Annotated in this window: 50 protein-coding genes, 1 other RNA gene and 4 pseudogenes (2 of these 55 cut by a window edge); 20 read left to right on the plus strand and 35 right to left on the minus strand. The window is 36.5% G+C overall.

All coding sequences use genetic code 11. From position 1 onward, the window contains the following. The 3 genes in view from AC1M84_RS03405 to AC1M84_RS03415 are tightly spaced (at most 4 nt apart) and all read right to left on the minus strand, a layout consistent with a single transcriptional unit that may run on beyond the window. A protein-coding gene (locus AC1M84_RS03405) for an NAD(P)/FAD-dependent oxidoreductase (RefSeq protein ID WP_481589474.1) crosses the window boundary here: on the minus strand, positions 1 to 601 show its beginning. Its footprint begins 686 nt before the window's first position; 601 of the gene's 1,287 nt are visible here — the first part of the coding sequence; its start codon is at positions 599 to 601; its stop codon lies off the left edge, out of view. Next, complete coding sequence (locus AC1M84_RS03410) at positions 598 to 1,572, minus strand: acyl-CoA desaturase (protein WP_481594434.1); 975 nt, start codon at positions 1,570 to 1,572, stop codon at positions 598 to 600. Before AC1M84_RS03410 ends, AC1M84_RS03405 begins: the two co-directional genes overlap by 4 nt. A gap of 4 nt (positions 1,573 to 1,576) precedes the next feature. Continuing rightward, positions 1,577 to 1,798 carry a hypothetical protein gene (locus AC1M84_RS03415; RefSeq protein WP_481594435.1) on the minus strand — a complete coding sequence of 74 codons (222 nt, stop codon included), beginning with the start codon at positions 1,796 to 1,798 and terminating at the stop codon, positions 1,577 to 1,579. Between the two features lie 197 nt (positions 1,799 to 1,995). On the opposite strand from AC1M84_RS03415, the gene AC1M84_RS03420 reads away from it, so the two are divergent. The 4 genes from AC1M84_RS03420 to AC1M84_RS03435 all read left to right on the plus strand — a co-directional run bounded on the left by AC1M84_RS03420 (position 1,996) and on the right by AC1M84_RS03435 (position 5,847). Beyond that, positions 1,996 to 2,628, plus strand: coding sequence for a paraquat-inducible protein A (locus AC1M84_RS03420; protein WP_481594469.1), 633 nt, complete (start codon positions 1,996 to 1,998; stop codon positions 2,626 to 2,628). A 35-nt stretch (positions 2,629 to 2,663) separates the two neighbouring features. Then, a complete protein-coding gene (locus tag AC1M84_RS03425) occupies positions 2,664 to 3,398 on the plus strand; it encodes a paraquat-inducible protein A (RefSeq protein ID WP_481590812.1) in 735 nt (244 codons plus the stop codon). A gap of 93 nt (positions 3,399 to 3,491) precedes the next feature. After that, on the plus strand, positions 3,492 to 5,141 hold the full coding sequence (locus AC1M84_RS03430) for a PqiB family protein (protein ID WP_481594436.1): 1,650 nt from the start codon (positions 3,492 to 3,494) through the stop codon (positions 5,139 to 5,141). Further along, positions 5,128 to 5,847 (plus strand): PqiC family protein, encoded by a 720-nt coding sequence (locus tag AC1M84_RS03435; protein ID WP_481589477.1) that lies wholly within the window; start codon positions 5,128 to 5,130, stop codon positions 5,845 to 5,847. The genes AC1M84_RS03430 and AC1M84_RS03435 overlap by 14 nt, the downstream gene beginning before the upstream one ends. A gap of 178 nt (positions 5,848 to 6,025) precedes the next feature. Here AC1M84_RS03435 and AC1M84_RS03440 read toward each other — a convergent pair whose 3' ends face one another. From AC1M84_RS03440 to AC1M84_RS03475, 8 genes are all read right to left on the minus strand, one after another. Further along, positions 6,026 to 6,139 (minus strand): hypothetical protein, encoded by a 114-nt coding sequence (locus tag AC1M84_RS03440; protein ID WP_416224330.1) that lies wholly within the window; start codon positions 6,137 to 6,139, stop codon positions 6,026 to 6,028. A 3-nt stretch (positions 6,140 to 6,142) separates the two neighbouring features. Then, positions 6,143 to 6,583, minus strand: coding sequence for a transposase (locus AC1M84_RS03445; RefSeq protein WP_481594437.1), 441 nt, complete (start codon positions 6,581 to 6,583; stop codon positions 6,143 to 6,145). Between the two features lie 259 nt (positions 6,584 to 6,842). Continuing rightward, positions 6,843 to 7,148 carry a DUF2149 domain-containing protein gene (locus AC1M84_RS03450; RefSeq protein ID WP_092768927.1) on the minus strand — a complete coding sequence of 102 codons (306 nt, stop codon included), beginning with the start codon at positions 7,146 to 7,148 and terminating at the stop codon, positions 6,843 to 6,845. Then, the gene (locus AC1M84_RS03455) at positions 7,148 to 7,651 is read right to left on the minus strand and encodes a MotA/TolQ/ExbB proton channel family protein (protein WP_092768924.1); all 504 of its coding nucleotides are present in this window, start codon (positions 7,649 to 7,651) and stop codon (positions 7,148 to 7,150) included. The genes AC1M84_RS03450 and AC1M84_RS03455 overlap by 1 nt, the downstream gene beginning before the upstream one ends. 10 nt (positions 7,652 to 7,661) lie before the next feature. After that, positions 7,662 to 11,861 (minus strand): cobaltochelatase subunit CobN, encoded by a 4,200-nt coding sequence (gene cobN / locus AC1M84_RS03460; RefSeq protein ID WP_481594438.1) that lies wholly within the window; start codon positions 11,859 to 11,861, stop codon positions 7,662 to 7,664. Then, positions 11,861 to 13,792, minus strand: a complete 1,932-nt coding sequence (locus AC1M84_RS03465) for a TonB-dependent receptor plug domain-containing protein (RefSeq protein ID WP_481594439.1) — start codon at positions 13,790 to 13,792, stop codon at positions 11,861 to 11,863. Before AC1M84_RS03465 ends, cobN begins: the two co-directional genes overlap by 1 nt. A 328-nt stretch (positions 13,793 to 14,120) precedes the next feature. Continuing rightward, positions 14,121 to 14,234: a hypothetical protein gene (locus AC1M84_RS03470; RefSeq protein ID WP_481594470.1), complete on the minus strand. Its 114-nt coding sequence runs from the start codon at positions 14,232 to 14,234 to the stop codon at positions 14,121 to 14,123. A gap of 243 nt (positions 14,235 to 14,477) precedes the next feature. After that, entirely contained in the window at positions 14,478 to 14,657 is a 180-nt protein-coding gene (locus AC1M84_RS03475; protein ID WP_481594440.1) for a hypothetical protein, read from the minus strand. 260 nt (positions 14,658 to 14,917) lie between these two features. Here AC1M84_RS03475 and AC1M84_RS03480 point away from each other — a divergent pair. From AC1M84_RS03480 to yddG, 5 genes and pseudogenes are all read left to right on the plus strand, one after another. Continuing rightward, positions 14,918 to 15,669, plus strand: a pseudogene (locus AC1M84_RS03480) (tyrosine-type recombinase/integrase); the annotation flags it as partial. Between the two features lie 349 nt (positions 15,670 to 16,018). Then, a pseudogene (locus tag AC1M84_RS03485) lies at positions 16,019 to 16,570 on the plus strand (transposase); the annotation flags it as partial. A 326-nt stretch (positions 16,571 to 16,896) separates the two neighbouring features. Then, positions 16,897 to 17,091 (plus strand): type II toxin-antitoxin system Phd/YefM family antitoxin, encoded by a 195-nt coding sequence (locus AC1M84_RS03490; RefSeq protein ID WP_481593873.1) that lies wholly within the window; start codon positions 16,897 to 16,899, stop codon positions 17,089 to 17,091. Positions 17,092 to 17,144: 53 nt separating this feature from the next. After that, positions 17,145 to 18,059, plus strand: a complete 915-nt coding sequence (locus AC1M84_RS03495) for a DMT family transporter (protein WP_481593872.1) — start codon at positions 17,145 to 17,147, stop codon at positions 18,057 to 18,059. Between the two features lie 138 nt (positions 18,060 to 18,197). Further along, entirely contained in the window at positions 18,198 to 19,106 is a 909-nt protein-coding gene (gene yddG, locus AC1M84_RS03500; protein WP_481593871.1) for an aromatic amino acid DMT transporter YddG, read from the plus strand. Positions 19,107 to 19,153: 47 nt separating this feature from the next. Here the strand turns inward: yddG and AC1M84_RS03505 are convergent, their stop codons facing one another. The 8 genes and pseudogenes from AC1M84_RS03505 to AC1M84_RS03540 form a co-directional block, all read right to left on the minus strand. Next, positions 19,154 to 19,768, minus strand: coding sequence for a MarC family protein (locus tag AC1M84_RS03505; protein ID WP_481593870.1), 615 nt, complete (start codon positions 19,766 to 19,768; stop codon positions 19,154 to 19,156). Between the two features lie 76 nt (positions 19,769 to 19,844). After that, positions 19,845 to 21,017 carry a hypothetical protein gene (locus AC1M84_RS03510; protein ID WP_481594441.1) on the minus strand — a complete coding sequence of 391 codons (1,173 nt, stop codon included), beginning with the start codon at positions 21,015 to 21,017 and terminating at the stop codon, positions 19,845 to 19,847. 206 nt (positions 21,018 to 21,223) lie between these two features. Further along, positions 21,224 to 21,577, minus strand: a complete 354-nt coding sequence (locus AC1M84_RS03515; protein ID WP_481593868.1) for an ethanolamine utilization protein EutQ — start codon at positions 21,575 to 21,577, stop codon at positions 21,224 to 21,226. Positions 21,578 to 21,590: 13 nt separating this feature from the next. Beyond that, the gene (locus AC1M84_RS03520; RefSeq protein WP_481593867.1) at positions 21,591 to 22,907 is read right to left on the minus strand and encodes an NAD(P)/FAD-dependent oxidoreductase; all 1,317 of its coding nucleotides are present in this window, start codon (positions 22,905 to 22,907) and stop codon (positions 21,591 to 21,593) included. Positions 22,908 to 22,924: 17 nt separating this feature from the next. Further along, positions 22,925 to 24,130 carry an NAD(P)/FAD-dependent oxidoreductase gene (locus AC1M84_RS03525; protein ID WP_481593892.1) on the minus strand — a complete coding sequence of 402 codons (1,206 nt, stop codon included), beginning with the start codon at positions 24,128 to 24,130 and terminating at the stop codon, positions 22,925 to 22,927. Next, a pseudogene (locus tag AC1M84_RS03530) lies at positions 24,119 to 24,280 on the minus strand (rubredoxin); the annotation flags it as partial. The gene AC1M84_RS03525 and the pseudogene AC1M84_RS03530, both read right to left, overlap by 12 nt. 28 nt (positions 24,281 to 24,308) lie before the next feature. Continuing rightward, positions 24,309 to 25,739, minus strand: coding sequence for an aldehyde dehydrogenase family protein (locus AC1M84_RS03535; protein WP_481593866.1), 1,431 nt, complete (start codon positions 25,737 to 25,739; stop codon positions 24,309 to 24,311). A 1-nt stretch (position 25,740) separates the two neighbouring features. Further along, entirely contained in the window at positions 25,741 to 26,931 is a 1,191-nt protein-coding gene (locus AC1M84_RS03540; RefSeq protein WP_481593865.1) for an aromatic ring-hydroxylating oxygenase subunit alpha, read from the minus strand. Between the two features lie 334 nt (positions 26,932 to 27,265). Here AC1M84_RS03540 and AC1M84_RS03545 point away from each other — a divergent pair, with 334 nt between their 5' ends. The 3 genes and pseudogenes from AC1M84_RS03545 to AC1M84_RS03555 all read left to right on the plus strand — a co-directional run bounded on the left by AC1M84_RS03545 (position 27,266) and on the right by AC1M84_RS03555 (position 31,647). After that, positions 27,266 to 28,942, plus strand: a complete 1,677-nt coding sequence (locus tag AC1M84_RS03545) for a BCCT family transporter (RefSeq protein WP_481593864.1) — start codon at positions 27,266 to 27,268, stop codon at positions 28,940 to 28,942. Between the two features lie 214 nt (positions 28,943 to 29,156). Then, positions 29,157 to 30,461 (plus strand): M24 family metallopeptidase, encoded by a 1,305-nt coding sequence (locus AC1M84_RS03550; RefSeq protein ID WP_481593863.1) that lies wholly within the window; start codon positions 29,157 to 29,159, stop codon positions 30,459 to 30,461. 53 nt (positions 30,462 to 30,514) lie between these two features. Beyond that, positions 30,515 to 31,647: pseudogene (locus AC1M84_RS03555) on the plus strand (NADH:flavin oxidoreductase/NADH oxidase). A 53-nt stretch (positions 31,648 to 31,700) separates the two neighbouring features. Here the strand turns inward: AC1M84_RS03555 and AC1M84_RS03560 are convergent. Next, entirely contained in the window at positions 31,701 to 32,624 is a 924-nt protein-coding gene (locus AC1M84_RS03560; RefSeq protein WP_481593862.1) for a LysR substrate-binding domain-containing protein, read from the minus strand. Between the two features lie 581 nt (positions 32,625 to 33,205). Here AC1M84_RS03560 and AC1M84_RS03565 point away from each other — a divergent pair. After that, positions 33,206 to 33,601 (plus strand): transposase family protein, encoded by a 396-nt coding sequence (locus AC1M84_RS03565; RefSeq protein ID WP_481593861.1) that lies wholly within the window; start codon positions 33,206 to 33,208, stop codon positions 33,599 to 33,601. Next, entirely contained in the window at positions 33,549 to 34,019 is a 471-nt protein-coding gene (locus tag AC1M84_RS03570; RefSeq protein ID WP_481593860.1) for a transposase family protein, read from the plus strand. Before AC1M84_RS03565 ends, AC1M84_RS03570 begins: the two co-directional genes overlap by 53 nt. Positions 34,020 to 34,033: 14 nt before the next feature. Here the strand turns inward: AC1M84_RS03570 and AC1M84_RS03575 are convergent, their stop codons facing one another. From AC1M84_RS03575 to AC1M84_RS03585, 3 genes are all read right to left on the minus strand, one after another. Continuing rightward, positions 34,034 to 36,376: a hypothetical protein gene (locus tag AC1M84_RS03575; protein ID WP_481593859.1), complete on the minus strand. Its 2,343-nt coding sequence runs from the start codon at positions 36,374 to 36,376 to the stop codon at positions 34,034 to 34,036. Then, positions 36,373 to 36,852, minus strand: coding sequence for a hypothetical protein (locus AC1M84_RS03580; protein ID WP_481593858.1), 480 nt, complete (start codon positions 36,850 to 36,852; stop codon positions 36,373 to 36,375). The genes AC1M84_RS03575 and AC1M84_RS03580 overlap by 4 nt, the downstream gene beginning before the upstream one ends. A 1,143-nt stretch (positions 36,853 to 37,995) precedes the next feature. Further along, complete coding sequence (locus AC1M84_RS03585) at positions 37,996 to 38,199, minus strand: helix-turn-helix domain-containing protein (RefSeq protein WP_481593857.1); 204 nt, start codon at positions 38,197 to 38,199, stop codon at positions 37,996 to 37,998. 610 nt (positions 38,200 to 38,809) lie between these two features. Here AC1M84_RS03585 and AC1M84_RS03590 point away from each other — a divergent pair. Together AC1M84_RS03590 and AC1M84_RS03595 are read left to right on the plus strand one after the other, a co-directional pair. Further along, positions 38,810 to 39,157, plus strand: coding sequence for a hypothetical protein (locus AC1M84_RS03590; protein WP_481593856.1), 348 nt, complete (start codon positions 38,810 to 38,812; stop codon positions 39,155 to 39,157). Positions 39,158 to 39,175: 18 nt separating this feature from the next. Further along, on the plus strand, positions 39,176 to 40,318 hold the full coding sequence (locus AC1M84_RS03595) for a tyrosine-type recombinase/integrase (RefSeq protein ID WP_481593855.1): 1,143 nt from the start codon (positions 39,176 to 39,178) through the stop codon (positions 40,316 to 40,318). A 25-nt stretch (positions 40,319 to 40,343) separates the two neighbouring features. On the opposite strand, the gene AC1M84_RS03600 is transcribed toward AC1M84_RS03595, so the two are convergent. From AC1M84_RS03600 to ssrA, 9 genes are all read right to left on the minus strand, one after another. After that, a complete protein-coding gene (locus AC1M84_RS03600; protein WP_481594442.1) occupies positions 40,344 to 43,217 on the minus strand; it encodes a type I restriction endonuclease subunit R in 2,874 nt (957 codons plus the stop codon). A gap of 217 nt (positions 43,218 to 43,434) precedes the next feature. Then, positions 43,435 to 43,800, minus strand: a complete 366-nt coding sequence (locus AC1M84_RS03605; RefSeq protein WP_481593853.1) for a hypothetical protein — start codon at positions 43,798 to 43,800, stop codon at positions 43,435 to 43,437. A 19-nt stretch (positions 43,801 to 43,819) separates the two neighbouring features. Beyond that, positions 43,820 to 44,698 (minus strand): hypothetical protein, encoded by an 879-nt coding sequence (locus tag AC1M84_RS03610; RefSeq protein ID WP_481593852.1) that lies wholly within the window; start codon positions 44,696 to 44,698, stop codon positions 43,820 to 43,822. Positions 44,699 to 44,709: 11 nt separating this feature from the next. Beyond that, positions 44,710 to 45,819: a hypothetical protein gene (locus tag AC1M84_RS03615; RefSeq protein WP_481593851.1), complete on the minus strand. Its 1,110-nt coding sequence runs from the start codon at positions 45,817 to 45,819 to the stop codon at positions 44,710 to 44,712. Positions 45,820 to 46,129: 310 nt separating this feature from the next. Continuing rightward, on the minus strand, positions 46,130 to 46,474 hold the full coding sequence (locus AC1M84_RS03620) for a hypothetical protein (RefSeq protein WP_481593850.1): 345 nt from the start codon (positions 46,472 to 46,474) through the stop codon (positions 46,130 to 46,132). 381 nt (positions 46,475 to 46,855) lie between these two features. Continuing rightward, positions 46,856 to 47,713, minus strand: coding sequence for an HNH endonuclease (locus AC1M84_RS03625; protein ID WP_481593849.1), 858 nt, complete (start codon positions 47,711 to 47,713; stop codon positions 46,856 to 46,858). A gap of 9 nt (positions 47,714 to 47,722) precedes the next feature. Continuing rightward, a complete protein-coding gene (locus tag AC1M84_RS03630; RefSeq protein WP_481593848.1) occupies positions 47,723 to 48,946 on the minus strand; it encodes a restriction endonuclease subunit S in 1,224 nt (407 codons plus the stop codon). Next, complete coding sequence (locus AC1M84_RS03635; RefSeq protein WP_481593847.1) at positions 48,946 to 50,514, minus strand: type I restriction-modification system subunit M; 1,569 nt, start codon at positions 50,512 to 50,514, stop codon at positions 48,946 to 48,948. The genes AC1M84_RS03630 and AC1M84_RS03635 overlap by 1 nt, the downstream gene beginning before the upstream one ends. Positions 50,515 to 50,751: 237 nt before the next feature. Further along, positions 50,752 to 51,112: a transfer-messenger RNA gene (gene ssrA / locus AC1M84_RS03640) on the minus strand. A gap of 132 nt (positions 51,113 to 51,244) precedes the next feature. On the opposite strand from ssrA, the gene glpK reads away from it, so the two are divergent. Next, complete coding sequence (gene glpK / locus AC1M84_RS03645) at positions 51,245 to 52,729, plus strand: glycerol kinase GlpK (protein WP_481594443.1); 1,485 nt, start codon at positions 51,245 to 51,247, stop codon at positions 52,727 to 52,729. Positions 52,730 to 52,780: 51 nt separating this feature from the next. Here glpK and AC1M84_RS03650 read toward each other — a convergent pair whose 3' ends face one another. Then, positions 52,781 to 53,278, minus strand: a complete 498-nt coding sequence (locus AC1M84_RS03650) for a thioesterase family protein (RefSeq protein ID WP_035266285.1) — start codon at positions 53,276 to 53,278, stop codon at positions 52,781 to 52,783. Between the two features lie 108 nt (positions 53,279 to 53,386). On the opposite strand from AC1M84_RS03650, the gene hemB reads away from it, so the two are divergent. Both hemB and thiO read left to right on the plus strand, forming a co-directional pair. Then, positions 53,387 to 54,397 carry a porphobilinogen synthase gene (gene hemB / locus AC1M84_RS03655; protein WP_481594444.1) on the plus strand — a complete coding sequence of 337 codons (1,011 nt, stop codon included), beginning with the start codon at positions 53,387 to 53,389 and terminating at the stop codon, positions 54,395 to 54,397. A 200-nt stretch (positions 54,398 to 54,597) separates the two neighbouring features. Continuing rightward, complete coding sequence (gene thiO / locus AC1M84_RS03660) at positions 54,598 to 55,704, plus strand: glycine oxidase ThiO (protein ID WP_481594445.1); 1,107 nt, start codon at positions 54,598 to 54,600, stop codon at positions 55,702 to 55,704. On the opposite strand, the gene AC1M84_RS03665 is transcribed toward thiO, so the two are convergent. Together AC1M84_RS03665 and AC1M84_RS03670 are read right to left on the minus strand one after the other, a co-directional pair. Next, positions 55,701 to 56,612 (minus strand): TIGR01777 family oxidoreductase, encoded by a 912-nt coding sequence (locus AC1M84_RS03665; protein WP_481594446.1) that lies wholly within the window; start codon positions 56,610 to 56,612, stop codon positions 55,701 to 55,703. The two genes, thiO and AC1M84_RS03665, sit on opposite strands and share 4 nt — an antisense overlap. Positions 56,613 to 56,676: 64 nt before the next feature. Then, positions 56,677 to 57,129, minus strand: a complete 453-nt coding sequence (locus AC1M84_RS03670) for an ABZJ_00895 family protein (protein ID WP_481594447.1) — start codon at positions 57,127 to 57,129, stop codon at positions 56,677 to 56,679. 365 nt (positions 57,130 to 57,494) lie between these two features. Here AC1M84_RS03670 and AC1M84_RS03675 point away from each other — a divergent pair, with 365 nt between their 5' ends. Beyond that, positions 57,495 to 57,671, plus strand: the beginning of a protein-coding gene (locus AC1M84_RS03675) for a hypothetical protein (protein WP_481594448.1). Its footprint extends 957 nt past the window's final position; the window shows 177 of its 1,134 coding nt (coding positions 1-177); the start codon lies at positions 57,495 to 57,497; its stop codon lies off the right edge, out of view.

The following is a 57,671-nucleotide window of genomic DNA, read 5'->3' on the forward strand; positions in this document are numbered from 1 at the left end:
GTCGATCTTTGAGTTGCAACATACGATGATGTTGAAAAAAACTGACTACAAATTTATATGGAATTTGACCTGCTTGCTCTACTGGGCATGACCATAATGCACCACACATCGGATAGAGATGCTCTTGCCTAAACGCATCCGAGTATCCATGCTCGTTGAGATATTGCTCAATAGTGTAATTCGGGTCGGTCTCATCTACATCAAGATCTTTATTTGCTGCATAAAATCTGAATAAATCTGACAGCATCGCTCTAAAGCGGGTCTTTAAAAAATTCTGTGGTTTGAACAATAATGAGAATTTCTTGGAAGGGTTATATTGCAGTCCTGTGACCTGATTATTAACTGAAAACCCCATATCGCTGCTTTGAGCTTGTACACCAAGCTCCTTCAACATCTCACAAAATAAAGGATAGTTGTGTTCATTAAAAACAATGAATCCGCTATCCACTGCAACTTGCTCACCATCGATCTTTAATTGATGAGTATCAGTATGTCCCCCAAAATAATTATTCTTTTCAAATACGGTCACCTCATGCAACTTACTCAACTTCCAAGCTGCATAAAGTCCTGAAATACCCGATCCAATAATTGCAATTTTCATCTTGATTCCTTTGACTGAACTTGAGAATGTTGGAGTTTGGCCTTTTTCGAACGCGTAATTTTACTTACTTCATAGACTCGAGCTGGTATGGGTTTCATTCCCCAAACCAAGCCAAACCATGACATACATTTTAAGATGTAATAGGTCACATCGATCTGCCACCAATAGAACCCTTGGCGCGTACTTCCTGCATAAAAATGATGATTGTTGTGCCAGCCTTCACCAAGTGTAATCAGAGATAAAAATAAGTTGTTGCGACTATGATCATTCGTCTCAAAATCTCGGCTTCCATAATGGTGAGCCAGTGAGTTAATGCACAATGTGGCATGAATAAGCAGAACAGTAGAAATTGCGCCTCCCCATACCAATAACTGCAAACCACTGGTTCCCCAATGCGGCCACATCCAAGCAACCCATTCCCCTAGACCATAAATTCCGATAGCCGTTATTAATACGATCATCAAACTAAAACGATCTAACCAAATCAGCTCCGGAAACTTCAGCCAATCTTTAATAACACTTTTACGCGTTGAAAAATTATATTCATTTAAAAACCAACCAACATGGCTATACCAAAATCCATGCGTTGATGAATGTGGGTCTTGAGGAGTATCTGTATAACGATGATGATATCGATGATGTGCTGCCCACCATAATGGTCCACGCTGCGCACTCATTGTGCCAATTAAAATAAAGATAAATTGCAGCCATCTCGAAGTTTGAAAAGTTTTGTGTGACAAATAACGATGAAAAAAAGCCGTGATTGCGAACATGCGAATAAAATAAAAAAACAACATAAATGCAAAAGCAAACCAAGAAAACCCGACCCAAAACACTGCCAGACAAGCAAGATGCAGTAGGATAAAAGGAATTATTCTGAGCCATTGAATCTGTTTACTCTCAGAGGTCAATGCATCATGTGGCACGCTTACGGACCAACTATCCAGCCATTGCATGAGGCTTTTCAACATACAGTCATCCCAAACTAAGCAATCGATCTTTATGATTTAAATGAAGTGTAGTTCTTGATATATGAAGTTTATGTGAAGCACACGCTGCATCTTGAATTTTATGCTGAATCATTGAATTTAATATTAATTTAATTTCATCATATAAACTTAACTCACCCTCATTTTGACTACATAAATGCTGATCAATTAGCACTTCAACCCCTTTTATACCCTCGTTGAGCAACATGACTGCACACTGATAAGCCAAACTAAAGCGCTATGTATCTCGATTCAACAAAATAATCATAGGCAAACCTATTGAATCTCGATATAAACTATAGGGAGAAATAAAAAACCAAGAATATTGATGAAAAAGTTGAGACAACGATGTCTGAAACGAATGTAGAAACTGTATCGGATTCTAAACTCGCCCCTGATTTAAAAATGGTGCAAATCAATCAAAATTATGTTGCTTGTGAAGAGTGCGATACTCTCTTTCGTAAATCCGATTTATATAAGAATGAACGTGCCTATTGTTCGGCTTGCGGTTCCGAGCTCTATCGTAAAATTCCAAAATTTAACACACTGTTGGCCTTAGTCTGTACTGCGTTAATTATCTTTGCGATTGCCAATAGTTTTTCAATTGTCAAAGTTGAACTCCAAGGCATTTATTCAGAAACCACATTATTGGGTGCGGCTTGGGCAATGTTCCAGGCTGATCGTGCTTTTGTAGGCTTTCTTATTCTGATGACCACTTTTGTTGTCCCTTTGGCCTACTTACTTCTGATGGGATATATTCTTTTGATGGCAATGTTCAATAAAAATGTTATTGCAACCCAACAGTATGCATCACTTAAACTCGCATTACGGTCACTATTTCAACTGAGAGCTTGGGGAATGGTTGAAGTCTTTCTGATTGGCGTTTTGGTCACCTTGGTGAAATTAGTGGGGATGGTGGTTGTGATTCCTGGAATTGCCTTATGGGCATTTGCCATTTTAAGTGTTTTGTTGGTCTATTTGGTATCAATCAAAATCAAGGATCTATGGAACGTAATTGATGGAAATCAAATCTCATGACCATTACTTCCACTCATACGAATCAACCCGATCAGATGAAGCATTCGCCACACCCTATGCAGAAATCTGTCTCATTAGAAACGCTTGCACCGCGTGCAATTGATCTTGAGCTCACACTTTGTCATTGCTGTGGAACACTCAACCGCATGACGTCCTTGTCTGCCATGGAACAAGCACGAAAATCCCGCTGTACTCGTTGTGATAGCCCATTACATACCCGTAAAACCCGAAGTTTAGAACGAACTCTAGCTTATTTAATTGCAGCGAGTATTCTTTATATACCAGCTAATGTTTTACCGATGACGATTACAGAATCTATTCTTGGCCGTCAACAAGACACTATTATGAGTGGAGTCATCTATTTCTGGAAAAGTGGTGACTATTTCGTTTCGTCCGTTATTTTTATTGCCAGTATATTTATTCCCCTACTGAAATTGGTCATCCTTGCTCTCCTGCTCAGTGCTGTACATTTACAAGCCTCAAAAAAAATTCACCTCTCACCGAAGCATTGCTCGATCATGTATAGAGTCGTGGAGTTTATTGGCCGTTGGTCAATGATTGATGTTTTCGTTGTCGCCATGCTAGCAGCACTAATCCAAATTCAATCATTGGCAACTATTTTAGCAGGCACAGGTGCAGTCGCTTTTGGTGCAGTTGTGGTTTTGACCATGTTAGCCTCACTGAGTTTTGATCCTAGAATCATTTGGGACAACTATTACGTTTCAATTCTGAGTCAGCATGAAAAAAAAAATGACGCTACAGAACATTGAGATTTACATAAAACCCTTTCACTTCTTGCTTGATATTCATATGATGAAGCGTACAAACAACAACCACATTACGATTTAATAAGATCAATAACTATGTCAGAAAACCAATCGAGTAATGGTCATCCACATGATGAACAAGTTCTGAGTCAGGTCGGTGTACCTGATAAGAAACGTAGCAAATGGAAACCTTCTCTCATTTGGATTATTCCAATTGTTGCATTACTCATTGCATTTTCATTAGCTCTCAAGGCGTATTTGAATACTGGTCCTGTTATTGAGGTTTCTTTTAGGACTGCAGAAGGCATTGAAGCTGGCAAAACTACAGTTCGTTATCGTCAAGTTAATGTGGGTCTAGTGCGTGAAATTGACCTTTCGGAAGATCGGTCTCATATCATTGCTAAAATTGAACTTCGGAAAGATGCTAGTAATTTTGCCACGGAAGATTCACGTTTTTGGGTAGTGAGACCACGTATTGGTGCAAGTGGGGTTTCAGGTATCGATACTTTACTTTCTGGCGCATATATTGAAGTAGATGGCGGTAAATCAGATGTCAAAACCACTTCATTTAAAGGGCTAGAAACTCCACCAGTTGTAACTTCCGATGTTCCTGGAAAAATCTTTTTCTTAAAGGCACAAGATTTAGGTTCGCTCGATTTCGGTTCACCTATTTATTATCGAAGAATCAACGTTGGACAAGTGACCTCTTACCAACTGGCTGATGATGGAAAAAGCGTTGAACTTCAAACTTTCATTAAGTCACCTTATGACAAATTTGTCACCACAGATGCGCGTTTCTGGCAAGCCAGTGGTGTAGATGTCAATTTGAATGCTTCGGGCTTTAGTTTAAACACACAATCTTTGGCAAGCATCATTTCGGGAGGGATCGCATTTGGTTATCCTGAAAATTCTGATGCAGCTCCTGCTCCGAATAAAATGAAATTTGAATTATTTGACTCTGAAAAGCTTGCGCTTAAAGAGCCTGATCTTAATCCAAGACGGATCGTAATGTATTTCAATGAGTCATTGCGAGGTTTATCAGTAGGAGCTCCAATTGATTTCATGGGTGTCGAAGTCGGTACTGTGAAAAAAATCAACACTGAGTTCTACAATAATCACTCGCAAATTCGAATGCGTGTTGATGCTGAAGTTTATCCTTCACGTATTGCTGGAGGTCATGAGTTGGACCCGCAAGGTACAGTATTCAAGCAATTTGTTGAGCGTGGTTGGCGAGCTCAAATGCGGACTGGCAATTTACTTACAGGTCAAAACTACATTAGCTTTGATCTTTTCCCTAAAGCTAAATATGCCACTGCAATCCGTCGAAATGATGGTGTAGTTGAAGTTCCAACAACTCCTACAGAATTAAAAGGCCTTCAAGCACAAGTGTCCCAAATCGCCGATAATGTATCTAAATTTCCATTGGTTGAAATTGGTCAGGACTTTCGTCAAACCTTGGCAAACTTAGATAAAACTATACGATCTTCAAAAAGTTTGGTCGATCAACTGGATGGCAAAGTTGCGCCTAATTTACAAGCCACTTTGGATGATGTTCGTAAAACAGTTCAGTCTTCTGAAACCATCTTGGCAAGTGATGCACCATTACAACAAGATCTACGTCGTGCTTTACAACAAATTACCCGTGCCGCAGCTTCATTGCAGTTAATGGCAGATCAAATAGAACAAAATCCTGAGTCATTGATTCGTGGAAAAACAGCGGAGCCGAAGAAAGATGACAGAGAATAAATTATTGAAATCTCAGCAACGCTGCTACCTAAAAGTCCTTTCAAGCTTGAGTGTTGGTTTGTTTGCACTCATCGTCAGTGGGTGCTCTTCATCCCCTACGCCTATGTTCTATTCATTGAGCACTCAAACGCTAACATCATCTTCGTCAAATCTAAAAGTGAGGATGATTGAGGTGCTTCCTGTTGGATTATCCGATCGTTTAAACCGAATTCCATTGGTAATTCAACAAGAAAATGGGCAGGCTAAAGTATTGTTCGATGATCGTTGGACATCTACTTTATCGGCTGAATTGAGAGATGCTGTTTCTGCGCGTTTACAGCAAACATTAGGTGCAGTGGATCGTTATAATAGTGGTATGACTGGTGGACAAGCAGCTTATCGAATTGCCTTAGATTTTTCTAACTTTGATTTCATCGAAAAATCAAATCAGCAACGCTTTATGCTCATGAATGCGACTTGGACTTTAAGATATGATGATCCTAATCGCCCCTTATCCATACCCAAAAACGCTCAAACATTACCTCAACGTCATCAACTCAGTTGTCGGATGAGTTTTTATGAAGAAATTCCACAAAAAAATAAAGACTTAAACACTTTAGTCACTGTTTCGCAAAAAGCCATTGATCAACTTTCAATCAGTATTGCAAGTTCAGTCAAGCACTTAGAAAATAGGAATCAGCCGATTACTGGTGGGGTATGTAGTTAATTTTCATAAAAACTTGAGATTTCTTTTGAATCTGTTTTGAATACAGCAAAGCTCTGAGTTGTATTTAAAACATCTATCTTTGATAAATTGGTATATAATTTTTTAGATAAAGACATTCAACAATAGAATTCTTTCATAATTCATTTTTATGCAGTTCCATGTTATAGATTCCAGCAATTTAATTGAATCTTAAACCTAGTCTTTTGACTCGATTACGATATCGCGCCGCAAGGACTTTGAAGGCTTTCAAACTGCCGAATACATGTTCAATCCCAATTCTTCTTTTATTGATTTCTCAATTGTAAACTTTTAGCTCGGGATCTAGTTTGCAGCATCTCTTTGCTTTTAGAGGCAATGAGCTATTTGGATACATTGCATAGATTCCATGATAGCCTTCATCTGCATGAATAAAAGCACCTTTAGGAATCGGATTCAAGTTGCGTTTGAAAAGCTCGAAATCATGTACAGCACCACGACTCGTGCATAAACTCAGAAATTGCTGTGTTCTATAATAGATAATGGCTTGAACTTTAAATGTATGTGCCTTCTTCTTGCCACTATAGCTTTTCTTCTGTTTTTTAGGTCTTTGTGTTGGAGTTTCTGTGGCATCTACGATCACTACGTTCCAGTCGATACCTTCGCCTTCAGGCAGACTCTCGGGTAAATTAAATAGATTGGACTTGATCAGGCAATCATCTACATCGTGGAAGATTTGTGGAGCAGTAGGCTCTGACACGCCAATAGCTCAGACGGAGTAAAGCCTGATTTTCTTCACTTAACTTGGATAGTCTACCTTTAGCAGGCACAAGCATTTTTAGTAGTTCAACCATTAAATCAATGGTTGACTATAAGATGCCTGTGTATCGCTTGAAATGTGTATCAAAAAGTTTCTTTCAGTTGATGATTTTAGTCCGCAAATTATGTATTAATATTTAGAAAAATAGATCAAATGTTAAAGTTTAGATTAATAGATGAGTTTGTATCACACGTACATTTTATTCAGGCACGTAAATCATTCGGCCATCATTCAGTTTATAGGTCACCCCTGCCTTACTTCCTTCGCCCTCACCAATTTGACCTGTAGACTCATATTGTTTAAGTTCTTGTCCTTCTTTAAATGAAATTTTCATATTTTTTTCACCAGGATTTTCAATTACAACGACATTATTATTTGAAAATGGATTTAGCGGGTTTTGTACTACCAACATCATTAGAATCACAATAATAACTAAAAAAAGGTCAATCAAATTCACAACAGAAAGCATAGGATCATCACTTTCATCCTGTTCCAAAAATCGCATTAAGCTTCCCCTTGATGAAGACTTTCAAATTCTTTTTCATACTCACGTAATTCTTCAAGCAACCAACGACGTCGGATAACCAAAATATAAAAACATATAGAAGCCGAAACTAAAGATAAAATTACTGAAGAAAATGCCATCACCATATTCTGCCCCACTTGTTCAGCTTGACCTGAAGATAAAGCGAGTAATGCAGGACCCATTGGAATCATAGTTGCGATCAATCCCAACATCGGTGCAGTTCGGGATACAATTCTTAGCCATTCCAAACGTTTAATAATCCAAAGTTCTAAATCATCAGTCGAGGCTTGAAATTGATTTTGTTCTGCATATTTCATCAAAATCGATCGATAACGTTTAGAGGTTCTGAACACGCATTCCATAATAAAGCTACCCAAAGAAACCAATGAAAAAATCAATGAGATAAGGATGAGCAACATCACAGGCCATAAGAAAAGTTTTGAAGCCTGATAAATCAAACTTTCGACTTCTAAAATTTGCATAAATTTCCTCTTATTTTTTTCGCTGTTGCATAAATTGTTTAAAAAAACCAAATCCAATCAATAAACTCAGTATGAAGGCACCAACCCAAGCATAATCTTGTACTTCCGACTTTTTCTGGACTTGTTCCAAAGCCTGACCTTTGACTTTCTGTTGTGCCTGATTCTGAGTATTTTTTTGATCTATTTTGGGGGTTTGTATTTCTATAGAAGATGGATGTTGATCTTGAGTAGACTGATTGGCATCGGCTGCTTTCAAAGTCTGTGTTGTTGGGTTTAAACCTTGTCCTATAGCTTGCTGATTTTGAGTATTTTGCTCATCGGCTGTGCGTTTTGTTTCAGATGAATTTTCAAGATTTACTTGATCAGTTACTACAGTCATCTGTGCATTTTTTTCTAGTGATACACTGTCATTTTGCTTCAAAATACTTTGGGTAAATTCATTAAGCTTTTCAGACTCTAAAGGCAAATTCACTTGTTCTTGCAACGCTTGAATTTTTTCTGCAATTTCTCGTTTTGTCTCATCATCAGATTGCCAATAATCTTGACGAATCGCTTCCGCCATACGATTTAATACTTGGAGTTGCGCAGATGGATTATGTTGTTTGAACCATTCATTTACACCAAGTTCGCGCTTATCTTGAACGTAAGTTTCATACATATCTTTCCATTGATCAGCACGGACAACTGAAGGGTCAGTCACATTCCAGCCATATAAATTATTGGTCACATTAATTACTTCCAATGTGCCAGCATAACCCTCCTTTTGCATACTTTTAATCCACTCAGGATTTAAATAACGGGTACGTAATTCATCTGACAAATAAGCTTTCAATGAGGTGACTTCAGCTTTATTTTGGCGTAAATCTGTAATGAGTAATTCCGGTGATTTCCCTTGAACGGAACGAATTGCCAAAGATAATCCACCTAAATATTCAAATGGATGATCTGTCGATAACACGCCTTGCACATTTGAAGAACGCGACATAATGGCAACATCAACGCCTTTTAAATTTTCAGCGAATAGATTGACTGGTGCTTGCTCACCCCACGTTTTATCGCCATAGGCATATTGCAGATTATTTAAGAAGGTATTTGCTAATTCTTGATCATTTTCCCAATCATCATAGGACAAGGTTTTTTTCGTTAAACCTGAGCCATATTCTCCAGGTTCATTACTAAAAATTTTAAGTTGTGATAACGCTTTAGCTCGTTCAGGATCAACTTTTTGAGCAATTAATGATTGCTGTATCTGTTGTGAATTTTGATAAAGCTGATTATTGGGTTCATTTAGCGCTGAAAGTTTTGCCATTGCACCAGCAAGTAGACGCATAAAACCATCAAATTGATCTCGATAAACACTGGTGGCTTGAATCACAACATCCACACGTGGGCGCTTGAGCTCTTGTTGTGGAATAATGTCTAAACTCACCACTTTACCTGCTTGATCCCACACAGGTCTTAAACCAAGCGCTGCCAAAACTTGTCCTTCCGAAACACCTAAATGACGAATCGTTTCAGAAGACCACAAACTAAATGCAACTTTGTTAGGGTACTGCTGAGGATGCTTTTGTTGGTACTGCGCAATCATCTGCTCAAAGGTTTTTTGTCCCATTTCATAAGCCGCTTTAGTCGGGATTTTATTGGCTTCAAAAGCATATAAATTGCGTCCACTGACACTTTCAGGCTGACGAATCGGGTCTCCCCCCGTTCCCGGTAAAACATAGCCTCCAGATAAAGCATTCAACAAACTTTGCATTTCTCTATCTGCACTCAAATATTCATAATTTTTTTGTGCAGTTTCGATATACGCTTTTAGTTTTCCACTTTGCCCTATCTTTTGAATATCTGCATCAACCTCAACATTTGAAGCCTTAGATTTAAACCATCCTAAACCTGTGGATTCAGCCGGATTTAAAACATAATGCGCCAAATAACGATAAGCTAGAGATTGACGAATTGTTTCAATATCGGCATTAAACACTTCATTTTTATCCAGCTTTAATGCTTTGAAATAGTCTGAGTCTAACTGCTGTAAAACAATCATTAATCTTTGATCATCTTGGGCTGACAAACCGAAACGATGCAAGCCCATGGGTACAGCTTGTTGCGCTAGGCGATGCAAATGATCATGAAGCTGAGTATAAAATTGAGGGAAATTATTCTGAGCCTGAACCTGAGTCAGGTTTAAATCTTTAAGCACACCACTTTGCTCTGTTAAAGCGATCAGTTTTCCTTGAGTTTGCTGCTTGACTAAACCCTCATCGAGCTGAGCATATTGGTGAATTAAATCGTGAATATCTCGTAATTCATCATATAAACCAGAGGGTGCTAAAGGCGCAGTTTGATGACTCACTATAACTGCACGACCACGTCGTTTCGCTTGCATGGCTTCTGCGATATTATCCTGAACATAAGGATAAAAAATCGGTAAAGCACCTGCGGTCAATAAAGGATAGTCATTCGCTGCTAAGCCTTTGTCTTTTCCAGGCAACCATTCTTGTGTGCCATGTGTTCCCAAATGAATCAATGCATCGGTTGCTTGTTGCAAATACAGATAAGTCGCTAAATATAATGGATCTGGAACAGCGTCTAGACTGTGGTAATTCTCACCTAATTTAGAACCACGAGTAGGCTGAGGAAGTAGTAATAAATTTCCGTAACGCTGACTTGGAATTGCAAAATAAAACTCGCCCTCCCTTTTCACGACTGCCCAATGTTTAGATAATTTTTGAATATCCGCGCTTTCTTTTAATTCGTGTTGACGCTGTTCAGGCAAGGTTTTTAACCAATCAAGATAATACTGAACAGGAAAATAGCTGAGCATTTCTTTCTGTTGTAGGTCAGCTAATTTTTCATGCTGGTAATATGCAGATAATAAAGTTTGAGCATCTGAAATAATTTGTTTTTCGCTGATCAGTTCGGTGTCGTATCCACGTTCTTTTAAACTTTTTTGAATATTTTCGATGCTCAGCGGAATATTTAAATTTGATGCAGATAAATTATTTTGACCATAAGGATAATTCCAAAACATCACCCCAATTTGCTTTTCTTTATTGGGTTTAATCTTCAATTTGGATTGGGCAATTACACGTTCAAGTAATATATTGACCTGTGGTTCAATCCATTGCTCGCGACCACCCTCATTTAAAGACAGCACTAAAGGATCAGAAAATCCCCAAGTTTCGGGAAGACTCAAAAAGATAGATGCTAAATGCGGAGGTATGCCTGATTTCGAGTTTTTCCATTCTTCAAAATTGCCATTAAAACTCAAACTTTGAACCATAGGCACATTCATTTTTTGTAGCTCGGCAACTAAGTCCTGACCATTTTGAATATGCGTCATATTGACCATTGCGGTGATTGGTACATCTTTAAAAAAATCTGAAAGTTTGGTTTTGGTTTTCGACTCATTCCAAAGCAAGACAATGGGAACAACACCTTTTCGTTCAGTAAGCGTTATGAGTTGATCAATTTTTTCAGACGTTAAATTGGTGATATTGCTTGGATGAAGCACATAAACTAAATAGGCATTTTGTCCTTGGATAGTTGATTTTTTCTGATGTTTTAGATTCTGTTGATACCAATCTAAATAGGATTGCACATTGTCAAAATAGTCTTGTGCACTGGTGTGATAAATCGAAATTTCTGGTAATTTTTGCGTCTTAAATGTGGCTTTTTTACCTTCAGTATTCCAAAGATGTACTGCTTCAAAATAATGTGAAAAGTTAATTTCTCCACCGTTGTAATACAGATCTAATAATTTAAATCCAAATAATTTTGGAATTTTCTGGAACTGCGGTGCTCCACCACCAACGGTCATATATGCTTTGTCTTGAGCCTTTAAACTTTCAAGTGCAAGCTCTTCAACCTGTTTACGATCTGGCGGTCGCGGAACATCTAAAATGATCACATCCGCCTGCTGAATAGATTGCTGAACAGCTTTTTGATTTTGATTTACTTGTAAATGCTGTAATTGCACATTTTGTTTCGCTGCAATTGGCACAAGTTTTTCAAATTTAGTATTTGCCACAAAATCGGTATGTAACACCAATACCTTAGTTTGAGCATCTGCTGTTTGTGCAAAAGCCACATTTAATGTGAGATAAACACATAAGAAGATGCTCAAAATACGCAGGATGGAGTTTAGATCCAAACTTTTTTGAATATGAGTTGGATCTATTGCATGCAGAATGAAAGATTTCTTCATCATTAAAATCTCACATTCATACCAACAAAGTAACGACGTCCTGCATCACTAAAAGTTTGTAATTGATCAGGTTGCATGCCAATTTTTTTATCTGTCAGATTTTCAATTCCTGTCTGGACTGTCCAATTCGGAGTCACTTTATAATCTGCATACATGTGCCAGAAGATATATCCTTGACTGTGTGGTGTATTCACAGCTTGAAATTGTTTACTGCGATATTGCTGGCGTAATTTGGTTTGGAGTTTGTCGTTCACTTGCCAAATGACTGAACTATTTAATTGATGCTTTGAACGATCGGCTAAAGGGATATTTTTACTTTTATCTTTTGCGTCTAAATAAGTGTAATTGGCTTCTAAATGTAAATATGGCTCTATGTGATAAGCACCACTCCATTCAATACCTTGTAGTTCTGCTTTTGTCACATTGACATAATCTAAGCAAATTTTCCCTGCGACTGAACATGTAGGCTGACGCTGTGTATCTATCAAATCATCGACATTGTTTCTAAACCACCCTAATGTGGTTTCAAAATTATCTCGATGGAAATGTAATCCAACTTCATAAGCGGTATTGGTTTCAGGCTTAAGATCAGGATTGCCTCGAATAATACCCATACCACCCATTGCAGCATTAGACTCAAACTCTTTAGATAGTTGCTTTAAAGTTGGCGCTTTATAGCCTTTGCCCACACCAGCTTTGACTGTCCATGCATCGCTGAGTTGATAAGACGCATTAAACTTCGGACTCAGTTCCCATCCAAAATCTGAATGCTCATCGCCACGTGCCCCAAATCCAACTTTAAATTGATCAGAGATTTGCCAAATATCTTGTAGATAAATTCCATAATGGGTAATACTGTCTTTTTGTTTTAAATTGACCGTTGGATCTTCCAACTTTTCCTTACGAAGCTCATTACCCAGTATTAAATGATGATTAGATAAATCAAATTGAAACTGTGTCGAAGCCACTTGATCAGTTAATTTTTGTGGAGATGTCGTATCTCCGCCATCACTGCGCTCACTTTCTCGTTTGAATTGTGTTTGATAAAGCTTAACAATACTTTTACCCCAACTCCATTCACCTTCATGTTTTAACCCGAATCGAGCCCGCTCAATTTCATCATCAACTTGATAATATTGATTACGTGTTCCACCTCTTAAATCTTGTCGATCCTCATGGCCGTACTCACTTATGAATTCAATCTGTTGTTGATCTGTTGCTTGCCAAAATAGACCAAGATGCCCTTTGGTATTTTTCTGCTCATCGTGTTTGCTTAAACGAGAATTGGTAGGATCTTCAAGCGCATCACGTTTTCTAAATTCGGCCCAGAAATTGACACCTAATTTATTTTCAATGAGTGGACCAGACAAGTAAGCACTGGTTTTATACTGATCACCACCCAAATTAGATTCATTCCATAACGATTGAATCGAAGCAGAGCCTGTCCATTTTTCGATTGGTTTTCTAGTAATAATATTCACTACTCCACCTAAAGCTTCTGATCCATAGAGTGAAGACATCGGTCCTCGAACCACTTCAATCTGTTCTATCGCTTCGGTTGGAACCCAATTTAATTCACCATCAGAGTGAGCAATGGCTGAGGATGAACTATTAATTCGTTGTCCGTCGACTAAATATAGGGTGTGTGTCGGGTTCATTCCTCGAATCGAAACCCCTTTCCGATTTAGCCCGATACCTACATTTTGTAGACCTACTCGATCGTTCAAAGCATCTGAAACATCATTTATAAATCGTTGATTAAGTTGCTTACCATCAATCACATCAATACTCGCCATTGCTTCATGAATATTTTTTTTTGCAGATGCTGTGAACACAATCGTATTCATACTGTGTGCTGGATGATGATTTGTGTCTGTTGATTCTGCAAAGACAACATGAGTTACAAAGAGACCCATTCCTAAAAAGATACGCATAGTGATATTTAAGGTTATTTTTTATTGCTTATAATGTTATGTTATAACATTATATAATGCAATTTTTTAATTTATAAATTTCTATTTTTCAATATATTCAGTTGAAAATCTTTGAGCCCAAAATAGCCAATAAATGTGAGACTCTTTTGGAGTTGATAAGTACAAATTTGACAAAAAACTAAAACCTCTTTCTACTAAGAATTAATCTCTGTCGCACTTCATTTAAGAATCTAAGAATTTTTAAATTTACACTTTAAGAGTTTATTAAAATTATAGAATTCTTTCATAATTCATTTTTATGCAGTTCCATGTTATAGATTCCAGCAATTTAATTGAATCTTAAAACTAGTCTTTTGACTCGATTACGATATCGCGCCGCAAGGACTTTGAAGGCTTTCAAACTGCCGAATACATGTTCAATCCCAATTCTTCTTTTATTGATTTCTCAATTGTAAACTTTTAGCTCGGGATCTAGTTTGCAGCATCTCTTTGCTTTTAGAGGCAATGAGCTATTTGGATACATTGCATAGATTCCATGATAGCCTTCATCTGCATGAATAAAAGCACCTTTAGGAATCGGATTCAAGTTGCGTTTGAAAAGCTCGAAATCATGTACAGCACCACGACTCGTGCATAAACTCAGAAATTGCTGTGTTCTATAAATGTATGTGCCTTCTTCTTGCCACTATAGCTTTTCTTCTGTTTTTTTAGGTCTTTGTGTTGGAGTTTCTGTGGCATCTACGATCACCACATTCCAGTCGATACCTTCGCCTTCAGGCAGACTCTCGGGTAAATTAAATAGATTGGACTTGATCAGGCAATCATCTACATCGTGGAAGATTTGTGGAGCAGTAGGCTCTGACACGCCAATAGTTCAGACGGAGTAAAGCCTGATTTTCTTCACTTAACTTGGATAGTCTACCTTTAGCAGGCACAAGCATTTTTAGTAGTTCAACCATTAAATCAATGGTTGACTATAAGATGCCTGTGTATCGCTTGAAATGTGTATCAAAAAGTTTCTTTCAGTTGATGATTTTAGTCCGCAAATTATGTATGGATTTTTAAATTTTTCGGTACAAATAATCAGCAAGAGATAGATCGTTTTGTGATTTATGAAACAGATCTATCATCGATCGTGATTTTCAAACAGCGAAAACATTTAATAACTGTGCAACTACGCTAAGCGGGGTATTTAAATTGGCTGTTAAGCATAATCTGATTTCTCCAAATCCTATGCATACAATTAAGAATCGTAAGGTTCAGGCAGAAATACCTGCCCCCTTCACACGTAAGGAGATGGTAGCCTTACTAGCTTGGCTCGACAAAAGCTTACATGATGAGGATAAATTTTGTCGCTAGTATTTTGAATTTGCTTTTTGGACAGGCTGTAGACCTTCAGAAATGATTGCTCTCAGAAAAAGTGTTATTGACTGGTTCAATGGCACATTCAAAGTTAGCAAAAGTCATGTACGTGGTTTAGAAAAGAAAGTGACCAAAACACATACTTCTCGTGAGGTCTATTTGAATGAACGCTTGACTTTGGCTTTAAAAGCTTTGCTTCAATTTAAAAAGGATCAAGGCTACCAAACAGATTATGTAATGCTATGTCCCAAGATGAAGGAACCATTATTTAATGAAAAACCACCGAGAGAGCGTCTTGTAGAAGCAATGAAATCGTGTTCTATACGTCATCGCCCTGCATACAATGCAAGACATACTTATGTGATGATGTTGCTCATGGATGTCGTAAATCCAATGTTTGTCTCTGATCAACTTGGGCATAGCTTACACATGCTGATCAAACGCTATTTTAAATGGTTGCATGAATATAGAACTGGCAAGAAATTACGAAACTTAGCGTGGCAAGTGCAGCTTAAAAACTTTGAAATCAAAATCACCTGGAGTGAAAATGTGGCAAATATGTAGCAATAAAAAAGCCACTTAAAATAAGTGGCTTTTTTATTACAAGAATTTTGGTGGAGATGGCGGGAGTCGAACCCACTTCCCCTATATAAAAAAAAAGAAACAACAAATAAAATCAAACACTTATATTTTTTATTGTACAGTTTTTTTTGGTTTGATGCCATTTTAAATCTTAAATTGTGGCAATAAACGTGGCGAAATCTTAAAAGTTGGATTGAATATTGTATTGATCACTTTGATAATCTATGGCACCCAGAAAGATGGTTATGTGTATCTAGAGTTTTGGTGGCTATTCAACCGACTAATTCTACTTACTTAAAATTTCTAGGTGAATGTGAATCGAAGCGCAATAAACATCGGCCTAAATATCGCCGACAGCAATATAAACCACATGTTGTTATAGATGCTTAAACACTACAAATATGTGCAGTTGAGCTCACAACGAAAAATGCTAGTGATTCACAAGTCTTCGGAAATTTACGTGATCAAATTCGGTTGTATGAACAGATTGAATCAGTCTGTATAGATGGCCGGTTTGACACAAAACAATGCGTAAGGTCATTACAGAGCGACAAGCACACACAGTTATTCTACATAGAAAAAGCAAAGCTTTAGAAAGATATCAAAGTTCATTCGCAGGGGGCAAAATGAATTACTTCGAACATTTAAACATTTAGGCAAAATCCGATGGATGAAATGATCAGGCTATCATCAGCAGTGTTTGGTCAAAACGAAATGCTTAGCATTAAATTATTAGGCGATAAGTTGTCAGCTAGGCAATTTGTAGGTCAAATAAATGAAATACATTCCTACATCACTGTACTGAGTAAATTTCTAGAATTGAGTCGCCCCTACCAGAGTTGTAACTTAAATTTAAGTGAGTTGGGAACAGGTTCAAATTATAATTTTTTTTGCAACAAAGCGATTAAATAGAAACGATTTTTGATTATCTAATTTTGCAAGAACCAAGATCATTTTACTAATATTATAACTTGAGAATAATGTGAATACTCTTGAATTTAAAACGATCAATGTAATTCTTTAACTTTTCTCAATGGCTAGTTTAAATAATAAATGGTATATACCCATGATTAAAACTCATCATATCTTGAAAATATATCCATTGTATTGACGTGTACATTTAGTCTATCTTGAGCATGAATTAATCTAGGAAATTACTAATGAAGCAATGGAATTATTCAAACGCTAGAGCACAATTGAGCATGCTTATGGATCAAGCAATTGCTGGACATCCTGTAGAAATTACTAGAAGAGGTCGAGATTCTGCAGTTATTATTAGTAAAGCCTCTTACGAGGCTTATAGAAAAGCAATATATAATGTTGATTATTATAAAATTTCAGAATCAAAAAAATAATTCATATAATTTATATCTATCTTAAATAATCACTACACAAGCAACCAAATTATATGAAGTCTAATATTTCCTTAATACAACTTGGTTCCTTATTTGCTTTTATCGCTGCATTTCTTTTTAGCAGTAAAGCTATTTTCATAAAACATGCTTATAGCCTTACTCCTTCATTAGATGCCATTACACTAATGACTATCCGAATGAGTATTGCATTACCATTTTTTTTAGTTATTTGTTGGTTTTTTCGCTGTAAAAATAAAAAAATTAAGTTAATTGATTATCTTTATTTATTTTCAGTAGGTTTACTAGGCTATTATTTTTCAAGCTGGCTCGATTTCTATGGTCTAATGTTTATTACCGCTTCACTAGAGCGAATCATTTTATTCTTATATCCTACCATTACCGTATTGGCATCTAGTTTAATACTCAAACAAAAATTAAGCTCTAAAACGATATTTGCACTGATCTTAAGTTATGGTGGAACAGTTATTGTAATGATCCAAGAGCTGAAAGCGCTTCCAGATCATAATAACTTCTGGCTTGGTGCTAGCTTAGTTTTTGCTAGTGCTGTTGCATTTGCTTGCTACCTTTTACTTACCCCACCATTAATAAAAAAGTTCGGCTCATGGAATTTAACAGGTCTTTCTCTATCTGCAGCTTGTATTGGTACAATTATACATTTTCTAATGGTAACTAATCACCCTGTAGAGATTCTTACCTCTTTACCGATAGAGGTAATTTGGTACGGGATCTGTTTAGGTTTATTTGTTACAGTTCTACCAACACTTTTACTTATATTAAGTATTGAATACATAGGTACAACAAAATCAGCTATTATTTCATCAATTAGTCCAATAGTGACTATTCTCTTATCCGTATTACTTTTGAACGAGTATTTGAGTGCTATTCAATGGTTAGGTTGTTTTCTAAATATTTTGGGTGTAATGCTTATTACTATTAAAATTAAATAATTATTATTCTATAAAATATTACTATAAATATTTTTTATAATGTTAAATAATCATAAGTTCATGAATATTTATCGTTGTAGAAAAACTAATAAAGCTGATATTTAAAAACTATTATTAATATTTAATCTGACTTAATGTATGAACCTCCATATCTCAACCTTAATCGGTATTTCAGCTTTATTGCTTTGGTCCACTTTAGTTGGCTTACTCAGACTTTCTACAGAAAGTTTTGGTCCTATCCATACAGTGACATATGTATATACAATAAGTGCTATAATTTTATACCTAACATGTGGTCTACCTGATTTAAAAAAGGTTCCAAAAAAGTTTCTCTTTTTATCTAGCTTACTTTTTGTTATTTTTGAATTGTGCTTTGCTTTTTCAATTACTCTAGCTAATTCGTCAGAAAAATCGATTGAAATGAATATTATTTTTAATATGTGGCCAACTCTTATTATTATTATGATGGCAGTATTAAAAGAAGAAAAAATAAACTTTTTGACCATATTAGGAGTGAGCGTAAGTTTTGCTGGAATAGTTATTATTAACTATCACCCTAATTTAAATTTTATTGATAATTTTTCAACAAACCCAACTAGTTACGTTCTCATTTTTTTAGCTGCTGTTCTTTGGGCTATATATTGTATATATATCAAAAAGCAAAGCAATGGAACTAATGCTGTATCACTTTATTTTATCTTAACTGCTATAGCTTTATGGATTCTTACTATCTCAACTCAGGGCTTTAACTTACCTCATACTCAGGAAATTAATGGCTATCTGTTTGTCTTCATCAATGCTATTTTTTTCTCGATGGGTTATCTAGCATGGAATATTGGTATTATCAAAGGTAATATGCCCATTCTGGTTATGCTTTCTTATTTTTCTCCAATATTCTCATCGGCATTTTCAGCTTTTGTTTTGGACTCTAACTTAACAATCAATTTTTGGTATGGCGCATTAACAGTTACTGTAGGATCATTGATCTGCTGGTTCTCAATTAGAAAAAACCATAACCAACATGAGCAAGCAAAATTAGTTTCTTAATTTTATTAGTCACAGCCAGCGTATTTTGGCTGTGACTTTTACTTGTTTCAAATTTTATCAATCAAACGCATTACACCATTCACAATCATGTCAACTGCAATTGTTCCAATTAATAGTGCCGCTAACCGCCCTACAATATCAAAATAACGATCAATATATTTGGCGTGACTATAACGCAAGTGATCATGAGAAAATTTCATTGCTATTAAAACACTACAACTCAGAAATAGCACTAAAGCAATAACTAAAGCTGCCTCCACAAAAGACATATTCATGCCTGTCACTACAGCAGCACTAATCGTTCCAGGACCAATCATAAATGGCATAGCCACAGTCCCAGCCAAATGTTCAGGCGCTCCTCGCATTTCACCAATGGTATCAGCACCCTGAAATACATATCGATATCCAATTACCAGAAAAATCAGGCCTCCAAAAATTAGAAATGATTCAAACCTTACATTTAAATATCGATTAAAAATTGCCTCTCCCCCCCATGCAAATAAGAGAAAAACAACATATGCAATAAGACCACCTTGAATTAAAGCCCTATTAAATACCTTAGTTTCTGTATGACGAATTAACCCGATCATATAGATACTCATGAGGAATGGATTAAGTAGTGAGAAAAACAATATAAATGTATTAATGAAGGGGGATGACATTTTTATTATTCCTAAACGACTTCAGGAAGCTTTTAAACTTCCTGAAAATTGATAAATAAAAAAACCAAGTAAACTTTTAGAAGCTATAAATCAGCATGAAATTTAAGAGTTTGTTCCATTCCCCATCATCACCTGCTGCAAGGGAGCTACCATTGCCGCCAACAAACGGATCGTTTTTACTCATCACATATTCGGTATATAAAGAAACTTTTTTGTAGTCCCAAGCCACGCCAACAATGTTGCGCTGAGAGTCATCGAATCCTTTTTCTTTTTTGTTAAAACCACTAAAAACAATATATGGCGTAACATTTAGCGAATCTTTAATATTCTTAAATGTATAGCTCGTATCAACAGTATAAAAATGACCTTTGTTGGCAATGTCATATTCACTATCAAATGATCCTAAAGTTGAGCTAGCTGGACTCAAAGCATCTTTATTACTAATCGATTGTCGTCCTCCAGTAAGCACGACATTCAGATTTTTATAGTTAATACGGTTAAATAGCGCCCATGTATTTCTCGTACCATCTGCAGAAGTTTTTTTATTCTCAATGTCTGAATACCAATAACTTCCCCCAACCGATACCTTGAGATCATCTGTACTTAAAAACTTAAGATCTTGATCTACACGTGCCATCCACATATTTTTTTCATTAAGATTGGTTTTGAGTGGATCAGATGAGGTAACAACATTAGCCGTATAACGCGCTGAGTCTTTACTAGTCCCGTGATAGTTACCGCCATCAGTTGCGAAATAAGCCAAATCCACTTTAGTCGCAGACGGTAATTCAAAGTGATAGTTTGCTCCTAGATTAGAAGCATCCTGCAAACCCATAGTGTTGTTAATACCAGCGTAAAAGCTGCTATCCCAAAAACGACCTGGACCAAAAGGAATGGGTTGCACACCTACAGTAACATGATCTGTTGCGTTTAAATGGTAGCCAGCATAGCCATAAACTAGAGTCGAGAAATCGCAAAATTTATCGTATTGATAACAACGATATTCGACTTTTCCAAACCAGTCGGGTGACTCATAACCTAGTCTTAAAATAGCTGCATCAAATTTTATTTTCTGGTCTGATGCAGACTCGTCGTAATCCTTATCTTGATAATTTCCACGTATAGCACCTGAAATTGTTAAAGCACCCGTATCACTTTTAGGATCTCCAAAAGTTACTCCAGCAAAAGCAGGTAATGCCATTCCAACCGAAATTAACCCAAATCCAAGTGTTAAATAGACTTTGCTCATTTACAAATCCTTGTTTAAATGAAGATTTGCAGAAAACCTTTCCTGTCATCTGCTTATTTTTTTCAGACAACACTTCCCTGTTCAGGAGAAGCTCCTGAAATTTAAAATTTTCGTTAATTTGTATTAGCCCTAATTCAGAGCTATGTTCTCAGAAAGAATAAAACGACCCACATTATTCTTTTCCTGAACAATATGGGTCGTTTCTTTTATGCAATTCCGTGCAATTCTTTCCAGTTACCTGGATGTACTACGTAACTAAATACCGCATGTCCACCATAAATTAGCTCGGTTCCTTCAGGAATCCACAACATTTGTCCTGGACGAACTTCATATTTGTGACCGTTAGCAGTAAGTTCAAAACAGCCTTCAATTACAAAAATGACTTCGTCATAAAGCAATTTCCAACTTACTTCTGCCCCTTCCCAACGTGCAAAACCAATACCCATATTTGGGGAAACATCAGCTCCTAATGCCCTTGCAACATAGGCCGTACCATCTGGTGTTTCGCCACGTAAATTAAAATCGAGTTGAGCGCTATCAACTAACTTTACTTCTTTCATCTATTTCTCCCGTTTACAATTCACTACGACTGCGCCATTTTTCAAATCTGATACGTGTTCTAACACCTAAACCTAAGAACGGTTCTGGTGGATTTAAACTAGGCATACCAGTTACATACTGAATATCTTTTAAAGCTTGGGAATCTGAGCCAAGAACGAGATCAGCTAATAATGTTCCTGAAATTGTGCCCCATGCTGCTCCTACACCATTGTCACAAGCACTTGCATAGACGCCGTCTTCTAACTCCCCAAAGAAGTTAGTAAAGTTACGAGAAATTGCGTAAACACCACCCCATGTATGGGTAAATGGAACATTGGCCAAATCTGGATAACGAGCTAAATATGCTTTGCGATGATCTTCTTGTATCCAGCGACGAGTGTCATCGTTTATATTTGCACCATATTTAGGCACATGCTTATAAGTATTACGAATTAGAATACGGTGATCAGCCGTCATTCTTAACGTTGTTCCTGCATGATCGGCTGGAGTAAGCCCCCAATCCAACTGACCACGATAAACTTTCATTTCTTGATCAGTTAATGGACGTGTCCAGCTCGCAAAGGTCATGACCGGTAACAAACGGTTTTTTAAGTATCCAAATTCACGTGTAAAAATACTTGTCGCAAGTAGTACTTTAGGTGTTGTGATTGATCCATGATCACCTTGTAAAAGCCATTGGCTATTGGTTTTTTGCAAATTACGAATTGGTGATTGCTCTAATAACTCAACGCTGTCCGGTAAGTGATCACCCATACCGCGCACTAAAGCTGCTGGTTGCATCAAATATGAACCAGGAGTAAAAATCGCCCGGCTATAAAAATCGGTACCTAAAACTTTTTTAAGTTCTGCTTTTTCGACCCAACGATATGGTTCACCTAAATCTTTCATTAGATGCTCGAAATAATTGAGATGTGCTTCGCCACGCTCACCTACAGCACCTTGATATTTACCGGCGGCAGACCATTGGCAATCAATGTTATGGCGCTCCACGAGGCCTTGTAATTGAGCAATTGCTGAACGATTCAGATTTAATAATTTTTGCTTATGAGAAGGGTCAGGATGCGATAACGCAAACTTATGAGGTAAATCAATTACAAACCCTGAGTTACGACCGGAAGCACCTTCAGCTACACGTTGTGCATCTACTAGAATAATACGGGCATCCGGTTTGAGTTCAGCTAATCTGCGAGCTGCTGCTAATCCTGCAAAGCCTGCTCCAATAATGGCATAGTCAGCTTTTTGTGGGCCAATTAATTTTTTAGCAGGTCTTGCTGGTGGTAATGCCGCATACCAACCACAGGTACTATCATCATTTGGTAAAGCAATCATTTTGTTATTCCCTTAACTTAAACTGTGGATGGACACGAATTTAGTTTTTCAAGCCACTCGCTACGATGGTGCTGTAATTGGCGGCCAAGTAAGGCAAAGCCTGTTAATTTGCCTTGTTCATTATAAAAACCTGCAGCTAATTCGCCGTCATATTGTTCCACTTTCCACTCACCTGTTCCCATTGCTGGCAAAACAGAAAGCGGCAAAATTGGTGTTTTTACTAAAACTGGTGTTGATTTCAAATCTGCAGCAGTTGACTGACCTAAAAGATTATTCACCAAAGCTGGTAATGCTTGCGTGATTGGGTTGATATAAGGTGCCCACTGGCCGTTCACTTCTGCACAATCACCTAAAGCAAAAATTGCAGGATCACTACTACGATGATCAAGTCCTGTACAAATACCACGCGCTGTCTTTAGACCAGCTGCTTGAGCAAGTGCAATATTCGGTCTCAGTCCTACGGCACTTAATACCAAGTCAGTCTCAACAATTTGACCGTCTTGGAGTGTTAAATGGTAGCGACCGTTTTCAGATTGAATAGAACGGATACTATTTTGTAATTTCCACTCTACGCCTAACTGGCTTAGAGCATTTTGTAGAGCATGACCTAAAGGCTCTGGAATAAGACGTTCCATTGCCCATTTGCCAAGACCGACAACTGTAACTTTGATACCATGTGCAGCTAAATCATTGGCAAATTCACAGCCGATCAGACCATCACCAAGAATTGTGACATGCTCTTTATTTGATAATTGCTGACGGAAACGGCGATAATCTGCTAGATCGTTTACGCTTAATGTTGCAGACGAATCGCCATCAATTGGAATTACAACTGGTGTTGCCCCAGTAGCGAGCACGAGTCTACCGTAAGGATAATCACCAATAGTGGTTTGAAGCTTCTTATTGGCACGGTCAATATGAGTTACTTTCGTATGTGGATAAACGCGGATATTTAAACGTTGTTCCCAACTTAGAGCAGACTCACGAACTAAACTATCTCCGTCTTTACCTAATGCTAAAGCATTAGATAAAGCTGGTTTGCTATATAAAGCACCGTCATCAGCAGTAAATACGGTAATAGACAAGTCTGGAGATTGTGCACGTAAAGTCGAAGCCACTTGATAACCAGCATGGCCACTACCAATAATAACAACTGGTTCAATGACTGCAGCGGCTGCTACTTGAGGGATTTCGTCCTCTTCAATATCTGTGATATCAAGCATTTCGAAGTCAGCTTTACCCACCTGACACTCTGGACACATCCAGTCATCTGGAATATCTTCCCATTTTGTTCCTGGTGCTATCCCGTCATCAGGCCAGCCTTTAGCTTCATCATAGATCCAGCCACAGACAATACATAACCACTTTCTCATCTTGTCTATTTCCCTTATTTTTTACAAATTACACGCTATGTTTCAAACGGATACCGATATTGCGAGTTTGAACATAACTGTAGATGGCTTCCTGCCCTTTTTCGCGACCAAAACCAGATAAGCCTACACCACCAAATGGTGTTTCGATACCGCCAGCAAACCATTCATTAATAAAGACTTGACCAGCAATAAGACGGTTTGCTACTCGAAGTGTTTGATTCAGATTTTCACCAAATACACCTGCAACAAGTCCAAAGTCCGTACCATTTGCGATTGCAACTGCCTGGTCTTCGTCATCGAATGGCATGATCACCATTACAGGTCCAAAAACTTCTTCTTGAGCAATCGACATATCATCTTTTGCTTCAATAATTGTTGGCAGAACGAAGTAACCTTCTAGATCTGCAGCTTTCCCACCTGTTAAAACATTGGCACCTTCTTCACGTGCCTTATCAATCATGGCAAGAATCTGTTGTTGCTGATCTTTAGATACAACTGGAGTAAGTTCAGCATTACTTTCGCCAATACCTACAGTTAAACTCTCTGCAAGATTAACGACTGCTGCTTTAACTTCTTCATAGCGACTGCGATGAACCAATAAACGAGACATCGCTGAGCAAACTTGACCAGAGTTATAGAAAATTCCGACTTTAACGCTACGTAGTAATTGCTCAAGATCAACATCAGCAAAAGCAATTGCAGCTGACTTACCGCCTAATTCCATTACTGAAGGGGTTGCACGTTCAGCTGCATCTTTCAAAATGCGTTGGCCTGTTGGAACTGAACCGGTAAATACGATTTGATTCGTATCTTGATGTTTAACTAGATGAGTACCAACTTCTGAACCTTTACCACAAAGTAAGTTCACTGCACCCTGAGGAAAACCAGCCTCCTCTATAGCTTTGATGAGCAAAACCATTCCTAAAGGTGAAACTTCAGGTGACTTAATTACAACTGCATTACCAGCAGCTAAAGCAGGTGCTAGTGAGCGTGCACAGATAGAAACAGGAAAGTTCCAAGGTACGATTTGAACAGATACACCCATTGGAATATATGAGGTAAAATCAACATAATCTTTACCTAAAGGTACCGAGATACCTTCAACTTTATCTGCCATACCTGCGTAGTATTCAAAATAGCGAGCGGCTTCATCGAACTCTTCACGTGCCGTATCAATATTTTTGCCATTTTCACGACATAGAATTAATGCACCTTCATCAGCAATTTTACGAATCGCTTCTGCAGCTTTTAACATCCAAGCTGTACGTTTTGCAGGACGCACATCTGTTAAGGCGCCGCTGTTTACACAACGTCGAGCTGCTGCCATTGCTGCATCTGCATCCTCAATACTTGCACGTGCCACTGTTGCAAAAACTTTATCAGTTGCTGGATTGACAACTTCCAATTGGCGAGAAGCATCTCGCCATTGGCCATCAACATAGTTGAGGTAATGTTGCATATTATGACTCCAAGGCTTTCTTAGCTTGAGTTGCTAACCACTTTTGGAAGAAGTGAGTTGGTAAATCCATCTCTGGAGAGAAAACTCCACCACCAAACCCAGGTGAATGACGACCTTTTTGCATGGTTTCTACTGCAAACACATCTTCAGTAAATACAACTTTCCATGATTCTAGAGTTGCTTCACGGCATGCATCATATTTAGGATCAAGTGATTCATCACCAACGTAATACAAGCGTAATCTTTCAATTGTTTGTTCTGGAGCAATTGGATCAATCATCATTGCAAATGCATGATCAGCTTGAATCCCTAACAATACGTTTGGGAAAACAGCTACATATTCTGCATGACGTAACTGGTCTTCTGGCCAGCTTGGGAATTTTGGTAAATGCGTACCCGCAGTAGCTGACAAGTTATATTTATAACTGCCCTGACCAGAAAAGCGATCTTCGAACATAATGTTGTAATGATCTTCAAGTTTTGAATACGTATTTAATGCTGGATGTACCCATGGCAAGTGATAAGCTTCACAATAGTTTTCAACAGTAAGTTTCCAGTTACTTTTTACAGGCAACTCAAAAGTTGAACCTACTTTACTGCAACGAATAAGCTCTAAACCGTTTTCGCCCAAGAATGGCTTCCAACGCTCAACCAACGGTGCAATATGTTCTTCAAAAGCAGGAGCATCACCAGAAATATTTACAAATACCATATCCATCCAAACTGCTGAACGAAGAGCCTTTAAGCCATGCTTTTCACATTTAAAACGTTCATCTTTATGCTGGTTAATTCCACCAACATGTGGAGTACCTTTTAAGTTACCGTTTAAGTCGTAACTCCAAGAGTGATACTGGCATCGAATCACACCTTCAATAGTGCCTTCTGCTTGCACCAAAATCATACCGCGATGGCTACAAACATTATGGAAAACCTGAATTTCCCCTTCACGGTTGCGCATCATTACCAAGGGCATGCCCATAAAATTAACAGGCTTCACATAGCTATTTTTAGGTAAATCTGAAGCAAAACCAACACAGACCCATGTTTTACTTAAGATATTGTCACGCTCAAAATTAAAATAAGCATCACTGATGTATGCTAAATTTGGCATACCATTAGATTCAGTAATTGGGTTTAAAACATTGTCGATTTGCTGAACCGTGATGAGTTTCTGACTAACTTGACTGTTCATCTCATAATCTCCATTTATTTCGAATAACGCAGAACTCCCTGCGTTAGTATTAACTATGCGTTAGCACCGCGTGCTGCTTAATAATGATTTTGGTAAACACTACTCAAAGTGACAAACGACTTTTTCGATGGGTATTTATGAGTTTTTATCATGTAATTTGATAATAATTTTTTAGATGGATTATGTATTTTTATAAAAATAATAGAGCATGATTAAAACTCACCAATAAATGAGAATAAATCAGTTGAGATAACTTTCTACTAATTACTATTCTGTATTATTCGCATCTGATAGCTATGTCTTAGCTGTTTTGCAACGCATCCAAGGAGGAATTATGCGTACTACTACAGGAGCTTCTGAATCCAATTCAGCAGTTTCAATTATTTCTAAAATATTTATCGTAGCATTCGTTATTTTTTGTGCTGTTTTTGCAGAGTCTGCAGGGAAAATATTCAGTGATTTTTCAAGTATTTTATTATACAACTTGAAGTGGTTTATTCTATCTTCTGTTGCGGGGATGTGTTTTTTTCTAATTTATATCATGTGCAGTCGATATGGTTTACTCAAAATTGGGAAAGATTCAGATAAACCTGAATACAGCTACTTCGCATGGATTTCCATGCTATTTTCATGTGCAATGGGTGTGGGACTTGTATTTTGGGGTGTAGCTGAACCAATGAACCATTATGCCAGTAACCCATTTACTAAAGGCCTGACAGATGAAGCTGCAAGTATTGCAATGCAAATCACTTATTTTCACTGGGGCTTACATGCTTGGTCAATTTATTGCTTAGCTGCTCTTGCAATTGCCTACTTTTCATTTCGAAAGGGATTACCTTTTTCTTTACGTTCGATTTTATACCCACTAATTGGGGATCGTATTTATGGCCGAATAGGCCATATTGTTGATATTTTAATCATAATTATCACAACTTTTGGTATCTCCCAAACTCTTGCTATTGGAGTTTTACAAATAAACTCAGGCTTACATAAAGTTTTTGGTGTAGAAATCAGTGTCACTGTTCAATTCATTCTCATGATCACCTTATCCAGTATTGCCACTTTCTCTGTAGTGCGAGGTATAGGAACTGGAATGCGTCGTCTATCTGAACTCAATATTATTCTTTCAATTTTTCTCATCATTATTTTAATGCTTATTGGTCCCGCACGTTATATTACTAACACGTATTTAGAGGGAATTGGTAATTATGCTTCAAACTTTATTGGAATGAGTTTATGGAGTGACACACAAAAAGACACCGAATGGCAAAATTGGTGGACAGCATTCTATTGGTTATGGTGGCCAACATGGGCACCTTTTGTGGGGATGTTTATCGCCAAGATTTCTAAAGGCCGGACCATTCGCCAACTCATTTCAGGGGTACTTATTGTTCCAACCTTAGTCACATTCTTCTGGTTTGCCGTGTTCGGAGGTTCCGCTCTTAAAGTTGAACAGAATGCTCGCCTTGCCTTTGAAAATCAACAAAGCATATTAGTTGAAAAAACTTCTTCAATTGCTAGTCAGACAAATGTAACTAAAACACCACAAGTAAGTGATATGACTCAATCCACTACGGAATTTACTGGTGGTCTAATTGTTAAAGCCACTCAAAAAGATAATACTCTTGCAGTCTTTGAGCTTTTCAATGCAATTGATAGTGGTCTATTTGGCACAATTCTAAGTATCGCCACATGTCTTCTTCTTATTACTTATCTAGTCACATCACAAGATGCAGGTACACATGTACTGTGTTTCTTAGATACTCGATCCGAAAATGACACACCCATCCGGACACGAGTTATTTGGTGTGTATTTGTCACAGCTATTAGCTTAGGTTTACTTTATGCTGGAGGTTTAAAAACCATTCAGGCAGCTGTTATTCTTTTTGGCTTTCCAATTATTGTATTCTTAACAATTGCGATGATAGCACTAATGAAATCACTAAAACAGGAATATATTTCCAATATTAGTGATATACCAAAACATCCACAAAACCCAAAAGAAAGTTAAACAATTATTTTTTCTTAAATGTTTTTTTGAAAAAAGAGAACCATTTTAAAAAATGGCTCTCTTTTCTAACATTTATGCTTCATTCACTGAAATAGACTAATCCATCAATAAAATGAGTTTAACTCATTATCATCCACAAAAAAAATCACTTGTCCTCAAATATATTATTAATCATCCTCTATGAACAGGACAGCATAAGTTTTAAGGAAAAAAGATGATAAATAAAAGACCTCACCAAAATATAATTGGCAATCGCCATCCAGAACACTTAAATATGCATCAGATTGGACCGGGTGATTTAGCAACTGCTGAATGGCAACAAGCAGGTTTAACTCTTCCCAACCTCGATCGCATGCATCAATATCGTTTAGATCGAATCTGTACCTTCTTAAAACAACGGGAATTAGCAGGAATTTTACTTTACGATCCTATCAATATTCGTTATGCCACTGGTACTACCAACATGCAGGTATGGCTTTTACACAATGCTGGACGTTATACCTATGTGTCAGCTGAAGGTAAAGTAATACTTTGGGAATTTGACCATTGTGATTTCCTAGCCGATCATTCAAAAGTAATCAATGAAGTTCGTCCATGTATATCTTGGTTTTATTTCTGTGCAGGTAGTCGTATTGATGAACAAGTGAAAAAATGGGCGAATGAAATTTATGATGTAGTTTTAGAGTATGGCAAAGGTAATAAAAAAATAGCTATCGATAAATGTAATGATGAAGGTATAAAAGAACTAGAACATCTTGGATTAAGCATTGTAAATGGTGAAGAAGTTATGGAGCTTGCTCGCTCAATTAAAGGTGAGGACGAAATCAATGCAATGCGTTGTGCCGTTCATGCAACGGATAAAGCTATAAAAGTGATGCATGACCATCTTGAGCCTGGAATTTCTGAGCAACGTTTATGGTCATTTTTACATGCTGAAAATATCGCTCGTGGTGGTGAGTGGATTGAAACACGTTTACTTTCATCTGGCCCAAGATGTAATCCCTGGTATCAAGAATGTAGTGGGCGAATTATTCAAAATGGAGATCTAGTAGGTTTCGATACGGATATGATTGGCGCCTATGGCATCTGTGTTGACACATCCCGTACATGGTTATGTGGTGATAAAAAACCAACAGATGAACAAAAAAAAATTTATCAAATGGCTTATGATCAAATTCAGTTTAATACCGAATTATTGCGTGCTGGCGTAACTTATAAAGAACTTACCTATAAAGCACTTCAGTATGATCCAAATGAATATAACCATTATTCTTTCCTCTACCATGGTGTTGGTTTATGTGATGAAGCACCCGGTATTTATTTTAAAGAAGCATGGGATAGCTATGGATATGACGGTTTATTAGAGCCAGGAATGATTATATGTGTCGAAAGCTATGTAGGGCATAAATCAGGTGGCCCAGGTGTAAAATTAGAAAATCAAATTCTAATTACAGAAAATGATCCAGAAGTTCTAACCTTATATCCTTTTGAATCAAGGTTGTTGTCAACTCAACAATAAAAAATTAAAAGATAGGAATATCTCTATTCCTATCTACTTTCTCATATTCTTAGATCTGGAAATTATATAAGTCACTTTTGTTCCAACCACTTCTATTAGGAAGCCTTAAAATTGATAATAGAATTATTATTGCACCTATGTGTCAATATTCCTCTGAAAATGGTGAATTAAGCTTTTGGCATGAACAATAATGGGCAAGTTATGCTTTATCTGGAGCAGGCTTATGTATAGTTGAAGCGACTGCAATACGGCCTGATGGACGAATCAGTTATGCTGATTTAGGACTATGGAATGATAAACAGAGTGAACAAATAAAGACTCTCCTAGCAAAAATTAAAACAATTTCTCCTACACCATTTGCCATACAGTTAGCACATGCAGGCCGTAAAGCTTCCTGTGATAAACCTTGGGGCGAAAGAAAAGGACAATATCATCCAAATGAAATTCATAGCTGGCAAACCTATGGCCCAAGTGAAATTCCTTTCCAAATTTCAGAAAATCCCCCTATTGCTTTATCAATATCGGAAATTAAAGAAATAATTGAAGATTTTGTATTATCAGCAAAACGTTCTGTAGAAGCAGGATTTGAATTAATTGAACTTCATGCAGCCCATGGTTATCTACTACATCAATTTTTGTCTCCTCTTTCTAATCAACGAAATGATGAGTATGGAGGAAGTTTTGAAAATCGAATCCGACTTACATTACAAGTTTTTGAAGCTATTAAAAAAGTGGTTCCAAAAGATTATCCAGTTGGTATAAGAATTTCAGCTACTGATTGGGTAGAGGGTGGATGGGATCTAAAATCAATTATTGAATTATCTAAAGCTTTAGAAGCATTAGGTGCAGCTTATATTCATGTTACTAGTGGTGGTCTACATGTTGATCAAAAAATTGAAGTCTATCCTGAATACCAAGTACCTTTTGCGCAGAAATAAAGAAAAAGATCAATATACCTGTTATCGCTGTTGGATTAATTACAGATGCTCAGCAAGCTGAAAGAATATTACAATCTAAACAGGCTGATGCTATCGGTATTGCTCGAGGTATTCTCTATGATCCGCGCTGGCCTTGGCATGCAGCAGCTGTTTTAAATGAAACCATTGCAATCGCTCCACAATATTTCCGCTTTCAGCCTCGAGAATCAAATCATCTTTTTAAAGCTTACTTCTCTCAAAAAAAATAAGACTATTGAGAATGGTTTTATTCCATTCTCAACTTTGAGCAAATAAGAGAGTACTAAGCTAAACCTTTTTCTCCTATTGGACCAGTCAATTGGGCTAAGAGCCATTTTCGGAATAATTTAACACTTTGAGGAATTACCCCTCTATCTTTCGGTTCCAACATACAGAAATTAGCATTAGTTCTTAATATACCTTCAATAGGGCGGACTAGTGCACCAGTTTGAAGATAGTTATCGCCTAAGGAAGCCCATGCTAAAGCAACTCCTTGACCATTTATAGCAGCCTGCAATAGCATAGGATAATTATTGATATTGACTCTATTCCTAGGTTTTATTACAGGTAAATTAACGCTTTCAAACCAATCTTCCCAATTATTCCAATCTTTTTGAGAATCATCTAAATACAATAACGTTTTACTAAGAATATTTTCTGGTGAAGGATTTTCATGGAACTGAGCTAAGTAGCTAGGGCTACACACAGGAAATACTTCTTCTGGGAATAAAGTAGTAATATTCATCCCTTCTGGGGGAGTCCGACAATAAAATAGGGCTATATCGAAATCCATTTTATGCAGATCTTGAATATTTTCAGTAGTTAAAATTCTTAAATCAATACCAGCACTTTGCTGAAATTCAGCAACTTTTGGTAATAACCATAAGGCTGCCATAGCATTTGAAGTCGCTACAGTAACTTGATGTTCACCTTGCCATTTTTTAATTTCACCTGTTGCTCTAGCTACTTCTAACAGTGCATTATAAATTGATTGATAATATTGTAATCCAGTTGGTGACATGTAAATATTACGATTTGCTCGAATAAATAATTCTTTTCCTAAATAATCTTCTAATTGTCTTATTTGTCGACTTATTGCTCCTTGAGTAACATTTAGTTCGTTTGCAGCTTTTGTAAAGCTAAGGTGGCGTGCAGCTGCCTCGAAAACAATTAAGCTGTTCATTGGTGGCAAGGGCCTAATTTTCATGGACACTCCCAATTTGTCCTCACTGTACATTTTCTAGTACGATCCTTGATGTCACTCTATGTGAGACTATCAATGTCAATTTGTTAAATTATACAAATTTTAAGAAATAGAATTGCTTATTTTCCTTTTGATAAGATGTCATAATCAGCTCGTAAAATTAAGTGAAAAATAATATTCAATACATGAGTTTTTATCATGAATGAAAAGATCTTTTAAATTTCAAATTTTTTAAAAATATAATGTATTTTTACATAATTTTTTCGTTAAGACTTAAAACCAAATTTCAGATCTCATAAATTAGATTGAATCTCAAATCAAATCTTTTTTTATCAAGACTCACTAAATTTCAGATAATTAGATAACTTTCATAAATCAAAAGCGTTCTATCTCTTGCTGATTATTTATACGAATAAATTTAAATAATCATACGTAATTGCGGATGAAATACATCGACTCAAAGAATCTTTCTGAAACATAGTTTAAGCGATAATTAATATATCTCTTTCATAAATCAAAAAACGATCTATCCCTTGCTGACTATTTGTACCGAATAATTTTAAATATTCATGCATAATTTGCGAATGAAATACATCGACTCAAAAAAGCTTTCTGAAACACAGTTTAAGCGATATACAGGCATCTCATGGTCAACCTTTGATTTAATGGCTGAACAGCTAAAAATGCTTGTACCTGCTAAAGGTAGACCATCTAAGTTAAGTGTAGAAGATCAAAGCCTTCTGTGCTTAAGTTATTGGCGTGAATATCGAACATTGTTTCATGTCGCAACGAGTTATGGTGTGTCAGAGCCTACTGCTTCAAGAATCGTCCGCCACGTAGAGGATTGCCTGATCAAGTCCAATCTATTTAATTTACCCAAGAGTTTGCCTGAAGGCGAAGGTATCGACTGGAATGTGGTGATCGTAGATGCCACAGAAATTCCAATACAAAGACCTAAAAAAACAGAAGAAAAGCTATAGTGGCAAGAAGAAGGCACATACTTTTAAAGTTCAAGCCATTATCCATTATAGAACACAGCAAGTTCTAAGTTTATGCACGAGTCGTGGTGCAGTACATGACTTCGAGCTCTTCAAACGTAACCTGAATCAAATTCCTAAAGGGTCTTTTATCCTTGCAGATAAAGGCTATCAAGGGATTTATACGGTGTATCCAAATAGTCTATTGCCATTAAAAGCAAAAAAGCACTGTAAACTAGAACCTGAGCTAAAAGTTTACAATCAAGAAATCAATAAAAGAAGAATTGGGATTGAGCATGTATTTGGGACTTTGAAGACCTTCAAAATCCTTGCTGAGCGATATCGCAACCGTGGCAAAAGATTGGGATTAAGATTGAGTTTAATCGCAGGGATTTATAATTTAGAACTGAGTAAAAAATGATTTATGAAAGAACCCTAATGATTAAGATCATTATAAATTTGTGTCAATAAAATCAACTCGGTATCTTTTTTGTCCAAGTTGTCTGTTATGTCCTTATCTATTCGTGATAATTTACTTGATAAAAATTTATGTCTCGACATATCTAAACTATATTTAAATTGATCTGTAATCGATTGAATTTCTTCATTTTGAAATTGAAAAGATGTTTGAGTATCACTCTTTAAATACAAGCTACTAATTAGTAAAGCGTAATGGTTAGCTAGCTCAATGATTTCATACAAAGACTTATATTCTTCCTCATTTTTGATTCTATCAAGATTGTTATCAATCTCCTTAAACATCCTCTTTACATCTGAAAAATAATCTTTATCTATATGGGCATCCCTATTTGTTAACCAATTTTTCATCTTATTCTCATAATGCTTTTGAATATAATTGTCGACTTGTTTTGCATATTTGAAACATTCAAATGAAATCAGAATTGGATTATCGTATGCAATTGCTTTAAGTCTTTTTTGAAAGGTGTTTTGAGGTAGTTTTCTGGTTATTAAGAATTCAGTCACCTTCTGAACTCTCTCCGCATAGTTTCCAAATCTATGATCAGAACATCTAATTTCATCAAAGAATCTCTGTATGTCTGAACGACTTTGTCGTCTAAAGGCTCCAAATCGGCCCAATTGATTTGTGACAACTTCTGCATCGCGGGTTGATATGGTTTCAATTGATTTTGTATGGTTGTCAAGATGTGCTCTTGAACTAATGAATCTTTCAAAAAATTGTTTAATTCTAACAATAATCGTTGCTCCATCTCTTTGATTAAATTTTGTATATCTGGCGGTACTTGGTTCTCCTGTATTGATTTCCTTTGAAGGTCGATAATCTCGTTCTGTTGCTCGATTTCTTTCTTCAAAGAATTGTTTTGCTCGATCAGATTGTTCAGAAATTTTTCTATAAAATTCACTGTATGGCATAATTTTTCGTCCAATTCTTGTTGTTGTTGTAAATTCTTTTTCAGTCGCAAATTCTCGGTCTTTAAGATTTGAATTTGCTCCTGTATGAGATAGTTTATTTCGTTCATTTAAATGTACTCCATGAATATTTGAGTGACCAAAATGCATAACACTACTGTCAGGATTATGTAATTTCCTCTCTTTAGTTTTTTTTGTAATATATTTAAGGATCGGGTGATCTCTAATTGTTGATTCTGATTCATAGATGAATCGACTTTTTTTTGAATACTTTGCTGAGTCGTTTAGAGCGTTAGAATCAGCTCCTGTTGTTGATGACATATCGCCTGTAAATGAACTTTGATTTGCATGTATTATTCTTCCTTTTGCTAAGGGACCTTCATATAATTTTGAAAAATTTGATTTAGCTGTAATTCCATTTGACTGTTGAGCAGCTTGTATTCCCGATTTTTGGCTATAGATTTCTTTAATTGTCTTTAGATCATTACTTCGATCTGGGTATTTTTTTTTGTTATATTCTTTACGTTTTGCTCGTCCGGCGAGCATTCTTTCAAGATAATCGTCTGATGTAACTTCATGAGTTCGTTCATTTTTTGTGTATTCAAGAGCAGCTCGTTTATTTGAGTTGTACTCGGTGGCATTAAAGGTTGATTCATATATTTCGCCTTTCAGACGGTCAGTTCCAGACTTTGTTGTTATTGTTATATAAGAATCACTGCATCTCGTAATCTTACCGATTTCAGATAATTTCTTGAGTAAAGAAGATCGATCTGTAATATTGCCTTGTTTGATTTCATCTTGAACGTATTGATGAATAATTTCCAAACGGTGTTTTTTAACAGGTACTCCTTTTTTAATACTTAAATAAAATGCATTTTGTTTCTGTATATGTTGAGGCAATTGCAATTCTTTTAAGCGTGCTGGATCATCGGGTCGTGCCCATTGATATCGATGATTAAAATAATCTCTGAGCAAATCGAAATAATGTAGATGTCCCGGTGGCGCTACATTCAAAGACTTCTTTGAAGTCAGTTCTATTCTTGGAAACAGTACGTGAATATGTTTAGATTGATCATCACTGATATGAAGGACTGCAGTCATGTGATACTGATTTCTGTTCAAACCTGCATGAGCATGCAACTCAAATTCATTTAACACATCATTAATTTGCTGATCGGTCGGTGCATCTTCTTTCGCCCAGGCAATGACAGCTGATGAATATCGATACTTATGCGGTGAGCTTCGAGCAAGTGCTACAAAAGTTGTAGGATCTCCCCTTAATACTTCTACATGTTCACGATCTCGATCTAGGTGATCCCTATCATTGATAAGATAAGCGGCAGCTCTACCAGGATCACCCAATCCATGTCGAAGAAATTTGATCATCATAGCCCGACTCTTTGTTCAACATATTCGATGGCCTGATCGATTTTTTTTCTAGAAGACTTTTTCAACTTAGAAACTTGGGGTAACTGATCTAAATAGCTATTAATATCCAGTTGAATCGCTAAAAGTATCTTTAAGCACTCGAGTAGATCTATATTGATATCACTTCCCACTTTTTCATCACACAAAGTATGTAATGCAATCGCTATTTCGTTAACATTGTTTGAGATAACGCCTAATCCGAACAGTAATTCTGGATCAATTTTAGGAGCGGCTCTTTGGAACAACTTAACGGGTCTTTGCTTTAAATTGGATAACAAAATCGATGCTTGGTTCTGATCCTCAAATGCATTAATGCTCTTCTCTAGCGTTTGAAGAATCCATGAACTCATTTGAACATTATGTTTTTCAGTGAAGCTATTAATCTTATTGTATTGTTGGTCAGTTACCCTGAACCTTATCATTTTACTTTTAGCCATTTTTGAGATTCCAAACTTATTGCTCATATAAGTTTAGAAAATTATTTTTTTAAAAATCGATTTGGTGAAAATTTTGAAAAAAAAAGTTTTAATAAAAAAAATGAATTTTTGACACATTTAAATGAGTTGTCTTTTGGGGTGTAGGGGGTCGCCCCTACCAAGCCCCGTTGCGTACCAAAATTGATGCGGAGCATTAATTTTGTAGCTACGGGTAGGCTTGCTGGATATAATCACAAATGACTTAGAATTAAATATATTAACAAGTAGTTGTTTTAATTATTTTTTTTAAATTTAAAATGATTATTATTTTTAATGTGTAATGCATTCATTTTAATTTGTAACGCACAATTCTTAACGTGTAACGCCTAATACCCTAATTTGTAACGTAAAAAAATTTAAAGTGTAACGCATCTTTTTAAATTGAATATATTTGTCTAATTCAACTTTACAACTTAATCTAGTTTTAATTAATGCTATTTTTATGATTAATTTGATACATTGAATCTATGTAGTTCATACAATTTTTTATAGATAGAATTCATAATAAATATTGCTTACAAGAATGCATCTTGTAATAAGCTTAGTTATCTTTAATGGTAAATTTATTCTTGTAGACTTGATTTGATCATTAGATACAAACGATCAATTTATCTCAATCAATAGCAAATAAAGAATAAACTCTAAAAGCAAATTAAAATTGAATATTTGATATTACGCCCAGTGACGAAAATCTCCCCCTCTGCACTACGACAAAGAATCGTAGCATCGATCTTATAACAAATTAAAATTGTAAAAATTAATCACAAATTTCAACAACTTACCTCTCAATCAATCCCCTTTAAAAATTCTAGAGTCTTATAATTTCGATTCAGTGAAAGTAAATTTAAAACTCAATAAGTGAATATGTTTCTATTTTATACGCAAAAATAAATCTTAATAATGCCATATTTCGCTTTTTACTTTTATTTTTTTAATTAAATCAATACATTGCTTTTTTCATCTTTTACCTGGCAAGAGACATTGGCTATTAAGCTTTTATTCCAGGAAGGAAATATACATTTTCGATAATGAAAGCTCATGTAAGCACAGCATCACAAATAACATTGATTTAATCTGGTAACGCCGTGCGTTTAGTTATGCAAATTACTCATGTTTTATCTTCAGTAAGTCACCAACCTCTACATTGAGTGCCATACAAATTTTATCGATCGTATCGAAATCTATCCTCACCGACTCATCTTTATAAAGTTTATGAAGTGTATTTTTATTGATGCCAGTAAGTTTAACGAGATCGGAGACCTTTAGCTTTCTTTCCGCTAACAACACTGCCAGATTTGAAACAACCATAAAGTACCACTTAAGTAATAAAATTTACTTGCATAGATGCATTTTTGAATGCTAATATCAAATAAATGGTAATTTTTACCACTTAAGTGGTAAAAAATACTATTTATTTAAATATTCATCTATTTAATTTGATATTTAATATTACTACTTAAATAGTAGCTATTAAACAATTATTGGTATCAACATTTATTATATAAAGGTTCAGACATGACTAGCCATAGAGACTATGCAAGTGTAACTGGAAATGATCTTTCGAATAATTCAGCAACACAATTGATAGATGAGTTAGAGAAACCAAATTTCTATAATTTTTACAATTAAAACAATATTTTAATAAAATTTAGCTAATGTAATTTGGAAATAAAAGGGTATTTATGAAATAAATGCCATTTGTACAAATACTTTAGATGAAACATATATCTAAGTGATTACTTAAAAAAATAAAATATTATTACCAATAAATACAATGGCTTATAATATTTTGAAAAATTATTTTTAATTAATTTTGGAATTTTTTTAAAAATCCCATCAAACAACTTTTTATTTTTTTTTATTTGATATGTTTCTTTCCATAGATGGTCAAATTGAAGACCTTAATGAAAGGAACAAAATGAATATTAAAGTTAATGATACAAATTTCGGAATCGATTGGGTAAGTGATACAAAATTCTCTGAACTAACTGGTATACCAGCCAACAAATTAAGATCGCGTCGAAAAAAATGGCCCGAAAACAGAGTCTGGATAAAAGAAGGCAAAATATTCTATTACTCACTTCAAGGGTTTTATAAATGGATGAATGAACAATCTCAGAAAGCTGACGAATTAATTTCGAGTATTAACTGTGAAACTATTGCTAAGAAAAGAAAAGGAGCTTGTAAAAATTTACACAACGATTCCAATTTCAAAGCATCAGTTGCAACGAAATTAGCAGTTGTCCAATTAACTAGTACTAAGTAATTATATAGGTATCGGTAAATGAAACATGAAAAGCAGCCAAGAGGTGTTAGAGTCCGCGCTAACTCAATTGAGATTAATTTTTCTCGTTCAGGCAAACGTATATATCTACAGTTAAACTTATATCCAACATCAACGAATTTAAAGAAAGCAGCTTCACTCAGAGCAGGACTAATTGAAAAAGATAAACTTGGTATTCTTACAGAATTAGATATAGATAACATTAGACATCTAAATAAAGATAATAAGTCTTTAGTTCACAATGAAGAGTATCTGTTTATCAACCTTGCGAAAGAATATTTAATCAATTGTGAAGCTAATAATGATACTAAAATGGGATATCAAAAAATCATTAATACACATTGGTTAGATATTTTTTCAAGTAAAGATATATCTACTATTAAAGTAAATGATATTAGATCAGCAATAATTTCTAGAAATTTTACATCAAATAAAAACCATAATAACTGTCTTACTCCATTAAGAGGAATCTTCAGACTAGCTATGGAAAAGGAGTTAATAAGTGAAAATCCATTAGATAGAATCAGTAATAAAAAAATTCAAAAATCAATACCTGACCCTTTCAATGAGGCAGAAGTAAAAAAAATTCTTGATTGGATGGCCCAAAATTTAACCGGTAGAGAAGAGTTATATTATTGGTATTATCAATTAGCTTTCTATACGGGCTGCAGACCATCAGAATTATTTGCTCTGCGAGAATCAGACTTTTGTTTTAAAGACAATATTTTTCATGTTTCTAAAAGCTTAGTTAGAGGTCATGAAAAAAGAACCACGAAAACCTCAGTAGCGAGAATTGTCGATCTACATGATAAAGCGATTGAAGCTGTGCATAATTTAAAAAAATTCAAAAAAAAATACAATATTGAGTCTGATTACTTACTCATCTGTCCAACTACATTTAAGCGATTTTACAATGAAAAACCTCCACGTATGAGGTTTAATAAAGCTCTCAAAGCTTGCAACATTAGACATCGGGTTGCATATAATACTAGACATACATATGCAACATATATGTTAATGAATGGTTGTGATCCATTTTTCGTGGCTGCACAACTTGGTCATAGTCTGGATATGTTACTAAATAGATATGCAAAATGGATAAATGGTGCTTCTAATAAAATTCAAATGGCAAAATTAAAGTAAAGGTTATTCATACTCATGCAGTTTTTTAAAAACCACTGTAGTATATTTGAATAAATTGCTTTGTTTTAATCCATAAGTGATTAAAGACAATTTCCCGTTCAAACAACTTCACTTTAAAGTTTGGCAAGTCTTTAAGTTCTTCTTTTCTCGGTAAACGCTTAGTGAACTCATAATTATCCAAAACTGTTTTCATTACTTCAGGCTTTAGATTTTCTTGTTCACACAAATGCTGGTATGCCTGTTCTTTCTGCACATCCCAATACTCTGCAAAGGCATCTTTGACACTTTGCCCATTGAGCATTTTTGGCATGTTTTCCTCGATGAACTTATTAATCAGTTCTTGCTTGTCATGTAGAGTTACCTCCCCACCAATAAGATCATGGATCTGAGCTTTATACTTCTGACGTTTTTCATCCGTATCAGCATTGACCATCATCTGGAGCAGATTCAGGATATACCCCACATTGATACGATCACTGTGCAATAAATCAAGTTGGAAATCGACATCATCTAATACAGAGACTTTTTCTTTTTTTGTGGTCTTTCTGACGTCACGGCATAGGTCACTATACTTGGACGCAAAATTCGCAAAATGTTGTTTATCTAACGCCGTGGTATCTTGGTCATAATCCACAAAAGTCTGTAATTGAGCGTTATAACGCATCACCTCACGGAATGCATTAATAAACTCTAATTGAGCTTCTTCTGTGATCAGCGTATCAACGGACTTATAGCCTGGTGTCAAAGCCAATAGCTTAGCGACAGCATCCTCATAATCTTTTTTGATTTCATCAAAGCTCGGAACTAGGACAATTTTCTTAGCATCTTTATTTGAAAATAGTGCCAAAGCTTCATCAGTTGCTTGTTTTAGATTACGGAAACACACGATATTGCCAAAAGACTTCTTATCATTGAATACTCGATTGGTGCGTGAAAAAGCCTGAATCAAGCCATGATATTTAAGATTCTTGTCTACATACAGCGTATTTAATGGTTTTGAGTCAAAGCCTGTTAAGAACATATTGACCACAAGCAGAATATCAATCTGCTTTTTCTTCACTCGGTCAGCAATATCACGGTAATACGCATAGAAGCGATCACCAGAGTTAAAGTTTGTGCCAAAGTTTTCATTATATTGAGCGATATAACGGTCTAGCTTATCTCTACTTGATTGATTCACTTGTGATGGGATATCAGCACTCTCTTCATCTATCAGCCCATTGTGCCCCTCTACAGGTACAGCTTCATTGGCTGAATATGAAAAGATCGTTGCAATGGTTAAAGGCTTAAATAATCGACCTTGCTCTTCATCCTCAATTTTCTTTTCCGCTTGGACTTTTTCAAATAGCTCATAGTATTGAGTCAAAGTATCCACGGAGCTAACACAGAACATTGCCGTAAATTCACGATCTTTGGTTTTCTTGTCGTGTGTATTCACGATATAACGAGCAATCATTTCCAAACGCTTTGGATTGTCATACAGCTCTTTGGTATCAATACCTTCTACATCTTCATCGTATTGATCATTGGCCTGCATACCTTTCGCCGTGTACTTGCCACGATAATCAATCTGGAACTGCAACACGTTACGGTCACGAATAGCATCAACAATGACGTACTTATGTAGGCACTCATTAAACAAATAGTCTGTCGTGAGTTTTAAACCTGCTTTAGATAAGCTGTTTTCTTCAAAGATTGGCGTTCCTGTGAAGCCAAACATCTGAGCATTTTTAAAGAACTTTTTAATATTTTGATGGGTTTCACCAAATTGGCTTCGATGACACTCATCAAAGATAAAAACGACTTTTTTCTCTTTGAGGTAATCAATATATTCTAAGTAGCGGTCTGTACTGATTGCTTTATTGAGCTTTTGGATCGTGGTGACAATGAGCTTATCGTGACGTTGATCAAGCTGATTGACCAAGGTTGATGTGTTATCTGTACTATCTACGCTTTCAGCTTTAAAGGCATTAAATTCCCTTGCTGTTTGCGTATCTAGATCATTACGGTCTACAACAAATAAAACCTTTTCCACATCAGGCATCTGCATGATGATTTGACTGGCTTTAAATGAGGTCAGTGTTTTACCTGAACCCGTCGTATGCCAAATATAGCCGTTCTGCTTGGTATTTCTAACCTGCTCTACAATCTTCTCTACGGCGTAAATTTGATACGGGCGTAAAACCATGAGTTCTTTAGATGTCTCATGGATGACCATAAACTGTGTCAGCATTTTGGTGAGGTGCTGTTTATTTAGAAATACATCAGCAAAGTCGACCACTTCATTGATATGTTGGTTCTTGATATCCGCCCAAGGGAAGGTGAAATCAATATGATTTGTGCCATTAGAGTAGTAACGCGTATTTGCGCCGTTGCTGATAATAAAGAGCTGAATAAAGCGAAATAAGCCTTGCCCTGCCCAATAAGCTTCTCTGGTATATCGTTGAGTCTGATTAAATGCTTCAGCAATCTCCATGCCTCGCTTTTTCAGCTCAACTTGTACCACAGGTAAACCATTGACTAAGAGCGTGACATCAAAGCGACTAGTACGCCCATTATGATCTCGATGATCAACCGTGATTTGATTGGTGACTTGATAGCTGTTTTGATTTGGATCATCAGATAAGAAGTAAATATGCTTACTTGTGCCATCATCAAATTTTATAGGAAATTGATCACGAAGCTTTTTAGCACGTTCAAATACTGTGCCGTTATTTAAAAAGCTAATGACTTGTTTCCACTCTGCTTCAGACAGTGGTAATAGTCCGTTAGCTTTTTCGATTTGAGACTTGAGGTTAGCCAAAAGCTGAGCTTCATCCCTGATAACAACTCTACCAAACCCTAAGCGTTCTAGTTGTGCTATGAGTTCATTTTCAAGTTGTACTTCGCTTTGTGACATACCCTATACCCTAATATTTACTTAATTATCTAAATGCAAATTTATTTTTAGTTCTTCAAGAATACCAACCAAGGGACCATCAGAATGAAATCTTCCAATGATCCTACTCAACATGGTAATCCTGGGTGTAGACCCTATTTTGATACTGCTTCCCTCAAAGCTTATTATGCAACTCTATAAACTAATAAGAGCTGATGTCTAAACATTAGCTTTTTTTCTATTTCATCAAGCGTAAAAATTGAGGATTATTCACCTTCATTTGCAGATTGTTTTTGTATTCTTCAATCGCTCCTCGAGCACAAAAACGCTTGCCCACCATGCCATCAATACGCCCAAAACGCTCTTCAAACCATTTATAGTTATTGTCCCAAACTAACAACGTAAGTGTTTGATTCGGGTACGTTCTATCAAGATTCAAGTAATGGCGATTGTCAAAGTGTTTGACTTCAGCCAATTGACCACATGCCATCACTGATTTACCAACATGAAATGGTGCTTTAATGGCCTCAATTTTAACTTCCTGAGCTGTAGCACTAACACTTGCTATAGCCAAAATAGACGTCGCTAAAATTTTTTTAAACATGCTCTACTCCCTGATACATTTAATGATGTGAAATTTGATTTTCTATAGAGCTAATAACAATTTGAGGAGTACCCTTATAGCTTTCGATTAAGCCAGTGATACAAATATTGTTACCCTCTGATGCTGGCATGATGTTATTTGACCAAATTACCGCACTGAATTTATGTTTTGGATATTGTCCACCAAAGTTCATATAGGTTGCTTTTGATGTTTGTGAAATTTGACTTACCTCACCACAGACTGTCATATTGTCTCCAATATGTGACCTAGCTTCATATACCGAAATCTGATCCGATTTCATGGTCTTTGTATTGCTCGTATTCCCTTCAAATGGATTTTCGATAACTGGCTCAACGATCTCTCTTGATTCATTAGAAGGTTGAGTTTGAACTAGTTTAATTTCTGCTAGTCTTTCATTCGTTAACAATGGCGTAAATCTTTTAGGTAAGTTTTGATCTTCCTGACTACTTAATGAGGCGTCTTGTATTGGCGTATTCATTTCATCCACCTTAGAAGAAACACCATAAATCGTTTCTCGTGTCGAATCATTCTTTGGCACTATCAAGTAACCTAGCATCAAAACGATGAAAGCACTTAAACAAGCAATAATAACTTTATATTGCTTTATCTTACGCATTTGCTCTTGGTATATAGGCTCAAGTCCTGCTTGCCTTCTTAGCTCTAACTCTAGTTCATCCTTCTTTCTCTGTGCTTCTAGCTCTTGTTCAGCCTTCTGTCTTTGTGCTTCTAGATTCAATGCATCTTGTTTTTTCTTTTGCTCAAGATCGTATTGTTCTTTTTCTTTCAGCTCCTGATATGTCTCTGAAAAGAAATTACAAATACTTAGAACAATGATGACCGCTACCAAAATTGCAAATCCAACAGCAAACTCAAACATTTCTTTTCTCTTTAAATTATTTGATTGAGTGAGTTTAGAATTATTTGTGGCTTTCCTTTGTACTCCTCAATCAACCCTTTAACACAAAGTGTATTATTTTCTACATTTTGAAGCTGTTGACTGATATGAGCATTATTGTTCCAAATCACAACTGTAAAAGTCGCTTTAGGATAAGGTCGCTCAAAATTCAAATATACTCCTTTAGAGAATTTTTTATACTGTGCAACCTGCCCACAAACGACTTTATTTTCACCAATATGATGAATGGCTTGTGATGCTTCTGTATAAGACTGACTATGACCACTACTGAAAGAGATTGGCTGATCTGAGAATTCAGTCTCTGTTTTAAGTACATGAACATCTGTATTCGGTACTGATGTTTTTGATTGGATATAAACGACTGCGCCAAGTGCAATTGAAGCCACCACACCAGCACCAACCATTAAATACTTACGAATTTCTTTCTTGATTGACCCCAAATGTTCATCTTGCCGACCTTTCATATCTGAGAGTTCTTTCCGAACTTTCTCGAGCTCTTGCATATGGTTTTGCTTAAATACATTGAGACCACTACGAACTTCGCTCAACTCATTCGTCATATCTACGGATGGATCGTGATGCTCTTTGACTCGAAGTTTTTCATACTCTGCAATTTTTGCCTCATATTCTTGAATGAGACGTTGGAGCTGTTCTTGCTTTAACGCATCAGTAATTTGTCGATTTGCTTGTGTTTTTAAAGCTTGACGTATTTCAGAAATGACTTGTTGCTGTTGGTTAAATGCTTTTTTATTCGTATAACGCAACACAATACCAAACTGTTGAATGAGGTCATTTTGACGTTCTAGAAAGTCATTAAACTTTTCATAACCTTTGTTATTGAGTTTGGCATAGCCATCTAATTCAATCGGTAGTTTGTAGCCCTTCGTTTCATTGATAATCATGAAATCGATATAACGATTACCGGCTTTACTGTCCTTGAATGGGAACTGAGCAACAACATCATCGGGTGTAATCCCAGGGATTTGGCTTAAAATTTCGTCGACAAACTTTTCTTCATACCCAACGATATGCTGAATTTTGTAGCGATTTTCATACTTCCATTTTTGCCAATCTAACATCATGACTACCCCAAATTATTATTTACCCAATCTTTAACTTAGATTAATCCTTGGAAACCAACAAAGAGGCGTGTTTCAAGTTAACAAGACTGTGAATATGTTATTCACCTAACTTAAGCCTTTATTTTGCACAATATTTTACTTTTCAGGTATTTTTAGACAAGACTACTTTAGGTAGTATAAATTTTGAGTGCTCAATTTAAGATCAAAACATCCCCCACAAGCACACATGGAGTTGAAAAGTATAAGTCTTCTTATGGAGGATTTGGATTAACAACCATCTGCTGATCGTGCTGATATCTTACTTACTGACTTAAAAAATAGGATGAGGCTCTACAACGATGTAATTTGAATGTTTTTTGAAATTTTCATACCTACCCAATTTTTTATTGAGATAGTAGAAAGACATCGCTTCATTTCTGTTCATGTGATATTCATTTTTAACGTCATAAAAATAATAATCTATCGTTAACGCTTTTTCACTGTCATACACCTTCTGATAGTGTTTATACAGTTCAATGAACTCACCTTTTTTCTCATTTGGGATATCCAAAATCACGAGATACATTAAGACTTCATCAATACCGTTAAACCCTTTTAAGGCTTCAAACCGTATAGGAAGTAAGCTTTCTAAATAGCAGATTAATTCTGGGGTCACATAAACTTTTTCCCCTTCATTTTTAAGCTTCTTTAGTTGTGGACCTAAGAAAAATTTCAACCTAAAGACTTGCTACCTCACCATCCAAAATTTCACAGGTGAGTAACGTCCTTTTGTTTTAATCACAATTCTTGTGCGGTACCATAATAGTACTGCACATAGGGCAATAATAATTCCCCATAAAAACCACATCTTTATTTTCCTTTCAAACTTTTTGATGAAATACCAAAAATTCTATAAAACCGTATAACAAGCCCATTCATGTTTATTCAAGAGAGATACTGTCCGTAAACATGAATGGTGATTCAAATTGAAATGCTTTAAACACACATCTGCTGTAACAAGCATTTTTCTACCACACGGATTCTGTATTAACTTTTTTCATTCATCATCAAAAATTTGTCTAAGCGGATTGCTTAAAGAAACACTGTATAAAAGTTTTAATCTTTTAATTGTCATTGGAATACCATTTTCGGTTTTATGCAGCATTGCATGACAATTTGGGCAGACTGGTCTTAGATCTTCTTTAGGATCTACTTCATACTCCTCACCAATCGTATATAACGGCTCAATATGATGTACATGGATAAAATCTTTAGCAAATGCGCCATAGGTATGTTCAAAGCTCATGCCACAGACATAGCAACGAGTCCCATAAATGGCAATACATTCAGCTCTCGCTTTAGGGCATCTCTCATAGCCATTTACAGTGACAGTTATCTTTTTGCCTTCAAAAAATTTGGGGCTATTGACACCTGCTTCATCAGGATAGTTGGTCTCTTCAACATTACTAAACTGGTCAGCAATATAACTAAGCAATTTTTTATGTGCTTCAACCTTATCTAAAGATTTACCTTTCACAAATTTAGTGGTCTTATGCGACTGCAAAGTATCTTTTGGTGTGATTAGACCTAATTCGGCTAAATATCGTCTAGACAGTGATGATTTCTCAACTTTTTTAATTGGTTGAATTAGAAAGTAATCACCTTTATATGCATCTAATTCTTTTTGATCTAACCAATATTCTCTATCTTTTTCTGGCAAGTCAGAGTGACCTATAAAACCAATAACTTGATATTGATATTGGATTTTTCCTATTGGTTCAGTCACATATAAAAATAGTATGTCATTAATTTGGAATTCAAAATCGTATTTTGCCCAACATATTTGATGTGCATCATGATAAGCACGATCTATATCATAAATTGCAGGATTAACAGGAAACAGCCATTCAGACATAAGATCCCTCTACACAAACATCTGCTGTAACAAGCCTTTCTTCCACTGTTTGGCTTGTTCAATTTGCTGTGCCACCACTTCAATTTTTTGGTCGATGCCAGAGAGGAAATTAGCGATTTTGGTTTGTTCTTCTAGACAAGGATAAAGAACAGGCATATCAAAAAAGTCTTTATTTGTAATGTTCATTCGGTCATGTCTTGCACCTGAATTAGCTACACTTTTGACATAATCGTGCCAAAAGTTGCTTTCAAAAAAGTATTCTAGAAATTGAAGATTACCTTCGCTAATTGTGAAAACTGTATACAAAGGTGACATTACACCTAAACATTTTTTATTACGTTTTACAGGTCCAACTGGTGCATGAACAGAAATACGTGGGTTATAAACAAAATCATCTAGGTTCACGATGAAATAACCATTCAAATTTGATTCAGTAACGATCTCTCGCTCGAAATAATCACTTTGTTTAATAATACCTTGAGTAGCAGAATTGGTTAAAACCTCTGTAATATTTCCATCTTTATTCTTACCTGATTGCTTAGATGCAATTTCATTTAATGGCTTATCTTCCCACTCCCCAAACTCACTCCCATCATCCGCTTTAAAACGAATCTGCTGACTAAACAGCTTTTGCATCATACCCTGTTTATATTGACTCAGCAGTTCGTGTTTTTGGGTCAGTTGACTAATCTTTTCATCCACTGCAGAAAGGAAAGAAGCGATTTTGGTTTGTTCTTGTTTAGATGGGTAATTGAAGGGAGTTGCCTTTGCCTGCTCAATCGTAAAATGAGAAATTGTCCCTGTATGGGAAATGCTCTTTAAATACTCTCTAAATTTAGGACTTACAAGAAAATTATAAAGAAATGATCCTTTAATAATTCCTGATGACTTTAACCAAAGTAAATCAGCATCTTTAAAGTATAGAGGTTCATTATTAGGTACTAGATATGGAATACCAATTGTTCCACCACCTGTGACTAACAAATCATCCTTTTGAATTTTTCCTGACTTTTTAGCAAGTTCTTCAAATAGCTCTAGAGAAATAAATGCTTTTTCATTTTCTTTACCCTTAAAAAAGGAAACAACATCACTTGTTCTATAAAAAGGAACACCTGACTCTTGCCATTGATCCTTAAAAACACGGGAAGCCGATGAAATCCCTATCAATTCACCTAATAGTGAACTTTTCCAATCCCCATTAAACTCTTTAAACCGTAATTTAGGCGTAGCCATTACTTCACCTCCGCAAATGGTGAATCAATGCCTAACTCTTTACAGAATCCTGCAATCACCGCATCAGTTTTTTGGCTTTCGACTTCTAAAGCTTGAAGCTGTTTCGCAATCGCATCTAAATCAATCTCAGCTTCCGCTTCAAAGGTATCCACATAACGTGGAATGTTTAAATTAAAGTCGTTGTCTTTCACTTCCTGTAAAGTGGCAACTTTGGCATATTTCTCAATATTCTGACGGTTTTCAAACGCAGCAATAATATTGTCTAAATGCTCAGACAATAACTTGTTCTGGGTCTTTTGCTTTTCAAACTCATTGCTGGCATCAATAAACAGAATATTGTCTTTATGCTCACGGTCTTTTTTCAGCACCAAAATACAGGTCGGAATAGAAGTACCATAGAAAATATTGGCAGGTAGACCAATGATGGTATCAATCACATTCATCTGCTCAATCAAGTACTGACGAATCACACCTTCACTTGAACCACGGAATAAAACGCCGTGGGGTAAGACGACTGCCATCGTACCGTTTTCATCTAAGTGATGAAGCATGTGCTGAACAAATGCCATATCCGCTTTTGAACTTGGTGCAAGCTTGCCGTAACTGCTAAAACGCTCATCTTGTAAAAATAGCGGATCGGCTGACCACTTTGCAGAAAATGGCGGATTCGCTACTACGGCGTCAAAACGTTTATCCAGATGCTGAGGACGGATTAAAGTATCTTCTTGCTTAATGTCAAACTTGGCAAAATGCACATCATGCAGAATCATGTTCATACGTGCCAAGTTGTAAGTGGTACGGTTCATCTCTTGACCGTAAATCATGTCTACATCTTTCACTTCACGCTTCACACGTAAAAGCAGTGAACCTGAACCACAAGTCGGGTCATAGACTGAACGTAAACGCTCTTTACCTTGTGTCACGATCTTGGCAAGCAAGGTCGAAACCGATTGCGGTGTATAGAACTCACCTGCTTTCTTGCCTGCACCAGACGCAAACTCACCAATCAGGTATTCATAGGCATCACCCAATACATCGGCTTCAGTATTGGAAATATCAAAATCAATATCATCTAAATGACTAAGGACTTTTGCCACTAACTCATTACGATCACTCGCCGTATTCCCCAACTTACTTGAGTTGAGATCCATATCTTCAAACAGGTTGGCAAAGTCATCTGCTGAGTCTGAGCCTAAAGTGCTTTGTTCAATAGCTTTTAAAGTGGCTGTGAGATCATCCAGAATAAACTCACCCTGACGACCACGTTCAGCTAGTGTATGGAACAATTGCTTTGGTGTGAGTGCATAACCGACTTCGCTAATGGCATTCTTTTTAATAACTTCGATATACGGTACATGCTCGGCATTATTTTCATCTAGCTCTAAAAAACTAATGTCTTCGCCGTCGAGTAGTTCATTGGCAAAGTTGACTGATTTTTCAGATAAGTATTTAAAGAAGATAAAACCCAAGATGTAATCACGGAACTCATCCGCTCCCATTTTCCCACGTAAGGTATTTGCGATGTTCCAGAGTTGTTTTTGCAGTTGTTGGAGTTGCACTTGGGTCATGTTTAAAATCAACCAAAATTCATTATTTTAGAATGGCATCACTTTGCCATAATTAAGAACTTATATTAAGGCTTATTTTTTAGACACCGCCTTCACTGGCACAAAAAATCATCAAATCACCAAGACTGATATATATACAAAATGAACTTTTGGGTAATTATAGCTCTTATAATGTGGCGCTAAATGTGGCAAATAAAAAAGCCACTTTAAAAAGTGGCTGATTTATAACAAGAATTTTGGTGGAGATGGCGGGAGTCGAACCCGCGTCCGCAAGCACTACACTCGAGATTACTACATGCTTAGATATCGTCTATTGCTTTAACCCTCAAAGACCCGACGAACAGGGTTAAGAGAGCGATCCTTTAAGTTTAGTACAACACCCCAAGGCTTGATGTTATACGGACTTGTGTGCGTGCGCTTCAGTCGGGATCTCTAACCACAAGTATTCAGAGATGCGGACAAGCTGCCCTTAAGCAGCTAGAGCGTAAGATTCGTCGTTTGCGACTATTTAAAATGCAAATTTTATTTACGAGAGAAAATGCGCTCTCGGCATGCATCTATGAGTTTCATCACCAGCGTCGAAGCCAGGAACATCCCCAAAGTACAACGCAATCATAGCATAAAAGTTTGAAAATACGACCTCAAATTTCACAACAATTACACATACACATGCGCTTATTTCAATAATTGAGATAAAATCCCTTTTTTCAAGTTCAAAATTGCATATTTTATGAGTTATTTACTTGCACTGGATCAAGGGACGACGTCAAGTCGTGCGATCATTTTTGATGAACATGGAAACGTTCATGCAACAGCTCAAAGAGAAACTAAAATACGAACACCACAGTCAGGCTGGGTAGAGCAAAATGCACAAGAAATTTGGAGTTCACAAATCGCAGTAGTGCAGCAAGCAATTGCTGATGCGCGATTACTGCCTAAAGATATCAAAGCTTTAGGCCTAACCAATCAACGCGAAACGACAGTGATTTGGGATAAAAAAACTGGTGAACCTCTAGCCCCTGCGATTATTTGGCAAGATCGCAGAGCAAGTGATTGGTGTAATTCCCTCATTCAACAAGACTTACAAAACAAGATAAATTACACCACAGGACTCCGCATTGATCCTTATTTCAGTGCTGGAAAATTAGTGTGGTTACTTGAAAATATTGATGGTTTAAGAGCTCGTGCGGAACAAGGCGAAGTGGCTTTTGGAACCATTGATAGCTGGTTAGTTTGGAATCTCACTCAAGGTGCTGAACACGTGATTGAAGTCTCGAATGCTTCAAGAACCATGTTAATGAATTTGCATACCCAGCAATGGGATGACGAATTACTCGCACTATTTAATATCCCAAAAGCAATACTACCCAAAATCGTGGCTTCTGATTGCTATATTTCCAATACAGCCAAAGGTCTCTTAGGTGCAGAAATTCCAATTACAGGGATTCTAGGTGATCAACAATCAGCGTTATTTGGTCAATCATGTTTTGACGTAGGCTCAGCTAAAAACACCTATGGTACTGGCTGCTTTATGTTATTCAATACAGGTGATCAAATTCAACTGAGTCAAAATCAACTCCTCTCCACTTTAGCTTGGCAATGCAAAGAACACACCTCGTATGCGCTTGAAGGTAGTGTTTTTATGGCTGGTGCAATTGTACAATGGTTACGTGATGGACTTGGAATTATTCAAAGTAGCCAAGAAGTTGAACAATTGGCGTGTCAAGTTAACAGTACCGATGGTGTCATACTAGTTCCTGCCTTTACAGGCTTAGGAGCACCTCATTGGGATACGGATGCCCGCGCATTATTATGCGGTATGTCTAGAGGGACAAATAAAGCACATATTGCGCGAGCAGCTCTCGAATCAATCGCATTTCAAGTCGCTGACGTTTTGAATGCCATGCAATCTGATATTCGAAACCCTTTAAAAGAATTGCGTGTAGATGGTGGTGCGAGTCAAAATGATATGCTAATGCAGTTTCAAGCCGACTTACTGAATGTTCCTGTGTTAAGACCGCAACTTTTGGAGTCAACGGCTTGGGGGGCTGCGGCAATGGCAGGTTTAACTGCAGGTGTATTTAAAGATCCATCTGATATTGCGGCATCATGGAAATTGGAAAGAGCTTTTGAGCCAAAAATGTCTGAAGATCAACGTCAATTCCATTTACATCAATGGAATAGTGCTTTAAAACGTTCAAGATCAGATATTTAGTATAAAAAACCGCCTACAAGGGCGGTTTTTTATAAGAGATACATAGATTTTTCAATATGCGTATGAAGCAATACCTGTTGCAATTGCTTTACCTTCATCATTCACCATATTCATGCGCATCGTACAACCTTTGCGACCCATGCGTAGGACTTCAGCAGTGGCAATAAAATACTTTCCGCGCCCTGGTGATAAATAATCCACTCGCATATCCACTGTTGCTAAACGTGAAACTTTCTTTAAAGTTTCAGGCAACATATCAGGCTCTGCACGCTTGTAAAGCTCGCCCATTGCAACAATCCCGCCAATACTATCAAGTAATGTTGCCGCTACACCGCCATGCAAAATTTGGAAAGAAATATTACCAATGAGATTAGGTTTCATCTCAATATAGCCTTGGATTTCACCTTCTACGACACGCATTTGCATTTCGTTATAAGCGAAATAAGGAGAGGTATTAAATACTTGAGTGAGTTGATTTAATACCACTTCAAGATCAGGTTTAGCACCTAAATGGAGGTTACCCATCCATTTTTTTTGGGAATCGTTCATACAAAACTCAAATTAACATCATGAGAAAAAACCATCAGCATTTTCCCAAAAACCGCCTTAAGGGGGCTACAATTAGACCCAAGTAAAATACCAAACATCGAGATTGTGATGACTTATACGTTTAATCGCCCTGCTTTTCCTGCAACACGCATGCGCCGTATTCGAAAAAATGACAAACTCAGAGCGATGGTGAGAGAAACACATCTTTCTGCTGAACATCTCATTTATCCGGTATTTGTTCTACCAGGTCAAAATCAAACCCAAGAAATACCTAGTATGCCAAATATTCACCGTCTTTCAGCTGATTTGTTGTTAAACAAAGCTGAAAAACTTTTAGAATTAGGTGTATCTAAATTAGCTTTATTCCCAGTTACCCCACAAGAAGACAAAAGTTTAACTGCTGAAGCAGCATGGAAAGATGATGGTTTAGTTCAAAGCACTGTCCGTCTTCTAAAAAAAGAATTACCAGAAATGGTACTCATCACTGATGGCGCTTTAGACCCTTATACAACACATGGTCAGGATGGCATCATCGATGAAACAGGTTATGTCCTGAATGATGAAACTGTTGAGTGTCTGATTAAACAAGGTTTAAGCCATGCAGAAGCAGGAGCCGATGTTTTCGCACCGAGTGATATGATGGATGGTCGTATTGCTGCGATTCGTCAAGCATTTGAAGCAAATGGTCATATTTATACCAATATCATGGCTTATTCTGCCAAATATGCATCAAGCTTCTATGGTCCTTTCCGTGATGCAGTGGGTTCAGCATCTAATTTAAAAGGTGGTAATAAGTATAACTACCAAATGGATGTAGGAAACCGAGCTGAAGCTCTTCACGAAATTGCACTAGATATTCAAGAAGGTGCAGACATGGTGATCGTAAAACCAGGGATGCCATATCTAGATATTGTACGTGAAGTTAAAGACACATTTGGCATTCCAACATTTGTTTATCAAGTGAGTGGTGAATATGCCATGTTGGCAGCAGCAATCCAAAACGGCTGGCTTTCTGAAAGTGTGATTTTAGAATCACTGATGAGCTGTCGTCGTTCTGGTGCAGATGGAATTTGGACCTATTTTGCTGAAGATGCTGCAAAAATGCTTAAAGATCTGTAATACACTATTGAATCAAAAGCGCTTTTCCATAAAGCGCTTTTTTTCTACTAAAATCATTATCATTGTATTCGAGACCTAACTTTTAACTCACTCATTTAACATCTTACATCTCATCGATCTCTTTACATCATTGAGATTATTTGCACGATTAGAGCTTGAATATGGTCTAATACACCCCGTCATTTTGAAGGTGGATAAAAATGCACGTTGCCATCATTGGATGTGGAATTAGCGGCTTACTAACAGCGCTTGAATTACTCGAACAAGGTTGTGAAATTACCCTCATTGATCAAAAACAAGCAGCTAAAGCTGCATCTTGGGCAGGTGGTGGTATTTTGTCACCTATGTATCCTTGGCGTTATCCCAAAGCAGTCAATCAATTGGCACAACATGGTAAATCGTTATATCAATCTTGGAATCAAAAAATTCAACCATGGAGTGGCATTGATTTCGAAATTCACGATTCAGGTATGTTAATTTTTGATGAAGATGATTTTGAGATTGGACTCAGTTATAAGGCGCAATATAACGAGCCGATGCAGCATTGCAATTTACTCGACGAGACTCAATTAAGAAATCTGAATCCACGAGTTTCTAATACTTTCAAGCAGGCTTTGCATTTTCCACAATTGTCTAATGTTCGTAATCCTCGTCTTTTAAAGTCTATTCTGACTTATCTTAAATCACATTCAAAAGTAAAGATTATCGAGCATAAGTGGGTAGAAAAATTACTGATTCAAAATCAGCAAGTGCAATCCATTGTTCTGCATGATCAACATCAAATTAAAGCTGATCAGTATGTTATCGCTACTGGAGCTTGGTCGGCACATTGGGCATCACAACTCGATTTCAATATCCCTGTTCAACCTGTTCAGGGGCAGATGATCCTATTCAAAACCCCTGAAAACTGGCTACCCACGATGTGTATGTACAAGGTCATGTATATGATTCCACGTCGAGATGGCCATATCGTCTGTGGTTCCAGTATGGCAGAATTAGGTTTTGAACATCGCCCAAATTTGAAAACACAACAATCCATTTACCAAGCATGCATTCAACTCATACCTGAACTTAAAAATTTCCCGATTGTGCAACAATGGGCAGGCTTGAGACCTAGCTCACCTGATGGAATTCCATATATCGGTTTAATGCCTGAAATGAAAAACTTATGGGCGAATTTTGGTCATTTTAGAAATGGTTTATGCATGGGCCCAGCTGCAGCGCAGTTACTACGACAACTCATGCTGAATCAGACCACCCTCGTTGATCCTAGCCCCTATGACCCATCTTTGAAGTTTCAAGTTTAATGTGATGGAAGTAGTTGCTCCAACGCCATTTTGAGTTCTGGATATTGAAATGTATAACCTGCTTGAATAAGTGCTTCTGGTATAACGTATTGTCCATTTAAAACCAATTGAGACTGCTCACCTAACATGATTTTAAACAATGAATCAGGCAGACTTAAAAGCGGTTTCTTGTTTAAAATTTTTGCTGCGGTGCGAACAAAATACACCTGATTCGTTTGTTCAGGAGCAACGAAATTAAAAATTTCGTTTGGAGTGTCATTCAACATCAGAAATTCAATCGCCTGAATCACGTCCTGAATATGAATCCATGCTAAGGGCTGCTGACCTGAACCAATTTTACCTACCAGATTAAATCGAATCGGTAAGAGTAATTGTTGTAAAATTCCTCCGCCATGCCCAAACACCACGCCTAAACGAATGACCTTAATATCAAACTGATTTTTGTGTTGGAGAGCCGACCTCTCCCACTCTTGGCAAAGTTCGGACATAAAGATCGGTTGAGATGATCCCTGCTCATTGTTTTTTTCTGACCATACTTGATCAGGATCAATACCATAATATCCTACAGCAGAACCAGAAATAATTCGCTTGGGATGTTGCTGATGGGTCAGCAGATAATGTAATAATGCATCGGTCGTATTCACTCGGCTGTCGATGAGTTTTTGTTTTCGCCTTTGCGTCCAGCGACCATCACCAATACTTTCACCCGCTAAGTTAATAACATAGTCAATTTGAGCGTGTTGGATATCATCGAAAGATTGAACCCATGTCAAACGTGGATGCTTCATTTTTGGATTGGACTGTCGGCTTAAACCAATCACTTGATAATCTTGATCTAGCCGATATGCAACCAAATAAGATCCAATAAAACCTGTTGCACCAGTAACCAAAACGCAAGGATGATACATAGAAGTACTCTTATGATCTGATCACTCTATCGTGGTGAAAGATGCCTTTGAGCTCAATTCATGATTACTTATTTACCACCAATTTATTCGCCATGCGCTTCGCTTGTGGACCATAAAACCAAAAGGTAATTAAATATAATGGTATCGCCAGCATCAAAATCATAATTGCACTGAGACTTAAGAAACTGGAATTTTGGATATAGAGTAAAAAGTTCTGCCAAATTTCAGGGTCTTTTCTCGAGAAAAATAAAATACTTAAAAAAACACCAAGAAAGTTATAGCCCCAAAAAATCAAGGTAAAGCCTAATGTGAATTTCTTACGTTCTTGATCCGAAGGTGCCCGTTGTTGTTGATGAATAAATTTATATAAAACAACAATCATCGCTATTAAATATGGAAGTGCAGTGACTATTCCTGCAATTGCCGAAGGCAATAACGCTGCCAAAATACCTGCAACCAGCGTTAATCCTAAACAAAGTAAAAAGAACCATAAAAAATATTTTCTTAAAGAAACCATAACTCTCAGACGCGATAAAATCCTGTCTCAAAGCATAACCGAAAATAAATCAAATATTTTTAATTTTCTTGTCAACCGAATCACAACCTTATGCGTTATATAGGGTACAAGGTCAGTAGCAACCGCGTAGTCATTGCACCGGCATCCGCAATGATACACGGTGACCTTATACCCCAATGAGACCTATAAATCATGCTTCTTGCAGAAAAATTTAGTTTAGCAGCCTAAATTTGAATGACTGAAGTATTTTGGCCGACGATTTCACATCACTCGAATCGTCGGCTTTATTTTTGAACTTAATAAATTTTCTAAATATACTTTTATCCATAAAGATGAGATAACAATCAGAATAAATCCTAGCCCCAATGTATAAAGAAAAAATTAAACATAAAATTAGTCTAAAAAAACGTCTAAATTTTAAATCAGACTTTTGGGATGTATTGAATTATCCATTCACTCGCTTTCTTATCAGTATCGTATTAGTTTGCTATTGCTTTGTTTTTATTAAAGCATTTATTAATCATCAATTTCACATACCGCTT

This window comes from Acinetobacter sp. 24-47-66 (genome assembly GCF_056779755.1).

Excerpts from the sequence above, each read along its gene's own strand:
- AC1M84_RS03410 (WP_481594434.1), bottom strand. The coding sequence starts at position 1,572 with ATGTTGAAAAGCCTCATGCAATGGCTGGATAGTTGGTCCGTAAGCGTG.
- AC1M84_RS03415 (WP_481594435.1), bottom strand. The coding sequence starts at position 1,798 with ATGTTGCTCAACGAGGGTATAAAAGGGGTTGAAGTGCTAATTGATCAG.
- AC1M84_RS03420 (WP_481594469.1), top strand. The coding sequence starts at position 1,996 with ATGGTGCAAATCAATCAAAATTATGTTGCTTGTGAAGAGTGCGATACT.
- AC1M84_RS03425 (WP_481590812.1), top strand. The coding sequence starts at position 2,664 with ATGAAGCATTCGCCACACCCTATGCAGAAATCTGTCTCATTAGAAACG.
- AC1M84_RS03430 (WP_481594436.1), top strand. The coding sequence starts at position 3,492 with ATGTCAGAAAACCAATCGAGTAATGGTCATCCACATGATGAACAAGTT.
- AC1M84_RS03435 (WP_481589477.1), top strand. The coding sequence starts at position 5,128 with ATGACAGAGAATAAATTATTGAAATCTCAGCAACGCTGCTACCTAAAA.
- AC1M84_RS03450 (WP_092768927.1), bottom strand. The coding sequence starts at position 7,148 with ATGCGATTTTTGGAACAGGATGAAAGTGATGATCCTATGCTTTCTGTT.
- AC1M84_RS03455 (WP_092768924.1), bottom strand. The coding sequence starts at position 7,651 with ATGCAAATTTTAGAAGTCGAAAGTTTGATTTATCAGGCTTCAAAACTT.
- cobN (WP_481594438.1), bottom strand. The coding sequence starts at position 11,861 with ATGATGAAGAAATCTTTCATTCTGCATGCAATAGATCCAACTCATATT.
- AC1M84_RS03465 (WP_481594439.1), bottom strand. The coding sequence starts at position 13,792 with ATGCGTATCTTTTTAGGAATGGGTCTCTTTGTAACTCATGTTGTCTTT.
- AC1M84_RS03490 (WP_481593873.1), top strand. The coding sequence starts at position 16,897 with ATGAAGCAATGGAATTATTCAAACGCTAGAGCACAATTGAGCATGCTT.
- AC1M84_RS03495 (WP_481593872.1), top strand. The coding sequence starts at position 17,145 with ATGAAGTCTAATATTTCCTTAATACAACTTGGTTCCTTATTTGCTTTT.
- yddG (WP_481593871.1), top strand. The coding sequence starts at position 18,198 with ATGAACCTCCATATCTCAACCTTAATCGGTATTTCAGCTTTATTGCTT.
- AC1M84_RS03505 (WP_481593870.1), bottom strand. The coding sequence starts at position 19,768 with ATGTCATCCCCCTTCATTAATACATTTATATTGTTTTTCTCACTACTT.
- AC1M84_RS03510 (WP_481594441.1), bottom strand. The coding sequence starts at position 21,017 with ATGAGCAAAGTCTATTTAACACTTGGATTTGGGTTAATTTCGGTTGGA.
- AC1M84_RS03515 (WP_481593868.1), bottom strand. The coding sequence starts at position 21,577 with ATGAAAGAAGTAAAGTTAGTTGATAGCGCTCAACTCGATTTTAATTTA.
- AC1M84_RS03520 (WP_481593867.1), bottom strand. The coding sequence starts at position 22,907 with ATGATTGCTTTACCAAATGATGATAGTACCTGTGGTTGGTATGCGGCA.
- AC1M84_RS03525 (WP_481593892.1), bottom strand. The coding sequence starts at position 24,130 with ATGCTTGATATCACAGATATTGAAGAGGACGAAATCCCTCAAGTAGCA.
- AC1M84_RS03535 (WP_481593866.1), bottom strand. The coding sequence starts at position 25,739 with ATGCAACATTACCTCAACTATGTTGATGGCCAATGGCGAGATGCTTCT.
- AC1M84_RS03540 (WP_481593865.1), bottom strand. The coding sequence starts at position 26,931 with ATGAACAGTCAAGTTAGTCAGAAACTCATCACGGTTCAGCAAATCGAC.
- AC1M84_RS03545 (WP_481593864.1), top strand. The coding sequence starts at position 27,266 with ATGCGTACTACTACAGGAGCTTCTGAATCCAATTCAGCAGTTTCAATT.
- AC1M84_RS03550 (WP_481593863.1), top strand. The coding sequence starts at position 29,157 with ATGATAAATAAAAGACCTCACCAAAATATAATTGGCAATCGCCATCCA.
- AC1M84_RS03560 (WP_481593862.1), bottom strand. The coding sequence starts at position 32,624 with ATGAAAATTAGGCCCTTGCCACCAATGAACAGCTTAATTGTTTTCGAG.
- AC1M84_RS03565 (WP_481593861.1), top strand. The coding sequence starts at position 33,206 with ATGAAATACATCGACTCAAAAAAGCTTTCTGAAACACAGTTTAAGCGA.
- AC1M84_RS03570 (WP_481593860.1), top strand. The coding sequence starts at position 33,549 with ATGCCACAGAAATTCCAATACAAAGACCTAAAAAAACAGAAGAAAAGC.
- AC1M84_RS03575 (WP_481593859.1), bottom strand. The coding sequence starts at position 36,376 with ATGATGATCAAATTTCTTCGACATGGATTGGGTGATCCTGGTAGAGCT.
- AC1M84_RS03580 (WP_481593858.1), bottom strand. The coding sequence starts at position 36,852 with ATGGCTAAAAGTAAAATGATAAGGTTCAGGGTAACTGACCAACAATAC.
- AC1M84_RS03585 (WP_481593857.1), bottom strand. The coding sequence starts at position 38,199 with ATGGTTGTTTCAAATCTGGCAGTGTTGTTAGCGGAAAGAAAGCTAAAG.
- AC1M84_RS03590 (WP_481593856.1), top strand. The coding sequence starts at position 38,810 with ATGAATATTAAAGTTAATGATACAAATTTCGGAATCGATTGGGTAAGT.
- AC1M84_RS03595 (WP_481593855.1), top strand. The coding sequence starts at position 39,176 with ATGAAACATGAAAAGCAGCCAAGAGGTGTTAGAGTCCGCGCTAACTCA.
- AC1M84_RS03600 (WP_481594442.1), bottom strand. The coding sequence starts at position 43,217 with ATGTCACAAAGCGAAGTACAACTTGAAAATGAACTCATAGCACAACTA.
- AC1M84_RS03605 (WP_481593853.1), bottom strand. The coding sequence starts at position 43,800 with ATGTTTAAAAAAATTTTAGCGACGTCTATTTTGGCTATAGCAAGTGTT.
- AC1M84_RS03610 (WP_481593852.1), bottom strand. The coding sequence starts at position 44,698 with ATGTTTGAGTTTGCTGTTGGATTTGCAATTTTGGTAGCGGTCATCATT.
- AC1M84_RS03615 (WP_481593851.1), bottom strand. The coding sequence starts at position 45,819 with ATGATGTTAGATTGGCAAAAATGGAAGTATGAAAATCGCTACAAAATT.
- AC1M84_RS03625 (WP_481593849.1), bottom strand. The coding sequence starts at position 47,713 with ATGTCTGAATGGCTGTTTCCTGTTAATCCTGCAATTTATGATATAGAT.
- AC1M84_RS03630 (WP_481593848.1), bottom strand. The coding sequence starts at position 48,946 with ATGGCTACGCCTAAATTACGGTTTAAAGAGTTTAATGGGGATTGGAAA.
- AC1M84_RS03635 (WP_481593847.1), bottom strand. The coding sequence starts at position 50,514 with ATGACCCAAGTGCAACTCCAACAACTGCAAAAACAACTCTGGAACATC.
- glpK (WP_481594443.1), top strand. The coding sequence starts at position 51,245 with ATGAGTTATTTACTTGCACTGGATCAAGGGACGACGTCAAGTCGTGCG.
- AC1M84_RS03650 (WP_035266285.1), bottom strand. The coding sequence starts at position 53,278 with ATGAACGATTCCCAAAAAAAATGGATGGGTAACCTCCATTTAGGTGCT.
- hemB (WP_481594444.1), top strand. The coding sequence starts at position 53,387 with ATGACTTATACGTTTAATCGCCCTGCTTTTCCTGCAACACGCATGCGC.
- thiO (WP_481594445.1), top strand. The coding sequence starts at position 54,598 with ATGCACGTTGCCATCATTGGATGTGGAATTAGCGGCTTACTAACAGCG.
- AC1M84_RS03665 (WP_481594446.1), bottom strand. The coding sequence starts at position 56,612 with ATGTATCATCCTTGCGTTTTGGTTACTGGTGCAACAGGTTTTATTGGA.
- AC1M84_RS03670 (WP_481594447.1), bottom strand. The coding sequence starts at position 57,129 with ATGGTTTCTTTAAGAAAATATTTTTTATGGTTCTTTTTACTTTGTTTA.